General features: G+C 41.4%; 55 protein-coding genes, 5 tRNA genes and 1 pseudogene (2 of these 61 only partly in view). 28 read left to right on the top strand and 33 right to left on the bottom strand.

The window, feature by feature from the left end; genetic code table 11:
- From IEV36_RS04920 to IEV36_RS04890, 7 genes are all read right to left on the bottom strand, one after another.
- Window positions 1–46, bottom strand: a tRNA-Asp gene (locus IEV36_RS04920) (it extends 31 nt beyond the left edge of the window).
- 39 nt (window positions 47–85) lie between these two features.
- A tRNA-Val gene (locus IEV36_RS04915) sits at window positions 86–161 on the bottom strand.
- A 101-nt stretch (window positions 162–262) separates the two neighbouring features.
- Window positions 263–339 (bottom strand) — tRNA-Asp (locus tag IEV36_RS04910).
- A gap of 43 nt (window positions 340–382) precedes the next feature.
- Window positions 383–459, bottom strand: a tRNA-Asp gene (locus tag IEV36_RS04905).
- A gap of 23 nt (window positions 460–482) precedes the next feature.
- A tRNA-Val gene (locus tag IEV36_RS04900) sits at window positions 483–558 on the bottom strand.
- A gap of 169 nt (window positions 559–727) precedes the next feature.
- On the bottom strand, window positions 728–1,231 hold the full coding sequence (gene elsL / locus IEV36_RS04895; RefSeq protein WP_005259349.1) for a cell wall-recycling L,D-carboxypeptidase ElsL: 504 nt from the start codon (window positions 1,229–1,231) through the stop codon (window positions 728–730).
- 513 nt (window positions 1,232–1,744) lie between these two features.
- A complete protein-coding gene (locus tag IEV36_RS04890) occupies window positions 1,745–2,110 on the bottom strand; it encodes a YbaN family protein (RefSeq protein WP_004775350.1) in 366 nt (121 codons plus the stop codon).
- Between the two features lie 100 nt (window positions 2,111–2,210).
- On the opposite strand from IEV36_RS04890, the gene IEV36_RS04885 reads away from it, so the two are divergent.
- The 3 genes from IEV36_RS04885 to dapE all read left to right on the top strand — a co-directional run bounded on the left by IEV36_RS04885 (window position 2,211) and on the right by dapE (window position 4,593).
- Window positions 2,211–3,071 (top strand): DUF1853 family protein, encoded by an 861-nt coding sequence (locus IEV36_RS04885; RefSeq protein WP_005259351.1) that lies wholly within the window; start codon window positions 2,211–2,213, stop codon window positions 3,069–3,071.
- Between the two features lie 120 nt (window positions 3,072–3,191).
- Window positions 3,192–3,335 carry an entericidin A/B family lipoprotein gene (locus IEV36_RS04880; protein WP_167510625.1) on the top strand — a complete coding sequence of 48 codons (144 nt, stop codon included), beginning with the start codon at window positions 3,192–3,194 and terminating at the stop codon, window positions 3,333–3,335.
- Between the two features lie 124 nt (window positions 3,336–3,459).
- Entirely contained in the window at window positions 3,460–4,593 is a 1,134-nt protein-coding gene (dapE, locus tag IEV36_RS04875; protein WP_005259356.1) for a succinyl-diaminopimelate desuccinylase, read from the top strand.
- Between the two features lie 48 nt (window positions 4,594–4,641).
- Here dapE and IEV36_RS04870 read toward each other — a convergent pair whose 3' ends face one another.
- The 6 genes from IEV36_RS04870 to pilG all read right to left on the bottom strand — a co-directional run bounded on the left by IEV36_RS04870 (window position 4,642) and on the right by pilG (window position 13,826).
- Window positions 4,642–5,097 carry a hypothetical protein gene (locus IEV36_RS04870; protein ID WP_005259357.1) on the bottom strand — a complete coding sequence of 152 codons (456 nt, stop codon included), beginning with the start codon at window positions 5,095–5,097 and terminating at the stop codon, window positions 4,642–4,644.
- Window positions 5,098–5,109: 12 nt separating this feature from the next.
- Complete coding sequence (locus IEV36_RS04865; RefSeq protein ID WP_005259359.1) at window positions 5,110–10,197, bottom strand: hybrid sensor histidine kinase/response regulator; 5,088 nt, start codon at window positions 10,195–10,197, stop codon at window positions 5,110–5,112.
- A gap of 152 nt (window positions 10,198–10,349) precedes the next feature.
- Window positions 10,350–12,431 (bottom strand): methyl-accepting chemotaxis protein, encoded by a 2,082-nt coding sequence (locus IEV36_RS04860; RefSeq protein ID WP_005259361.1) that lies wholly within the window; start codon window positions 12,429–12,431, stop codon window positions 10,350–10,352.
- Between the two features lie 47 nt (window positions 12,432–12,478).
- Complete coding sequence (locus IEV36_RS04855; protein WP_004775363.1) at window positions 12,479–13,015, bottom strand: chemotaxis protein CheW; 537 nt, start codon at window positions 13,013–13,015, stop codon at window positions 12,479–12,481.
- A gap of 44 nt (window positions 13,016–13,059) precedes the next feature.
- Window positions 13,060–13,422: a response regulator gene (locus tag IEV36_RS04850; protein ID WP_004775365.1), complete on the bottom strand. Its 363-nt coding sequence runs from the start codon at window positions 13,420–13,422 to the stop codon at window positions 13,060–13,062.
- Between the two features lie 20 nt (window positions 13,423–13,442).
- Entirely contained in the window at window positions 13,443–13,826 is a 384-nt protein-coding gene (gene pilG, locus IEV36_RS04845) for a twitching motility response regulator PilG (protein ID WP_004652356.1), read from the bottom strand.
- A gap of 278 nt (window positions 13,827–14,104) precedes the next feature.
- Between pilG and IEV36_RS04840 the strand changes: the two genes are divergently transcribed.
- On the top strand, window positions 14,105–14,749 hold the full coding sequence (locus IEV36_RS04840) for a hypothetical protein (RefSeq protein WP_005259364.1): 645 nt from the start codon (window positions 14,105–14,107) through the stop codon (window positions 14,747–14,749).
- Between the two features lie 215 nt (window positions 14,750–14,964).
- Entirely contained in the window at window positions 14,965–16,680 is a 1,716-nt protein-coding gene (locus tag IEV36_RS04835; RefSeq protein WP_005259366.1) for a proline--tRNA ligase, read from the top strand.
- A 57-nt stretch (window positions 16,681–16,737) separates the two neighbouring features.
- On the opposite strand, the gene IEV36_RS04830 is transcribed toward IEV36_RS04835, so the two are convergent.
- From IEV36_RS04830 to IEV36_RS04810, 5 genes are all read right to left on the bottom strand, one after another.
- On the bottom strand, window positions 16,738–17,073 hold the full coding sequence (locus tag IEV36_RS04830) for a YegP family protein (protein ID WP_004775368.1): 336 nt from the start codon (window positions 17,071–17,073) through the stop codon (window positions 16,738–16,740).
- A 155-nt stretch (window positions 17,074–17,228) separates the two neighbouring features.
- A complete protein-coding gene (locus IEV36_RS04825; RefSeq protein WP_005259368.1) occupies window positions 17,229–17,573 on the bottom strand; it encodes a zinc ribbon domain-containing protein YjdM in 345 nt (114 codons plus the stop codon).
- A 52-nt stretch (window positions 17,574–17,625) separates the two neighbouring features.
- Window positions 17,626–17,982 (bottom strand): DUF488 domain-containing protein, encoded by a 357-nt coding sequence (locus IEV36_RS04820; protein WP_005259370.1) that lies wholly within the window; start codon window positions 17,980–17,982, stop codon window positions 17,626–17,628.
- Window positions 17,983–18,006: 24 nt separating this feature from the next.
- A complete protein-coding gene (locus tag IEV36_RS04815; protein WP_005259372.1) occupies window positions 18,007–18,345 on the bottom strand; it encodes a DUF2004 domain-containing protein in 339 nt (112 codons plus the stop codon).
- 75 nt (window positions 18,346–18,420) lie between these two features.
- The gene (locus IEV36_RS04810) at window positions 18,421–18,867 is read right to left on the bottom strand and encodes an SRPBCC family protein (protein WP_004775373.1); all 447 of its coding nucleotides are present in this window, start codon (window positions 18,865–18,867) and stop codon (window positions 18,421–18,423) included.
- Window positions 18,868–19,054: 187 nt separating this feature from the next.
- Between IEV36_RS04810 and ygfZ the strand changes: the two genes are divergently transcribed.
- The 5 genes from ygfZ to IEV36_RS04785 all read left to right on the top strand — a co-directional run bounded on the left by ygfZ (window position 19,055) and on the right by IEV36_RS04785 (window position 22,839).
- Window positions 19,055–19,777, top strand: coding sequence for a CAF17-like 4Fe-4S cluster assembly/insertion protein YgfZ (gene ygfZ, locus IEV36_RS04805; RefSeq protein WP_005259375.1), 723 nt, complete (start codon window positions 19,055–19,057; stop codon window positions 19,775–19,777).
- 143 nt (window positions 19,778–19,920) lie between these two features.
- Window positions 19,921–20,643, top strand: a complete 723-nt coding sequence (locus IEV36_RS04800) for a DsbC family protein (RefSeq protein ID WP_005259377.1) — start codon at window positions 19,921–19,923, stop codon at window positions 20,641–20,643.
- A gap of 12 nt (window positions 20,644–20,655) precedes the next feature.
- Entirely contained in the window at window positions 20,656–20,976 is a 321-nt protein-coding gene (locus IEV36_RS04795; RefSeq protein WP_005259378.1) for a low molecular weight protein tyrosine phosphatase family protein, read from the top strand.
- Between the two features lie 83 nt (window positions 20,977–21,059).
- Window positions 21,060–21,782 (top strand): DsbC family protein, encoded by a 723-nt coding sequence (locus IEV36_RS04790; RefSeq protein ID WP_005259379.1) that lies wholly within the window; start codon window positions 21,060–21,062, stop codon window positions 21,780–21,782.
- A 253-nt stretch (window positions 21,783–22,035) separates the two neighbouring features.
- Window positions 22,036–22,839, top strand: coding sequence for a tetratricopeptide repeat protein (locus IEV36_RS04785; protein WP_005259380.1), 804 nt, complete (start codon window positions 22,036–22,038; stop codon window positions 22,837–22,839).
- A 44-nt stretch (window positions 22,840–22,883) separates the two neighbouring features.
- Here IEV36_RS04785 and IEV36_RS04780 read toward each other — a convergent pair whose 3' ends face one another.
- Window positions 22,884–25,013, bottom strand: coding sequence for a TonB-dependent receptor domain-containing protein (locus IEV36_RS04780; RefSeq protein ID WP_005259381.1), 2,130 nt, complete (start codon window positions 25,011–25,013; stop codon window positions 22,884–22,886).
- Between the two features lie 205 nt (window positions 25,014–25,218).
- On the opposite strand from IEV36_RS04780, the gene mutM reads away from it, so the two are divergent.
- Together mutM and IEV36_RS18770 are read left to right on the top strand one after the other, a co-directional pair.
- Window positions 25,219–26,040, top strand: coding sequence for a bifunctional DNA-formamidopyrimidine glycosylase/DNA-(apurinic or apyrimidinic site) lyase (gene mutM / locus IEV36_RS04775; protein WP_004775378.1), 822 nt, complete (start codon window positions 25,219–25,221; stop codon window positions 26,038–26,040).
- Between the two features lie 33 nt (window positions 26,041–26,073).
- The gene (locus IEV36_RS18770) at window positions 26,074–26,364 is read left to right on the top strand and encodes a peptidylprolyl isomerase (protein WP_004775379.1); all 291 of its coding nucleotides are present in this window, start codon (window positions 26,074–26,076) and stop codon (window positions 26,362–26,364) included.
- A 44-nt stretch (window positions 26,365–26,408) separates the two neighbouring features.
- Here the strand turns inward: IEV36_RS18770 and IEV36_RS04770 are convergent, their stop codons facing one another.
- From IEV36_RS04770 to typA, 3 genes are all read right to left on the bottom strand, one after another.
- On the bottom strand, window positions 26,409–26,741 hold the full coding sequence (locus IEV36_RS04770) for a gamma-glutamylcyclotransferase family protein (RefSeq protein ID WP_005259382.1): 333 nt from the start codon (window positions 26,739–26,741) through the stop codon (window positions 26,409–26,411).
- A gap of 119 nt (window positions 26,742–26,860) precedes the next feature.
- A complete protein-coding gene (mscL, locus tag IEV36_RS04765) occupies window positions 26,861–27,292 on the bottom strand; it encodes a large conductance mechanosensitive channel protein MscL (protein ID WP_004775383.1) in 432 nt (143 codons plus the stop codon).
- A gap of 244 nt (window positions 27,293–27,536) precedes the next feature.
- The gene (gene typA, locus IEV36_RS04760; protein ID WP_004775386.1) at window positions 27,537–29,372 is read right to left on the bottom strand and encodes a translational GTPase TypA; all 1,836 of its coding nucleotides are present in this window, start codon (window positions 29,370–29,372) and stop codon (window positions 27,537–27,539) included.
- Window positions 29,373–29,546: 174 nt separating this feature from the next.
- Between typA and IEV36_RS04755 the strand changes: the two genes are divergently transcribed.
- The 5 genes from IEV36_RS04755 to IEV36_RS04735 all read left to right on the top strand — a co-directional run bounded on the left by IEV36_RS04755 (window position 29,547) and on the right by IEV36_RS04735 (window position 35,083).
- Window positions 29,547–30,905, top strand: coding sequence for a uracil-xanthine permease family protein (locus tag IEV36_RS04755; protein WP_032863969.1), 1,359 nt, complete (start codon window positions 29,547–29,549; stop codon window positions 30,903–30,905).
- 62 nt (window positions 30,906–30,967) lie between these two features.
- Window positions 30,968–31,984 (top strand): methyltransferase, encoded by a 1,017-nt coding sequence (locus IEV36_RS04750; protein ID WP_005259389.1) that lies wholly within the window; start codon window positions 30,968–30,970, stop codon window positions 31,982–31,984.
- 18 nt (window positions 31,985–32,002) lie between these two features.
- On the top strand, window positions 32,003–33,460 hold the full coding sequence (locus tag IEV36_RS04745; RefSeq protein ID WP_005259390.1) for an amino acid permease: 1,458 nt from the start codon (window positions 32,003–32,005) through the stop codon (window positions 33,458–33,460).
- 254 nt (window positions 33,461–33,714) lie between these two features.
- Window positions 33,715–34,920 (top strand): RtcB family protein, encoded by a 1,206-nt coding sequence (locus IEV36_RS04740; RefSeq protein WP_005259391.1) that lies wholly within the window; start codon window positions 33,715–33,717, stop codon window positions 34,918–34,920.
- A gap of 4 nt (window positions 34,921–34,924) precedes the next feature.
- The gene (locus tag IEV36_RS04735) at window positions 34,925–35,083 is read left to right on the top strand and encodes a hypothetical protein (protein WP_005259400.1); all 159 of its coding nucleotides are present in this window, start codon (window positions 34,925–34,927) and stop codon (window positions 35,081–35,083) included.
- Between the two features lie 126 nt (window positions 35,084–35,209).
- Here the strand turns inward: IEV36_RS04735 and omp38 (IEV36_RS04730) are convergent, their stop codons facing one another.
- Window positions 35,210–36,238 (bottom strand): outer membrane protein Omp38, encoded by a 1,029-nt coding sequence (gene omp38 / locus IEV36_RS04730; protein ID WP_005259402.1) that lies wholly within the window; start codon window positions 36,236–36,238, stop codon window positions 35,210–35,212.
- A gap of 446 nt (window positions 36,239–36,684) precedes the next feature.
- Entirely contained in the window at window positions 36,685–37,743 is a 1,059-nt protein-coding gene (gene omp38, locus IEV36_RS04725) for an outer membrane protein Omp38 (RefSeq protein WP_005259405.1), read from the bottom strand.
- Between the two features lie 366 nt (window positions 37,744–38,109).
- Here omp38 (IEV36_RS04725) and IEV36_RS04720 point away from each other — a divergent pair, with 366 nt between their 5' ends.
- The 3 genes from IEV36_RS04720 (at window position 38,110) to IEV36_RS04710 (ending at window position 40,488) form a co-directional block, all read left to right on the top strand.
- Window positions 38,110–38,625 carry a GspH/FimT family protein gene (locus tag IEV36_RS04720; protein WP_005259407.1) on the top strand — a complete coding sequence of 172 codons (516 nt, stop codon included), beginning with the start codon at window positions 38,110–38,112 and terminating at the stop codon, window positions 38,623–38,625.
- Window positions 38,626–38,736: 111 nt separating this feature from the next.
- Window positions 38,737–39,912 (top strand): thiolase family protein, encoded by a 1,176-nt coding sequence (locus tag IEV36_RS04715; RefSeq protein ID WP_004775399.1) that lies wholly within the window; start codon window positions 38,737–38,739, stop codon window positions 39,910–39,912.
- A gap of 132 nt (window positions 39,913–40,044) precedes the next feature.
- A complete protein-coding gene (locus IEV36_RS04710; protein WP_005259409.1) occupies window positions 40,045–40,488 on the top strand; it encodes a VOC family protein in 444 nt (147 codons plus the stop codon).
- Between the two features lie 54 nt (window positions 40,489–40,542).
- Here IEV36_RS04710 and IEV36_RS04705 read toward each other — a convergent pair whose 3' ends face one another.
- The 5 genes from IEV36_RS04705 to IEV36_RS04685 all read right to left on the bottom strand — a co-directional run bounded on the left by IEV36_RS04705 (window position 40,543) and on the right by IEV36_RS04685 (window position 47,875).
- Window positions 40,543–41,028: a DUF934 domain-containing protein gene (locus tag IEV36_RS04705; RefSeq protein WP_005259410.1), complete on the bottom strand. Its 486-nt coding sequence runs from the start codon at window positions 41,026–41,028 to the stop codon at window positions 40,543–40,545.
- Window positions 41,021–42,664 (bottom strand): nitrite/sulfite reductase, encoded by a 1,644-nt coding sequence (locus IEV36_RS04700; RefSeq protein WP_005259411.1) that lies wholly within the window; start codon window positions 42,662–42,664, stop codon window positions 41,021–41,023. Before IEV36_RS04700 ends, IEV36_RS04705 begins: the two co-directional genes overlap by 8 nt.
- Window positions 42,665–42,837: 173 nt before the next feature.
- Window positions 42,838–45,243 (bottom strand): glucose/quinate/shikimate family membrane-bound PQQ-dependent dehydrogenase, encoded by a 2,406-nt coding sequence (locus IEV36_RS04695; protein WP_005259412.1) that lies wholly within the window; start codon window positions 45,241–45,243, stop codon window positions 42,838–42,840.
- A 145-nt stretch (window positions 45,244–45,388) separates the two neighbouring features.
- Complete coding sequence (locus IEV36_RS04690) at window positions 45,389–46,612, bottom strand: carbohydrate porin (protein ID WP_171068052.1); 1,224 nt, start codon at window positions 46,610–46,612, stop codon at window positions 45,389–45,391.
- Between the two features lie 144 nt (window positions 46,613–46,756).
- Complete coding sequence (locus IEV36_RS04685) at window positions 46,757–47,875, bottom strand: CaiB/BaiF CoA transferase family protein (protein ID WP_005259414.1); 1,119 nt, start codon at window positions 47,873–47,875, stop codon at window positions 46,757–46,759.
- Between the two features lie 213 nt (window positions 47,876–48,088).
- Here IEV36_RS04685 and IEV36_RS04680 point away from each other — a divergent pair, with 213 nt between their 5' ends.
- Together IEV36_RS04680 and IEV36_RS04675 are read left to right on the top strand one after the other, a co-directional pair.
- Complete coding sequence (locus tag IEV36_RS04680) at window positions 48,089–49,102, top strand: AraC family transcriptional regulator (RefSeq protein WP_005259415.1); 1,014 nt, start codon at window positions 48,089–48,091, stop codon at window positions 49,100–49,102.
- A 95-nt stretch (window positions 49,103–49,197) separates the two neighbouring features.
- Window positions 49,198–49,656 (top strand): GNAT family N-acetyltransferase, encoded by a 459-nt coding sequence (locus tag IEV36_RS04675; protein WP_005259417.1) that lies wholly within the window; start codon window positions 49,198–49,200, stop codon window positions 49,654–49,656.
- A gap of 88 nt (window positions 49,657–49,744) precedes the next feature.
- Here IEV36_RS04675 and IEV36_RS04670 read toward each other — a convergent pair whose 3' ends face one another.
- Window positions 49,745–50,287: a P-loop NTPase family protein gene (locus IEV36_RS04670; RefSeq protein WP_005259421.1), complete on the bottom strand. Its 543-nt coding sequence runs from the start codon at window positions 50,285–50,287 to the stop codon at window positions 49,745–49,747.
- Between the two features lie 18 nt (window positions 50,288–50,305).
- Window positions 50,306–50,485, bottom strand: a pseudogene (locus IEV36_RS04665) (adenylate kinase); the annotation flags it as partial.
- Window positions 50,486–50,658: 173 nt separating this feature from the next.
- On the opposite strand from IEV36_RS04665, the gene IEV36_RS04660 reads away from it, so the two are divergent.
- From IEV36_RS04660 to IEV36_RS04640, 5 genes are all read left to right on the top strand, one after another.
- Window positions 50,659–51,864, top strand: coding sequence for an acetyl-CoA C-acetyltransferase (locus IEV36_RS04660; RefSeq protein WP_005259426.1), 1,206 nt, complete (start codon window positions 50,659–50,661; stop codon window positions 51,862–51,864).
- A 10-nt stretch (window positions 51,865–51,874) separates the two neighbouring features.
- Complete coding sequence (locus tag IEV36_RS04655) at window positions 51,875–54,010, top strand: 3-hydroxyacyl-CoA dehydrogenase NAD-binding domain-containing protein (protein ID WP_005259427.1); 2,136 nt, start codon at window positions 51,875–51,877, stop codon at window positions 54,008–54,010.
- A gap of 167 nt (window positions 54,011–54,177) precedes the next feature.
- Entirely contained in the window at window positions 54,178–54,399 is a 222-nt protein-coding gene (locus IEV36_RS04650; protein ID WP_005259429.1) for a hypothetical protein, read from the top strand.
- Window positions 54,400–54,462: 63 nt separating this feature from the next.
- Window positions 54,463–55,317, top strand: coding sequence for a patatin-like phospholipase family protein (locus IEV36_RS04645; protein WP_005259431.1), 855 nt, complete (start codon window positions 54,463–54,465; stop codon window positions 55,315–55,317).
- Window positions 55,318–55,518: 201 nt separating this feature from the next.
- Entirely contained in the window at window positions 55,519–55,749 is a 231-nt protein-coding gene (locus tag IEV36_RS04640; RefSeq protein WP_004775428.1) for a hypothetical protein, read from the top strand.
- A gap of 31 nt (window positions 55,750–55,780) precedes the next feature.
- On the opposite strand, the gene IEV36_RS04635 is transcribed toward IEV36_RS04640, so the two are convergent.
- Both IEV36_RS04635 and IEV36_RS04630 read right to left on the bottom strand, forming a co-directional pair.
- A complete protein-coding gene (locus IEV36_RS04635; protein ID WP_005259432.1) occupies window positions 55,781–56,209 on the bottom strand; it encodes a GNAT family N-acetyltransferase in 429 nt (142 codons plus the stop codon).
- A gap of 17 nt (window positions 56,210–56,226) precedes the next feature.
- Entirely contained in the window at window positions 56,227–57,444 is a 1,218-nt protein-coding gene (locus IEV36_RS04630) for a class I SAM-dependent methyltransferase (protein ID WP_005259433.1), read from the bottom strand.
- A gap of 101 nt (window positions 57,445–57,545) precedes the next feature.
- Here IEV36_RS04630 and trhA point away from each other — a divergent pair, with 101 nt between their 5' ends.
- Window positions 57,546–57,671, top strand: partial view of a PAQR family membrane homeostasis protein TrhA gene (gene trhA, locus IEV36_RS04625; RefSeq protein ID WP_032864105.1) — the beginning only. It continues 516 nt past the right edge of the window; 126 of the gene's 642 nt are visible here — the first part of the coding sequence; its start codon is at window positions 57,546–57,548; the stop codon falls past the right edge of the window.

Below are 57,671 nucleotides of genomic sequence, written 5' to 3'. Positions count from 1 at the left end.
CCTCGGCGTGACAGGCCGATATTCTAACCAACTGAACTACCGCTGCACTGTATTACTTTCATAGAGAAGTAAATGTCACAAATTATGGTGGGCGCTGACGGGATCGAACCGCCGACATTCTGCTTGTAAGGCAGACGCTCTACCAACTGAGCTAAGCGCCCTGAGCGAGGTAACAAATCTAAAGCAATGCTTTAGGAATTTGTTTGAATAAAAAGAATAAATTCTAATTTACTCAACTCTATCCAATCTTGCAATCTTAAAGTGGCGCAGCGGACGGGGCTCGAACCCGCGACCCTCGGCGTGACAGGCCGATATTCTAACCAACTGAACTACCGCTGCACGATAATTTTGCAATCATGGCAAACGAATATTAAAACTTAAGTGGCGCAGCGGACGGGGCTCGAACCCGCGACCCCCGGCGTGACAGGCCGGTATTCTAACCAACTGAACTACCGCTGCACTTGAGTCTTAACGTAAAGGCTTGGTGGGCGCTGACGGGATCGAACCGCCGACATTCTGCTTGTAAGGCAGACGCTCTACCAACTGAGCTAAGCGCCCTTAACGTCTTCATCGTTTGTGAGGTGCATTATAGAGAATCTTTACAGCCTGTCAAACGCTTTTGCCATTCTTTTCTGAAAAAACCGAACGAATGATTAAAAAATAAGTAATTTCATGCAAAAACTGATATTTTCGTATTTTATTTAAGCACTTATTCGTATTTTCATCTTTAGTTTTCTAAGGCTTGTTCAGAAATATAGACCAGCGCTTGTTCAGAAACGAGATCAAACAGCTCAACGATTTCATCATTTCTCATTCGAATACAACCATGAGACATTGGAATACCCATTGGTTCGGTGTCAGGTGTACCATGAATATAGATATAACGCTTAAAGGTATCGTGCCCTTCCCCATGATTAAAGCCTTCTTCCAGACCATCCAGCCATAAAATGCGTGACAAGATCCAGTCTCGTTGAGGAAATTGCTGAGCTAATTGCAGATCATAGACTTCACCAGTCGGTTGACGCGCGATAAATACGGCATGTTTTGGTGCATCACCACCAATCTTTTGTGCGACTTGATGCCAACCTCTTGGGGTCTTACCGCTATTTTCCTGTTCACCAATACCGTTTTTGCCCGAAGAGATCACATAGAATTTATTATGTTTAGGCAAACGTAGCGTTTGTTGTGCCAAGTCTATGATGATGTCTGCCTGATCAAGGGTATAGGTCATTATTATCTCGATAAATGATAGAACACATTTATTTCAACATAGATGAAGCACTTTTTCTTGTACTTTTCAGTAGTTTTAGTCGTGTATCAATCTTAAAGTTGGTGTAGGAAAATAAAATACCATTGGAAGATATTAGTTTCGTTCTTTGTTCGTGTTATTCGGATATATTTTTGATCGGACTCAAGACAAAGATTGCTTAATGCATTTCCTCGAATACGGTTTTCGTGTTGCGCATGAGGAATACATTTCGCAAGAGCTTTGCTTTTCTTAACGTATTTACTCGAACATAGTTCTCGTCTTGCACTTCAGTAAAAGGCGTTTGTTTATCCTCGCCACTCGCAGCATATGAGCCATATTTGGCGCAAGGTCTTGCGCTTCGGGCAAAATGTTACTTTGCTTAACACCTTCACTCAAACATAGTTCTCGTCTTACACTTCAGTAAAAGACGTTTATTTATCCTCGCCACTCACGGCATAGCCGCTCGTCTTGCGCAGCTAAAAAGCGTTGCTTTTCCTAACGCTGCTCAGGCTCGGGTCGTAACCACAACCACACGGCCACGATAAACATAGTGACATCGGTAAAAACTTTGACGAGGAATGGTGCATTGGTGAATAGCATCAAAATACCACTGAGCAGCATCATGATACTGGCAATCCATTTTGCTTTACGCGGTACTGTGCCATGTTCACGCCAGTTGCGTAAGGTCGGGCCATATTTAGGATGGTTCAGTAACCATGCATCCATTTCAGGCCAGCCTTTAGACGCCGCCCATGCAGCCAGAATCAGGAAAACCGTGGTTGGCATGCCCGGTAAAATTGCCCCAATGATTCCCAACGTAATAAAAATCACGACCAAGCTACGCCAGAATAAAGTTTTCATTGAGCAATTAACCATCACCTGTTTACAACCGTGCTAGTATAAAGTGTTTTTATTGTGGTTTCTTAAACTTAACCTATTATTTCCATGATTGAGTGGCTTGATGTCTAAAATAATTACCACCCCTTGTTTTTTTGAGCCGTGGTTACAGTTTAACAATCCAATCGTACGGCATTTGGCATTCTGTATTGCCAGCCCGAATATCCTGACTGAAATTCCAAACGATCTCGCCATAAAAAATCATTTTGAATTACATCCTGATCAGAAATGGCAAACACATTATCAAAATTATGAATCACGTTTAAAGCAGCTGGATCAGCAGCCACAGCAGCTGATTGATTTTCTGGCCCAACTTAAAAGCACACGACTTGGCTTACGTTTTGAAAACTTACTCTGGTTCTGGTTATTGGATGATGACTACCATCCCTATCAACTGCTCGGGCACAGCATTCAAAAAATTGCAGGTGCCATTACCTTAGGTGAGCTGGATTTTGTTTTGCTCAATCAGGAAACACAAGAAGTTGAACATTGGGAAGTTGCCTTAAAATATTATTTAGGCGAAGGCAAACTCGATCTAGCACAATGGTTTGGGTTAAATAGAGAAGATACTTTACAGCGTAAATTAAAACATTTTACCGAGCGTCAATTCCAGTTTACCGAGGCAAATCATCATCCAATTCAGCGTAAGTTTGCAGTGATGAAAGGTCAGTTGTACTTGCCTACAGATCAAAGCGAATTAAGCGTACCTTCGTGGATTAATACTTCACGGCGTTTAGGTCAATGGGGAACGCAGATACCAACTACATCCTATTATCGCTTACAACGACATGAATGGCTCTGCCCTGATCAAAAAGCTTCATCACTACCCGCTATCTGGTGGACCAATGGGCTTTATTATCACCATACACCAACGCCTAGTTATTATATGTTCCGCCAACCTTCACTTTTATTTAGTTTAACTTAATTTACTTGTTATTCGACTAAATAACATTTCATAACACATTTACCATCAAACCCTTATGTTCATTTAATGGTAAATTTTTTAGCCTCTTAAGTACATCATAATTACATTTAAACGGAGAAGATGATGAAAAAAATCTTAGTTGCTTCGATCATGGCTGCTGTTGTTTTAACTGGCTGTAATACATTTAAGGGTTTTGGTAAAGATGTATCTAAAGCTGGTGACAAGGTTACTCAGACTGCCGAAAAAACTCAGGATAAAATGTAATTTTTATAGAAAAAGCGTTCCCGAACCTTATCTAGACCTAGATAAGGTTTATTTTTAATACCTTTCTCGATCAGATTCCCCTATTATACCGGTTCATATTTCACCAGATTTAGCTACATCTCGCATGAACCATTCCGATACTCTTGAACTTAGTTTACAACTTCTACGTCAGCCATCTGTCACTCCTGTTGATCATGATTGTCAAAATATTATGGCTGAACGCTTAGCAAAGATTGGCTTTAATATCGAAAACATGCGTTTTGAAGATGTTGATAATTTATGGGCGCGTCGTGGTACTGAAAATCCAGTATTCTGCTTTGCAGGCCATACTGATGTGGTGCCGACCGGCCATTTAGATGCATGGAATTCAGACCCGTTTTTACCAAGTATTCGCGATGGTAAGTTGTATGGTCGTGGCTCTGCTGATATGAAAACAGCGCTGGCTGCAATGGTGGTTGCTTCTGAACGTTTTGTTGCCAAACATCCGAACCATAAAGGCTCAATTGCATTTTTAATCACGTCTGATGAAGAAGGCCCATCGATTAATGGTACGGTTAAAGTTGTTGAAACATTAGAAGCGCGTAATGAAAAAATGACCTGGTGTCTAGTGGGTGAACCATCAAGTACGCATCAGCTTGGTGATATCGTTAAGAATGGTCGTCGTGGTTCGTTAAATGCCGTTTTAACTGTTCATGGTAAACAAGGCCATGTTGCCTACCCACATCTGGCAGAGAATCCAATTCATACCGCATCTAAAGCCCTCAATGAGTTGTGTGAAACTGTTTGGGACAATGGCAATGAATATTTCCCTGCAACCTCATTCCAGATTTCAAATATTCAGGCAGGTACAGGTGCGACCAATGTGATCCCGGGCACCTTAAAAGTAACTTTCAACTTCCGTTATTCAACCGAAGTTACTGCTGATATCTTGAAACAACGCGTACTTGAGACTTTAGATAAACATCAGCTTAATTACGACATTCAATGGACTTTGTCTGGTTTGCCCTTCCTGACTCCAGTCGGTGAGCTAGTGAATGCAGCAAAAACAGCAATTAAAAATGTGACTGGCGTTGACACTGTACTATCAACCAGCGGTGGAACCTCAGATGGTCGCTTTATCGCACCAACAGGTGCACAGGTGCTTGAGTTGGGCGTATTGAATGCCACCATCCATCAGATCAATGAGCATGTCAATGTCGCAGAATTAGAGCCACTCGCTGAAATCTATGAGCAAATTTTAGTAGAGTTACTTGCTTAAAAATTGCGAGAGCACATAAAAAAGGAACTCAAATGAGTTCCTTTTTTATTACAGTCCCAGTTGGGCTTGTATATTTTGCAGATTGGGGACATAAAACTTATTCTCCCCCATCTTTACATATTGAAAGACTTTATCATCATCAATTTCACGTTCTTCATCGACAATCTCTGAAATACGTAAACGGATCGATTCAGGCATTTCATTACATACCAGTGCAAAACGCTGTGACACATCCTCGCCTTCTACAACTAGCGCCACACCTTGTTTTTGCTCAGGATCATTCACCGCATAAACAGGCAGCTTCAAATCATGCCATTCAATATGTTCAACATTGGTTTGAGTATCCATTGCTGACAAGACAATATTCTGCGGCAATAACATCGGAACCTTTTGATGGCATTCAATAATGTATGCATCAATAAATCCCGTTGAGACCGTAATTAAATGTTGTAACTCTTGCTGGTCAATCTGTCCCAATGCCGAGTTTGCGCCTTTCTTTACCATTTTTTCTACCTCTTAGCGCACAGCCAGTAAACTTTCAATATTTTCCAGAAGTGCTTCTTCCTGGAATGGTTTACCCATGTATTGACTTACACCAAGCGACAATGCACGTTCACGATGTTTCTCACCTGTACGCGAGGTGATCATGATAATTGGCAAGTCCTTATGCAACTCATGGTGTCGTACAAGGTTTGTGACCTCAAAACCATCCATACGTGGCATTTCAATATCCAGTAGCATCAGGTCAGGTTTCACTGTTTCGAGCTGCTCCATCGCATCAACACCATCTTTGGCAGTGACCACATCATAACCTTGGCGCTCTAACAGACGCGAAGTCACCTTACGTACGGTGACCGAGTCATCGACAATCATGATCAGGCGACGTTCATCATAACGCTGTTTGGTATAAGTCTCATCGGCCTGCTTACTACGCGCAGTCGACTGCGCTTGTCGCGCAATATTCTGACCATCCAGAATTAAACAGACCTGACCATCACCCAGAATCGTTGCACCCGCAATCACACCAATACTAGAGAACTGCTGCCCGACAGGTTTCACAACAATCTGACCACGCGAACCAATCAACTGATCCACCAGTAATGCGGTAGTCTGTCCTTGTGCACCTTTGATCAGTAACACAGGTAAAGAATGAACCACACCACTCAAACGTGGAATTGGCTGTCCTGCCACAAACTCAGAAAGATAGCGTAAACGGTAACGTTCCTGATCAATAGTGAAATAGTCATCCTGACTGTCAAAGTATTGCTCAAGTGCCATTGGTGAAATACGAACAATACGATCGATCTGTGCCAATGGGAATGCAAACTGTTGATCGCCTGCTTTAACCATCAAGGCATCACTTACTGCAACCGTTGTTGGAACTCGGATGGTAAAGGTGGTGCCTGTACCCAATGTAGAATCCACACTAACATGCCCGCCCAAAGCTTTAATATCGCTTTGTACCACATCCAGCCCTACACCACGCCCAGAAATCTGTGTGACCTGAGCAGCAGTACTAAAACCAGGATGGAAGATAAATTGTAAAATCTCTTCCTGTTCCAGCTTCTGGTCTGGCGTCATTAGACCCGTTTGCAGTGCTTTTTCTTTAATACGGTTAACATCGATCCCTTTACCATCATCACTGAAAGTCACGACCACATCAGTACCTTGACGGCCAATATTCAGGACGATGTGCCCAGTTTCAGGTTTATTGGCTTGTAAACGCTGTTCACGATCTTCAATACCATGGTCAATCGCGTTACGTAACATATGTTCAAAAGGTGAAACCAGACGCTCAAGAATACTACGGTCTAATTCCCCTTCAGTATTGTTCACCACCAATTCAGTTGGACGGTTCAATGCTGAAGCGGTTTGGCGCACGATACGCTGTAAACGCGGTAACAAGCGTGAAAATGGTACCAGACGAGTACGCATTAAACTTTCTTGAATCTCAGCCTGAATACGAGATTGTTGCAGCAACAAGCCTTCTGTATCACGAATCTTCTCAGACAAGGTGGTCTTGAAGTCAACCAGATCCGAAGCTGATTCAGCCAGTGATTTTGACAACTGGTTCAGAGATGAATATTGGTCCATCTCTAATGGGTCGAAGTCGGCATAACGCGCATCTTCTCCACCATGTCGTGCAATAATCTGACTTTCCAGCTCACCTTCCATTCGGCGTAACTGATCCGCCAAACGCTTGATCGCCAGCTCCATTTCCGTCAACGTACCGCCCAATTGACCTAAGTCCATCTCTATACGTGAACGGTTGATCGCATTTTCCCCTGACAGGTCAATCATCTTCTCGATGACGTCCGCAGAGACACGAATCATTTCATTATTCTGTTCAATACGTTCCGTGGTTTCCCACTCACCCAGCATTGATGGCGGTTCTGTTCCATCGCCCTGAACAAACTCCATCGTATATTCAGGCGTGAAGATATCTCTCGCAGAAAGTTTCTGAGGAAGTTGAGCTGAAACATCGACAAACTCCATCTTCTCCAGACTTTGTTTTAAGCCATCAAAATTCGCATATTGACGCTTAAAGATGGCTTCATGCAGCCATGCCAATGCGGTATTCAGCAGGTTGTCATACACATTTGAATTGAAATGATGAACACCAAACTGCTCAAAAGCATTTTCTAAATGGTAGGCAATTACGGCAATGGCATCCATTTCAGCCATGCGTGCACCACCTTTTAAGCTATGGGCATTACGTTGTAACTGTAGCAGCACACTACGATTACCGCGTTGTTCAAACCATTGCTTTAATAAGCTTTGTGCCTGTTCCAGCAGTTCTTCTGCTTCCTCGAGGAAAGTCTGCTCGACCAGCGAACGAACATCATCGTCCAATGGCTCTGCCACTGCCTCAAGGGTTTGAGCGGCAGAAGTCGCATCAAGTATCTCATCTGAGGCAACCGCGCTTGTTTCTGGCGTTGTTAATGCCACCGTCTGTGCATCAAGTGCAGGTTCAACTTCGGCTAATTCAGGTAATTCGGCTTGTGCTTCAACAACATCTGTTTCAATCGCTGCAAATGCATCTACAGTCTCAATTACTGGCTCAAGCGTTGCAGGAGCAACTGTTTGGTCTGCCTGTTGAAGTAACTGCACCACATGCGTTGATGGATAATCTGTTTGCTGATCGCGAATGGTCTGAATGCGGTCTGCAATATCGTCCTGAACTAAACGAATAATTGCAACCAAGTGTGGAGTCGCCTGAATTTGCTGATTAATCAGTTTTTCATAGATGGTTTCCAGCTCATGAGCAATCAAGCCAATATGACGCGCCTGAATCATATTTGAACCACCTTTTAAGGTGTGCAAATAACGCATCAGATTTTTTAGCGCATCCAAATTCTGATGATCGGCGGTCCATGTGCTTAAGTCAATATCAATCCCTGCAAGCAGTTCATCGGCTTCTTCAAGGAAAATATCCAACAAATCTGGATCAAAGTCACGATTTGACTCTGCTGATTGTAATTGCTGCTTATCCAGTGCCAGTTGTGCTGCAAACGCAGTTACATCGACAGTTGCATTGGCTGGGATTGCCGTTCCCGAGTTACTTGTCTCAACAGCGCTATCATTGGTCTGTGTTTCAACCGTCTCAAGGACAGGTTGTGGCGTAGCGAAAGTAACATCAGCTTGCGGAGCTGTAACCGTGGTTTTTTCCAAATTATGGAGAACGGCCAAAGTATGCGTTGCTGGATAATCGACATGCTGATCACGAATAATTTGAATCCGATCAGCAATATCATCCTGTACAGCACGAATCACAGCAATGAGTGCAGGTGTTGCTTGAATTTGCTGGTTAATCAACTTTTCATAAATGGTTTCTAGCTCATGCGAAATCACGCCAATATGACGTGCCTGAATCATATTTGCACCACCTTTTAAAGTGTGCAAATAACGCATCAGATTCTTTAAAGCATCAATATTTTTATGATCCGCCGCCCATGTATTAAGATCAGTATCAATCCCTGCAAGCAGTTCATCTGCTTCTTCAAGGAAGATATCGAGCAAGTCTGGATCAAAATCACGGTTCGCTTCATCCGAATCTAACTGTTGCTTATCCAGTGCAAATTGGGCAGCTAAGTCAGTCACAGCGCTTGAAGTTGCTTGTGGTTCAACCGCCAAAGTTTCTTCAACTGTATGGGTCTCAACATCCACTGCTTCTTGCTGCACAGACTCAACATTTTGCTGAGTAAATGAGCTTAATTCATTTAAGACACGCTCATGTGCTTTGGTTAAAGTGACACGCTGTCCGGCTGCCAAGGTATCAAATAACTGGATAAACTGTTGATGAACTTGATGGTAAAGTTCAAAGGCATAATCAAGATTGAGTAAACTTGGTTTAAAAATAAGATCTTGATAGCTTGAACGCAATAAACTGGTGTACTGATACATACCAATCGTTGCATGATGATGCGTATGCTGTAACAGAATTTCGGCCTGTTGACTCAGTAACTGGATATATTGCGGGAACTCATGACGTGCACGCTTCTCGAAATCAAATTCGACATCCAGTAAGTCATTAATTTCCAATTCAATTAATTGAGATACCAGACCTTGTGGACGTATTGCTTCACCATTCTTTTCTTCTAACTGGAAGTCATAGCTGTCCCAGGCAACATTAAAGGTCTCATAAATTTCATTGAACTTTTGTTGAGTGCCTTCATGCTTCAAGGTATGTAAATAATCACCGACAAACTGTGCATAATGCGTCAATAAAGCCGTTTCATCTGAACTTGAGTCCAGTTCTTCCTGTAATAATGTTTTAAACAGATTTTCAACTTTTGAACTGGCTTCAAAGACATGATCGACATGCGCCATTGCGGAACTGCCACGCAAGGTGTGCAACGCACGAATCAAGGTATTGTATTGATCATTGCTTGGACGATCATTTTGTAAGAACTGATTGATGGTCGCCAAATGTTCTTCGGCTTCTTCTTGGAAAATAGCCAGAGTTTCTTTGGCCAATGCCTCATCCTCAAACGGAGTCGCCAATTCAAGCTCAGATACAGGCTCAACTTGCTGTGGCACTTGATTCTGTGCTTCCGTTTCAACGACAACATCATCCACCAGCTCAAGGCCAGTCAATATCTCGTCATGATTAAGATCAACGGCAAGATTTAGAAGCTCTGCCAGCGCAGGCTCAGGACTTTGTTGCTGTTGTAATTGTTGTCCTAATAAAACCAATGGCTTGAAGTCGACCTGATGGGCCTGAACTGCCTTAAAGTCATGCGCAAGTTTAAAGCGATAAAGATTAAAAACTGATTGTACATAACGCTGAATATCAGCATTCAAAGTAATTGTACCCGCAATCACACGATTTAAAGTATCTTCAACTGTCCATGCCAGCTCACCTGAAGACTTTGCGCCGACCATTCTTCCAGAGCCTTTTAAAGTATGGAAATGACGGCGAATATCAGTAAGCACATTCTGTTGATGTGGTTGTTCTTTCCATTGAACAAGTAATGGCTCTAACTCAACAAAGATCTCATCTAATTCTTCAATAAAAATCTCAAGAATCTCTGCATCTTGTTCAAGATAACTGTCTTCAGGAAGCGTCATCGTTTCAACTAACGTTTTTAATATTTGTTTCATAGCTGCTTCTTTCGTTTTTATCCACCAACGTGGGTAAAAATTACGTCTATCTATCACACAAGATGTAGTTCCACTTCGCCATCACCTTGTTGAGATATCCAACACATCTAAAATGGAAAGACAGACACCCCCATCTGCCTTTCCAATTCGTTTTACTCAGGTAACTTAAAGTCAGTTACTGATTCACGTAACGATTCAGCCATATTTGCCAACTCAGAAACTGAGCGTGCTGTATCAAACGTTGCTGTTGTCGTTTGTGACGTAATTTCCTGTACAACATTCATCGTGGTTGCAATATGACTTGCAGAAGCAGACTGAAGTTTTGCTGCATCCGAAATGCTTGCAATCAGTTTCGCCAAGTCACCCGATACTGTTTGAATCTCATCCAGTGCAATACCCGCATCTTTTGCCAGATTCGCACCACGTACAACCTCAGAAGTGGTTTGTTCCATTGAGATTACAGCTTCGTTGGTATCCGTTTGAATGGTTTTAACCAGACTTTCAATCTGTTTGGTTGCTGATGCAGAACGTTCTGCAAGACGCTGTACTTCATCGGCTACGACCGCGAAACCACGGCCTGCTTCACCAGCCATCGACGCCTGAATTGCTGCATTTAATGCCAGAATGTTAGTTTGGTCGGCAATATCGTTAATCAACGAGACGATGTTACCAATCTCTTGAGAAGATTCACCCAAACGCTTAATACGTTTTGAAGTTTCCTGAATCTGTTCACGAATATGATCCATACCCTCAATCGAACGGTTTACGACTTGCGCACCATTGGTTGCAATCTGTACCGAACGTTGTGCTACGTCAGCAGATTCAGATGCGTTGGCAGATACTTGGTCAATGGACAATGCCATTTCATTCATTGCCGCGGATGCACCCGCAATTTCTTGCGCCTGATGTTCAGAAGCTTCGGCTAACTGGTTGGTAATGTTCTGGGTATCTTGGGTATAGCGAGCAACTTCTTGAGAAGTATCCGTGATTCGCGAGACAAGGTCACGTAACTGATCGATCGCAAAGTTAATCGAATCGGCAATTGCGCCTGTAAAGTCCTCAGATACTGTCGCATAAGAACGTAAGTCACCATCTGCCAAGTCTGCGATTTCATCAAGTAAACGTAAAATCGCATTCTGGTTACGGTCATATTCGTCTTGTAAACGGGTTACACGCTCTTTATCGGTGTTACTACGTAAAGCAAGTAATTGTAGTGCAGAGAAAACCAGCAAGCCTAAAGCACCGATCAGCACGATACCTGCAATAACATTGCCCCAACCACCCTCAGCTTTATTTGATAACGCATTCAAAGAGTTCAACAGCGCATCAGATTGAGAGAAGATTTGCGAAGATGCCTGACGTACACGCACGATCTGGTTCGCGTTTTGCAATACCGTTGCCGCTGCTGATTTCAATACGGCGTCATAGTCAGATTTAATGCTGTCTACAGACTCACGTAAAGCAGCTGAACTAATACGGTCTACACCCAGTTCAGAACTACCATTTAACTGTGCATTTAAATACACACCAAAGGTATCAATATCGGCACCGAAGTCATTTGCAGAAACACTAGAATTATCTGTACCAACCAATACCGAGTTGATCGAACGTAAAATACGTTCAGCAATAAACACTTGGTTCTTGGTGATAATTACCTGACTACTCGGCATGTTTTCACGTACCATCTGGTCAACCATCAGGTTATATTCAGCCTGAATCTCAGGGATGGTATCGCTAATCGCAATGTTGGTATCGTAAAGCTGGTTAATGACTTTCTGTTGTGATGCAATCAGGTCAATATTCTTAGAGATTCCGCCCCAAAGCTCATTCACCTTCTTGTATTCATCAGAGCCTTTACCATAAACACTTTCAACCGTTTCAAGGTTTTCAGTAAATTGCTTTTCAGATTCAACCAGCTTTTTCATCTCTTCAGGTTTACCCGAAGCTGTCGCTTCTGTCGCCTGACGTGAAATGGTTTGCGATAACAAACGCAATTCACCCAGACTACGGGTTAACTGGTTTGAACGCGGTACACTAACGAACAAGTAGATTAAGAGGATGACTGCAAGGGCCAAAGCAATTAAAGCACGATAGATAATCGGTTTTGATTTCTCAGTTTCACCGAATAAACGAGAGAACTGATCGAGTTGCGTTCGTATATTATCGAGAAACGCTCCACCCTTTTTCAGCCCCGCACTATCACTACCATTCTTTTTTTTAAGTTTAAAGCCCATGTCAGCTTCTCCCCGAAATACGCCTTTATCTTCCGTAGCGTATTAAATTAGTTTATAAATTTTATTGATGCATTCATGTATTGAGGATTTTTTAATAATCGGCTCAATAAGAACACATGCCATTGTTGATTATGTTGGTGGAAATGACCTTGGCAATAGTCTTTTAACTTATTATCCAGATCATTATTTTGAGAGAAAAAACTCTTTTTATTAAAGTGCTGAATCCCCAAAACCTGATCAACGACCAACCCCACATAATGATCTTGATGGCTAATACAAATCACTTTTTGCGTCGGAGAAAACTGGCTTCTTTGCCCTGAAATAAAATGTGTTAAATCAGAAACCGAAAGCAGTCTTCCACGAATATTTGCCAAACCACGTACCCACGCCTGAGTATTTGGTACTGGTGTATATTTCGGAGGATAAATTACCTCAGAAATTTCCCCCAATGGCGCAACAAAATATTGCCCCAACATCTCAAATGCAATGCCCGACCAACGGTTCGTTTCATTTTGAGTTGAAGTATATTGTTTATTGCCTCGCTTGGATAAACGAAGCAACTCGATAAATCCATTTGCTGCCATACCCTATCCCGTATTGAATAATGAGAAGGCTCACATTGAGCGAATTAACTTAATAATTGTTTAATCACATCAATAAGTTGTTGTTCATCTACAGGCTTGGTCAAATAGTCACAAGCACCCTGACGTTTACCCCAAACACGGTCAGTTGCCTGATCTTTGGTACTGACAATCACAACAGGAATATGCTGTGTGTCTTTACCTTTGCTGATTTGACGGGTTGCCTGAAAGCCATTCATCCCTGGCATAACCACATCCATAAGCACTAAATCAGGTAATTCTGCTTGTGCCAAGGTCACCCCATCTGCGCCATTGGTTGCTTCAATTACGTCATAACCGTGCTTTGTTAATATTTCTCTAAAGCGAAAAGTTTCAGTAGGTGAATCATCTACAATAAGTATGCGAGCCATTTTTTCCTCAATCTTTAATTTTATGCGCTAACGTGGTTGCGAATCGCGTTTAACAACTCATCTTTACTGAATGGCTTAGTTAAATACTCATCCGAACCCACGACACGGCCTTTCGCCTGATCAAACAAACCGTCTTTGCTTGACAACATAATGACTGGAATATTTTGATAATTTAGAGAGTTTTTAATTAATGCGCAGGTTTGGTATCCGTCTAAACGAGGCATCATGATGTCAACAAAAACGATATCCGGATTAGCTTCTGCAATTTTTGATAATGCTTCAAAGCCATCAACCGCAGTAATGACTTCACAGCCTTCACGTTGCAATAACGTTTCAGCTGTACGACGAATCGTTTTAGAATCGTCAATCACCATCACCTTTAAATTTTGAAATTTATCTTCCATTTATTGTCCTGCCCCAATACTCAATACAAATTATGGTTGGTTTAATTTGTTTTATACAGATCAGTTGATATTTTTAACATATCTTTACTTGCATTATCAATGAAGTTTTTTGAACCAACCTATCAGTTTCTCTAAACAATCCTAAGCAGATCACACTTTTAATTAAATTCCTAATTTTTTTGCCTAATAAGTATTTTTAAATGTATAAATTAGCACTAATATACAACTGATTATTATTTAAAAATAAGTGATTTAATTAACTTTTTTCGGGGAATGTAATGGCTGGTTCGTTAAAGTGCGGTTTCCGCATTCGTCACTTTACAACGATTACGCGTACTTACATCTGCTCATTTTTTCTATTTTTTGTTGCAAGTTCAACTTTTGCCGTAGTGGAACCCACCAAAGCCACTTGGTACCGCTATTATGACAAGAACGGCGTTGCCAATGTCAGCACCTCAGTCACCCCTGAACACATCCGTTATGGTTATGAAGCGCTTGACCGCAATATGCAGGTGATTAAGCGCAATCGACCTTATAACGCGACCGCTGATGCGCAACAATCTGCTCAACGTGAATCTGTTGCCCGTCGTCGGGAACAGGATCTAAGATTAAAACGCGCTTATGGCAATACCCAGATCGCCACCGCCAAACGTGATCAGATTTTAGCGAATTTAAAGAAGCAGCTGAATTATCAACAGGAGCAATTGCAGCAACTGCAAAAAGACAAAATTGCTTTTAAGCGTCAGGAAATGGATTACCATCGTAAAGGTGAAATGCTGCCAGCCCAATTAAAAAGCAATCTGGAAAATAATGCCAAGAATATTGAGAACGTCAAAAAAACCGTTGAAAGCCTGCGCAATGCCTACCATAAAACAGAAATTGAATACGCAGATATCATTAGCCGTTTAAAGACACTGGAATAAAACACAGCCATTAAAAGTAAGAAATTACAGTGCCAATTCTGCTTTTATCTCATCTAAATGACTCTACATTTTCAACATTTAAATACATTGCAGTGGTTTATACTGCGCTAAATTGAATGATTCATGTCATAATGCCAACAGCTCAAAGTGAGCCTATTATTTTTGCTCCTTGTTGTAGCATCTTTTAAATAACACTTAACTTTAGGACAGTTTCCATGCGCGCAAGCCGCTTTTTATTTGCAACGTTAAGAGAAACCCCAAATGATGCTGAGGTCATTTCACACCAGCTCATGTTACGTGCGGGGATGATTCGTAAATTAGCTTCAGGCTTATACTCTTGGTTGCCCATGGGAACGCGCGTTTTAAAGAAAGTAGATGCGATTGTGCGCGAAGAAATGAACCGTTCAGGTGCATTAGAAGTCTTTATGCCTGTAACGCAACCTGCTGCGCTTTGGGAAGAGTCTGGTCGTTTTGAACAATACGGCCCAGAATTATTACGTTTTAAAGATCGTCATGATAATCCATTCGTATTGGGTCCAACCCACGAAGAAGTGATTACCGATTTGGCACGTAATGAGCTAAAAAGTTATAAGCAATTACCACTGAATTTTTATCAGATCCAAACCAAATTCCGTGACGAAATTCGTCCACGTTTTGGGGTGATGCGCTCTCGTGAATTCATCATGAAAGATGCGTATTCATTCCATACAGATCAGGCATCATTGCAAGAAACCTATGATGTGATGTATGACACCTATAGCCGTATCTTTACCCGCTTAGGTCTGGATTTCCGCCCAGTACAGGCAGATACAGGTTCAATCGGTGGTTCAGCTTCACATGAGTTCCATGTACTTGCAGCCAGTGGTGAAGACGATATCGCATTCTCAACTGAATCTGATTATGCAGCCAATGTTGAAATGGCTGAAGCGGTTCTAGTGGGCGAACGTGCTGCCGCGACTCAAGCTTATACGCTTGTCGACACACCAAATCAGAAAACCATTGCTGATGTGTGCCAATTTCTGAATGCAGATGCAAAACAATCGGTCAAAGCATTATTGGTACAAGGCCCAACGGATGAAAAAGGCAATACACCAGTGGTTGCCCTGTTCTTACGTGGTGACCATGAGCTGAATGATATTAAAGCTGAAAAACATCCGTTAATTGCTGCACCTTTGACTTTTGCAACTGAAGCACAGTTACAAGAACATGGTTTGACTGCTGGCTTCTGTGGTCCACAAGGTCTGGTTGAAAAAGGCTTAACCGTTATCGTAGATCGTGCAGCATCGGTATTGGCTGACTTTGTTGCTGGTGCCAATGAAGTGGACAAACATGCGACGGGTGTAAACTGGGATCGTGATGCCAAATTCACAGAAGTATTCGACTTACGTAATGTCGTCGAAGGCGATCCATCTCCAGATGGTAAAGGCACACTTCAAATCAAACGCGGTATTGAAGTCGGCCATATCTTCCAGTTAGGAACCAAATATTCAGAAGCCTTAAACTGTAAAGTATTAGGTGAAGATGGTAAGCCATTAACCGTGACAATGGGTTGTTATGGAATTGGTGTAACACGCGTAGTGGCTGCTGCTATTGAACAAAACTTCGATGACAAAGGTATTATCTGGCCACAAGCGATTGCACCTTTTGAAGTGGCAATCGTACCAATGAATGCACACAAGTCACCGCGTACACTCGAAGCAGCTGAAGCGCTTTATGCAGAACTGCAAGCACAAGGCTACGACGTATTACTGGATGACCGTAATGAACGTCCGGGGGTGAAATTCTCTGATCTTGAATTGATGGGGATTCCACATCGTATCGTGATTGGTGAAAAAGGTCTGGATGCAGGCACTTTCGAATACAAAGGCCGTCGCGATGCAGAAGCAAGCAATCTGAATAAAGAAGAATTAATGGCAAAACTTGTCCGTTAATCTGACCAACAGATGTAAAAAAGCCGTTTAATTTAAACGGCTTTTTTTATGGCTTAATTACACGGTTAAATCTTTTACTGTTTCAGATGGGCCATTATTTTTGACAGATTCAATGCCCTTATCACGTGACTGCTCACTCGCGTAAAGCTGACTGGTACCAATCACCTGATGATTCGCTGCTTTTAAATTAAAATAAGGCTTGTCATTTTTTGAAGTTAAACGCTCATAACGGGCATCATCTGGACTATTTTTCTGAACAGATGCAATGCCATTCATTGCCGCTGCTTTGGTCTTATATAATTCACTATTTAAAACTGGCTCACCATTTCCTGCTTTGAGTACAAAACGGTATTGCCCATCGCTTGCCTGACTTACTTCGAACCATCCTGCCATAAGGACCTCTATTTATTGGAGTTACATTTTGATTGTTATCTCATCCAATATAGATCAGCAATTGCCGTTTAAGAAGATTAAATTTTGTTCGCTTTTGGTAATTTATGTAATGAATAAAAAGGAGCATTTATATGCTCCTTTCCAAGTCTATTTAATTAAACTTTTTTCACAAACTCAGACTTCAGTTTCATTGCACCGACGCCATCAATTTTACAATCAATGTTATGACCATCGCTTGCATCTGGCACCAAACGAATACTTTTTACTTTGGTCCCCACTTTAACAACAGATGATGAACCTTTAATTTTCAAATCTTTGATAACAGTGACGCTATCCCCATCTGCTAAAACATTGCCATTTGCATCTTTAATAATGTCTTGTACTTCAATAGCCTGACTCTCGCCTTCTTTCCACTCATGTGAGCACTCTGGGCAAATCAATAAATCGCCATCTTGATAAGTATATTCTGATTGGCATTGTGGGCAATTTGGAAAAGACATAAAAAAATCTCAAAAAGGCTATTATGAGGGATAGACGCCTTTTTTCAAAACTTTAAGGCTGAATGTCCTTCCCAAGCAAATAATTCTTTAAGACCAGCGCATGATTTAACTCAGGATCTTTAGCCGCATAAATCAAAGTTAACTGTTCATGTTCTGCCATCTGTCTGAGTTCGTTTACATGTGGATTGCCTTCGAGCTCCTGATAATAACCTTCCTGAAAAGTTAACCAATGCTCAGCTTTATGACAAAACGCCTTTCTTAATTCAGTGGAAGGCGCAATGTCCTTAAGCCATAAATCCAGCTGTGCACGCTCTTTGGAAATCCCTCGGGGCCACAACCGATCAACCAGAACACGCTGACCGTCAGTTGCTGCAACAGGATCATAAATACGTTTAATTGCAATCAGCACATTACTCTCCTGTTAGACTTCTGCTTAGCTTTCCATTGAAATATCAATCACCTGACCTTTCGCATCAAAGCTGACACAAATCACATATTGGGTAATCTCATCAGGCAAAGTGAAATCCAACATTTCACGGCTATCTATCTCATCACTTTCCCATGGGTCGGCCAGCACCAATAAATCCAAAACCTGTAACGGTGTAGGTACAGCACTTCCACAATATTTTTTCCAATAATCAGGCTCAATTTCTTCAAGATGATGCTGGATAAACAACTCCACACTATCTTCTGCTTGCTGATTTTCTAAAGCAGCCCGCATTGCAACACGCGCAACCTGCTCTCGTCCTTTAACAATTGCTTGTTCAGACATTTGGTTCCCCAATTTAATTTATTCATCAAATATTTTTGTTTTTCTCACTCAACCGATTTTACTTAACGAAAGTCTTTATTCGTCAGGTATATCCGCTTGAACCAACAAGCCTAATAAATACAAGGATTCTTGCCACCCCAGATAACAGGCTTCCACAGGAATCACATCTGGGATACCAGCTTGCGTAATATGCACCTCAGTACCTACAGCAACGGCTTTTAACTCAATCGTGACCTGAATATCACCAGGCAAATTTGGATCATCAAATCTATCTGTATAACGCAGCAACTCATTCGGGACAATTTTAATATATTTCCCACCAAATGAATGGCTACGTCCTGTCGAAAAATTGGTAAATGACATTTTATAAGTTCCACCTTCCTGTGGATCTAGATGGTGAACTTTTGCGGTAAATCCATGCGGTGGTAGCCATTTTACCAGCGCATCAGGATCAAGAAAGGCTTTAAAAACACGCGCAGGGGGCGCACTTAATACTCGATGTAGTTTTACTGTTCCAGTCATTATTGTTCTCCCATATCACAATCATTGTGTTTGGTCGATTTATCATAGCGACTTGGCATGTGAATGCTATGCCACTGATCTTTCATTTGAACACGATTATCGAGAATCTAAAGCTGCTTTTTTGTGAAAAATGGCGCAAAATAACAGTCCATATTTTAGTGATCAGAATGCAGCTTAGGATTGATCTATGAGTCAACTTGCTTTTACTGCTTTTAGCTTAAATGGTGTAGATGCGCAAAAATTTTTACAAGGCCAAGTCACCATTCATGTTGAACGCTTACCAGAAAATGAAAGTCGCTATACTGCTATTTGTGATTTAAAAGGTCGTATTCATTTTGGTCTATGGATTAAAAAACTCAATCCAGAAAGTTTTGAGTTAGTGACCACTCAAGACCAAGCCGAAGAGTTTGCCAAGCATATTAAAAAGTTTGGTGCTTTTTCCAAAATGAAATTAGAAGAAACAGGCTCGGTTTTCCCAACAGTCAATGGTATTCAAACCGATTTTTCTTCAACAGAAACAGATATCAATGCTTGGCAAATTCAAGCGATTCAATCTGGACAAGCATGGATTCAGCAAAGTACTGAACACTTGTTCCAACCACAAGAATTACGCCTGCATCAACGTGATGGTGTCCATTTCGATAAAGGCTGTTACCTAGGTCAAGAAATCGTGGCACGTCTTTGGTTTAAAGCAAAACCAAAACACTGGTTACACCTCATACAGGCTCAAGCGGATGTGCCAGCACCTGCCACCCAACTGAGCAAAGATGTTGAAGTGGTCAATAGCATCGCATTTGAAGATGGCTATCTAGCGCTTGTGATTGCCAAACCTGCTGCACTGTCAGAACTTGGCGTGACTGTTTTGGACTTGCCTGAAGCATTGAATGGTGATGTGGCAAGACCACAATAATAAAGTGACATAAAAGCCCTCGTAGGGGGGCTTTTAACTTATGAATCAAATCATATAAAGAAAATTAAATTATCTTAAAAAAATCAGTATATATTTATTTAAAACAAATATGCTCATTTTACTTTTCCCGTGGGGGAAGATCCGTGTATAAATTTAAATCACTGTATATTATGACAATAGCAACGATATTGGGTTCACAACCTATTTTCGCAAATACAGAACAAATTAATCAAAGAATCAAAAGCCTACCAAGCAACTTAAAACCAGAATTTATAGATAAGACACCTATTCCTAACCTATATACACTTTCAAATATGAGAGGTTCTGTATTAATCGATGCTTCAGGTCGATATTTAATTTATGGGGATGTTATTGATCTTGAGAATATGCAGAACATAGCTGACTATAATTATCAAAAACATTATGCAATCAATCCAAAGCAACTCCCTACAGCCAATGCATTAAAAGAGGTTAAAGGAAATGGTAAAAGAATTTTATATGTATTTGCAGATCCCGACTGCCCTGCTTGTCAAGCATTACAAGGTGTTCTTGAAGATGTTAACAATATAACGATTTATACGTTCCCAATGGGATTAGCTCATTTACATCCTAACGCAATTGAAACATCAAAGAATATTTGGTGTTCAAAAGATTCTATCAAAGCATGGAAAGCATATTTATTAGATGGGAACAAACCGAATAAAAGAGAAAATTCATGTCATCAACCCATAGATCAAAATATGGAAATTACAAAAAAATATCGAATTAATCTAACACCTACAATATTTAATTCACAAGGGCATAGAATTGTTGGTGTACCTGAACTAGAAGGCTTAGAAAATTTTATTAATAATACTGATCATTAATTAGGTACTTATTTGAACACCCTCTTCATTTGCAGTCGTAATCAATGGCGCAGTCCAACAGCTGAACGTATTTTCGCTCAAGGGTATGGTCTACATACCCGTTCAGCAGGAACCAGCCGCCACGCTAAACATACTATTTCATCCAGAGACATTGCTTGGGCTGATCAAATTTTTGTGATGGAATCCCGCCATAAGCAACAAATTAAAGAAAAGTTCTCAAAACAACTACTACATAAAAAAGTCTTTGTCCTCGACATCCCTGACGACTATCAATATATGGATCCTGAACTAATTGAATTACTACATTTAGCATTACAGCCCTATTTAAAATAAAGTTGAAACCGCGTTCTTGTCGAAAATAGAAATGAGCGGTATTGTTCATCTATCCTCAACTCAACTGATTTCTAATGGAAATAATGATCAAAACACTACTTTCAGCACTCACCTTGAGTCTGATCGGTTTACAAACAGTCCATGCGGACAGTAAAACGCTTGAACAAAACTTCAAAAAAAATTATCCAGAGATTCCTGTCAAATCAGTAAATGCCTCACCATTACCGGGGATTTATGAAGTTTATGCAGCAGGTAAAATTATCTATACCGATGAAACAGCCAAATATCTTTTTTTCGGTAATTTACTCGATGTACAAAACAAAAAGAATCTGACCGAAGATCGCTTAGCCGAATTAAGCAAGATTGATGTTCAGCAACTCCCTCTTGATCAGGCGATTAAATATGTAAAAGGTAAAGGCGAACGTACGCTCTATGTGTTTAGTGATCCTGATTGCCCTTACTGCCAAAAGCTCGAGCAGAATATGACCTCAATAGACAATATCACCGTCTATTTATTCTTGTTCCCACTTAAAAATTTACACCCTAAAGCTGAAGCTGTTGCCAATAAAATCTGGTGCGCTAAAAATCAATATGAGGCTTGGGAAGATTATATGTTGCATCGCAAAGCACCAAAAAGTGCGACACAATGCGAGACACCTATACAGAAAAATTTAGCCTTAGGACAGAAGCTGCAAATTGATGGAACACCCACATTATTCCTGCAAAATGGAATGAGACTCTCAGGTAGCCCGCAAAATGCTGAGCAGATTGAACAGCTTTTACAAGAAGCTAGCAGCAAGAAATAAAGATAAAATATGCAGGCTTGTTGACTCTTTTGCCAGCAAGGAGTCGCAAGTCGTTCTCTAAAAAATCAATTATATTCATTTGATTTTAAATAAATTATAAAAATAAAAAGATCAAAACTCACTTTTTCTCCTGCCAAGATTTATACAAATTCCTTATTTACATTTTGCCGCAAGCTTTTATGATGAGAACAGCATATTGAGTTCTGCTATGCAAAGGATGAAAGCAGATCAACATGAGAAAGGAAAAATAAAGATGAAAAAATTGCTCATTGCGAGTTTAATCACCCTTGCAAGCCATACTGCCTTCGCCGCTGACAGTAAAAATGCTGCCACTGATGTGTTTGCAAAAGCCACTCAACTCTATGAAGCAAAAGACTACAATGCTGCCTTTCAGGAAATGCACCGTCTAGCAGATACAGGAAATACCCAAGCGATTTATAACCTTGGTTATATGCACCAGATGGGACAAGGAACAAGTAAGGACGATAGAAAAGCTTTGCAATACTATCAGGATGCCTCCAACAAGGGCTATGGCAAAGCCAGTTTCACGCTTGCCCAGCTCTATCACACAGGTGATCTAAGTGTCGCAAAAAGCGATCAGAAATATAAAGAGTATTTGGATAAAGCTTCGAATCAAGGTTCAGAAGAAGCGATTGTTGAATCTGCAAATATATTATTCAGACAAGGTAAGCCCGAATACGACCAGATGGCTGTGCAAAAACTATTACCGTTGTTAAGAAAGAACTATTACCCAGCTGTGCATTTAAAAGCGATTTATGATTTAAGCTTGGGGGTAAAGAACAAAAACCCATTTATGCAGCAACAGTCAGTTGAAACGCTCAAGGATTTAGCGAAAAAAGGATATGCACCTTCTCTAATGGTATTAGGAAATATGCTAGCGAATGGCGGGATTGTTACACAAAATCTGGAGGAATCCAGATCAATTTTCAGTGGCTTAGCTAAGCAGAATTATCCGAATGCAAAAGAGTCTTTAGCTAAAGTTGATGAAGCGATTGCTGCGAAAAAAGCTGCGGCAGCTCAGACACCTAAAAAATAATTTATGCAGCAGCACTTCACTATGCAAGTGCTGCTGCATGTAACTTAGAATTGCTTGCTGACTTTAATTCCCGCACTCCAGTTACGACCATCGGCAGGTTCAAAGAAACGGCTGCTTCCTTCGTTGACAATCACAGAACCAGCATAGTTTTTATCGAACAGGTTATCTACGCGCGCAAAGCCATTAATGCCCCAATCAGCATGTTTCCATGCATAACCCGTATAGATCGATGCCACAGTATAGCTTGCAGCAGCATCACTATTGATATCATTGACATAGACCTTATCCATAAACTGGGTATCAAGTCCCGCATAGAAACCTTGCTCTGGCTGCCACGCTAAGCCAATAAAGGCTTGATTCTTAGCGATTCCAGGAATTGCATTACCTTCAGGAATTTCTGCAACTTTCCCAATCGCAGGCACTTTCGAATCAAAAGTTGCATCTAAATATGCATAGCTCGCATTCACTGCTAAGTCTTTCCAAAGCTTCTTATTCCATGCAAATTCAACACCTTTACGTAGGGTTTTATCTGCATTGCGGAATGTCGCACGGCCACCCATGCTTTCGGCTGCCACAATGTCATCTTTGGTTTCGATATAGAAGGTCGCCAAGTTAAAATCACCCAGCGTATTTGAAGATTTTAAACCGAGTTCATAGTTATCACTTTTCGATGGTTTTAAATCGAGCGTACTTGCGCCACCTTGTGCAGGATAAGCCATTTCAGTAAAGGTCGGTGTTTCAAAACCTTTGGCATAACTCGCGTAAGCCAGAACCTCAGGGATGATTTGCCAGCTTAATGCAACTGAAGGTAATACCTCTTCGTATGTTGTCTTACCACTATTATCGCCGTTCAAACCAACGATATAATGATCTTTCGACTTGTAATGTACATTGCTATAACGTACCCCTGTATCTAAACGCATGGTTGGTAAAAAAGACCAAGATGCTTGTAGATAAGGATCTACATTCCACAAGGTATTGCGTTCATCACGGCGCACAGCACCTTTTATACCTTTATCACCCGCATCATTAAAGTTTTGATAGCCTTGTCGATCTTCGTTCATTGCATCGATCGCTACACCCGCACTGAATTGGGTATTCGGTAATAAATCTTTTCCTGTCCAGCGGAAATCAGCACCATAATAATCACGCTTAAAATCAATCACGCCACCAGCTTGATAGGGTGTGTTTGGATTCTTCTGTACCGTATCTGGAATTGACTGGTATTGTGTTACCTGACGTTGCCCAATATAAGTCATCGCATACAGTTCATTTTGATCATTAAGTGGTTTTGACCAAGTCAAACCTGTCTGAGTTTGATCAATTGTTTTGCGAGCATTGTAATCCAGAACATTTTTAGCAACCTGTTTGGGATTCTTTTCCCAATCAGCACGGGTTAAACCGCCTGGATCATCTGCATCAATCTTGACATAGTTCGTGACCCAGTTGATCTTACTACCATCATCCAAGTTCCACGTCAGCTTGGCATTGCTTAAAACTTTATTTGCGCCACTATGGTCACGATAGCCATCGGTATCGAAATAAGAGGAGCTGACGATATAGCTCGGTTCATTCTGGTTTTTAGCGCCACCCTGTAACACGATACCTGCACGATTTTTATTATGACTGCCACCCGCATAACTCATCTCAATAGAGTCTTTACCCTGCCCCTCTCGAGTTGTCGCCAAAATCGCCCCACCCGATGAGTTACCATACAGCGATGAAAATGGCCCCGTTAAAACTTCAAGATGGCTCAAGCTCCCCAAATCAATATTTGAGGTTTGACCTTGACCATCTGGCATCGTTGCTGGAATACCATCGGTATATAAACGAATTCCGCGCACACCAAATGTTGAACGTGCACCAAAACCACGCATCGAGAGCTGCAAATCTTGAGCATAATTTTCACGGTTACGTAACTGAACGCTTGGAATACCTTTAACAACTTCGGTTAAATTGACCTGCGCTGATTGATCATTTTTAGGCATATCGACTCTAAAAATTGATGCAGGCGTTTCCATATAAGTGGTATCTGTACGTGTTGCTTCAACTTTAATTGTCGGAAGTTGCACCGTTGACTCTGAATCAGATTCAGCTGCCCATGTAAAAGAGCTACCTGCCCCCATGCACATGGCTACGCAACCATAGAGGAGGTTAATTTTCAATGAAGGCATGAAGATTCCTTATTTCTCAAAAAATAAAAAGCGGAGTTTAAAAGTAAGATTATGATTATTTTATATTTATCTTACATATTTAACCCTTGCTACAACGGTCAAGATTAAGATTGGCCTAGATTAGCAAATAAAATTAAATACCTGCATAATTGTAAGTCAAACATTTGCCCTCATTGTATTGTTGTTGAAACAACTTGAGTACACCATGCCCGAACTTCCTGAAGTTGAAACTACCAAAACCAGTTTACTCCCGCTACTAGAGCAACGCGTTCAAGCTGTTCAAGTCTTTAATTCGAGCTTACGCTGGCCCATCCCCAATGATCTGGAAAAATTGGTGGGGCAACGTTTAACAGCGCTTAAGCGTCGTTCCAAATATATTCTGGCCGAATTTGAACAAGATCAAATGCTTTGGCATTTAGGTATGTCAGGTAGTTTCCGCCTGTGTCAGCCGAATGATGAATTGAGAAAGCACGATCACCTCATCATTGACTTTGAAGATCAACAGCTCCGTTATCATGATCCACGGCGTTTTGGTTGTATTCTTTGGCTCGATCCAGATAATCAAAGCAAGCTGATTGATACACTAGGTCCAGAACCTCTGAGTGAAGATTTCAATGCCAATTATCTGCGTGAAAAGCTCAGTAAAAAAAATGTCGGCATTAAAATTGCTTTAATGGATAACCATGTGGTGGTTGGTGTTGGCAATATTTATGCAACTGAAAGCCTGTTCAATATTGGCGTGCATCCAGCACAACCAGCGTCTACCTTAAGTAAGGTACAAGTGGAAAAGCTGGTGATTGAAGTGAAACGCATCTTAAAACAAGCCATTGAGTTAGGTGGTTCAACTTTACGTGATTACAGTAATGCGATGGGTGAAAACGGATATTTCCAACAAACCCTCCTCGCTTATGGTCGTGCTGGAGAAATGTGCGTTAATTGCGAGACCACATTGGAAAACTTGAAGTTAGGTCAACGTGCCAGTGTATTCTGCCCACAATGCCAGCCTTTAAAGCGAAAGAAAACTTAAACGATTTAAGATGTATTGAAGGAGAACAACTTTATGCAAACTGCAATTGTTCGACATATCCTCGTAAAAGATAAAGATTTGGCTGAACAGCTAAAAAAACGCATTCAGTCAGGCGCTGATTTTGCCAAAATTGCCAAGCAATATTCTACCTGCAACTCTGCCAAACGTGGTGGCGAGCTCGGTGAAGTGAGAAAGGGTCAGTTGGTTCCTGTTATTGATAAATTGGTATTTACTGCAGCAGAACGGGTTTTACATGGCCCTGTAAAAAGCCAGTTTGGTTTTCATCTATTGGAAGTTAAATTCCGTATGGGAAATTTAAGGTAAGCAAATCGAGCTTAATGAGGCCGTGAAGCTCACCTCATTTCCGACTACTCTTGTTCTTTCATGACATAAGTCCATGCGGTAATGGTTTCACCTGTTGCTAACTGGACTTGAGTTTGTACTCTTTGATATTGCAGGCCTTCAAAATCATCCAGCATTTGCCAGTTCTGTTCTAGTTTTTCAGTACTAAACAAATAGCCTTCAACCAAAGGGTCATTCGGGTTTAAAACGATTGCAGGCAAACCTTGATCTGGCCCCCAGTCAAGGATATGAATGGTTCCATGTACCATAGCAGGCTGCCAGTCTCCCCCAATCTCCCCTAAAATATGTGCATTTTCGCGATTTGGACATAAAGTGCCATATACAAATAATCTATTCATCAATCTTCCCCTTTTTAATCTGCACCGTATTTTAAAATGAAAATGTGCATCTCCCCCTATCTATTTTGCCGACAATAAAAAACGGCATCTAAGATACCGTTTTTTCATAAGCTGAGTGATCAGCCTTGCTTTTTCAATTCATCACGAATTTCACGCAACAATTGAACATCTTCTGGTGTTGCTTCTGGTTCAGGCGCCGCTTCTTCTTGCTTACGAATACGGTTCATCACTTTCACCAACAAGAATACGACCCAAGCCAATAGCAGGAAGTTAATCAAGATGGTTAAGAAGTTACCATATGCAAATACGTTCAATCCAGCATCTTGTGCCGCTTTGAGTGTTGTAATGTTGGTTGGGTTATCGCCCAAGATCAGGAACCAGTTGGTGTAGTCCACTTCACCACCCAAGATCCATGAAATCACTGGCATCACAATATCTTTTACCAATGAGTCAATGATTTTACCGAAAGCACCACCAATGATGACACCAATCGCTAAATCCATCATATTGCCTTTGATGGCAAACTCTTTAAATTCTTTAATAATACTCATATCACTCTCCAGAGTTGAACTTGATCGCAGCCTGTTTTTGCATTGTTTATTACACAGACGCAGTTATTCATCATAATGAAGATAATTTAATATTTTTATGGAAAAAAGAAAGTCATTTCACACTTTAACAACATATTTTATCCCAATAAAAAGATGAACTTATAGAACTCATCCCAATGAATTTAAAGGTATAAAAAAACCGCTAAATAAATTTAGCGGTTTTTGCATTTTTCACGAAGAAAAATTATTTATCACGATTACGTTTACGTTCGTTTTCAGTTAAGTAACGCTTACGGATACGAATCGATTTTGGTGTTACTTCAACTAACTCATCATCCTGAATGAATTCAAGCGCTTGTTCAAGCGTGTATTCCATTGCAGGTGTTAAAGTTAAAGCTTCATCAGTACCTGATGCACGAACGTTAGTTAACTGCTTCGCTTTGGTTGGGTTTACAACCATATCGTCAGAACGCGAGTTAATACCAATGATCATACCTTCGTACACTTCTAACTGTGGCTTAGCGAATAAACGACCACGGTCTTGAAGTGTGAATAATGCATAGCCCAAGCAAGTACCTTGAACCATAGAAATCAACACACCATTTTGACGTTTCGCAACAGTACCTGCTTTTGCTGGACCGTAGTGCGAGAAGCTTGATGTCATGATCCCTGTACCTGAAGTCATGGTTAAGAATTCAGAACGGAAACCAATCAAGCCACGTGAAGGTACAGTTGCTTCAATACGGATACGGCCTTTACCGTCAACTTCCATATTGGTCATCTCGCCTTTACGGAAGCCCATTTGTTCCATTACAGAACCTTGATGCTGTTCTTCAACGTCAAAAGTTACATTTTCGTATGGCTCTTGTTTCTCGCCATCGATTTCTTTCATGATTACTTGTGGACGTGATACGCCCATTTCGAAGCCTTCACGACGCATGTTTTCAATTAAAACTGAAAGGTGAAGTTCACCACGGCCTGAAACCTTGAAACGGTCTGGGCTGTCAGTATCTTCAACACGAAGTGCTACGTTGTGAATCAATTCACGGTCAAGACGTTCACGGATGTTACGTGAAGTAACGAATTTACCTTCTTTACCAGCAAACGGTGAGTTGTTTACTTGGAAAGTCATCGATACAGTCGGTTCATCTACAGACAATGCTGGTAATGCTTCAACATTTTTAGGATCACAAATCGTGTCAGAAATGTTTAATGCATCAATACCAGTAATACAGATAATGTCGCCAGCTGAAGCTGATTCAACATCAACACGCTCTAAACCATGGTAACCCATGATTTTTAAGATACGGCCGTTACGTGTATTGCCATCTTTATCGATAACAGTAACAGGTGTATTTAATTTTACAGAACCACGTTGAATACGACCAACACCGATAACACCTACGAAACTGTTATAGTCAAGTGATGAAATCTGCATTTGGAATGGACCATCAACATCAACTGCTGGTGGTTCAACGATATCTACGATTGTTTGGAACAACGGAGTCATATCTTCCGCTAATTCTTCTGGTGAAGGACCTGCAACACCACGAAGACCAGAAGCATAGACAACTGGGAAGTCTAACTGTTCGTCACTACCACCAAGATTATCAAACAAATCAAAAACTTGATCAATAACCCAGTCTGGACGCGCGCTTGGCTTGTCAACTTTGTTGATAATTACGATTGGTTTCAAACCACGCGCGAACGCTTTTTGCGTTACGAAACGAGTTTGTGGCATTGGACCTTCTTGAGAGTCAACAAGAAGTAATACACAGTCAACCATCGACATTACACGTTCCACTTCACCACCGAAGTCGGCGTGTCCCGGGGTGTCCACGATGTTAATGCGATATTCGGTGTTTGTACGTGCATCTAACCATTTGATTGCAGTGTTTTTTGCAAGAATGGTAATACCACGTTCAGACTCAAGCGCGTTAGAATCCATAACACGTTCAATCTCGCCTGCGCGATCACCAAGAGCACCTGATTGTTGTAAAAGTTTGTCGACTAAAGTCGTCTTACCATGATCGACGTGCGCAATAATGGCAATGTTACGGAGAGTTTTAATATCTGACATGTAATTCGATACGCTTTAAATTTGAGGGCAAATTATACAGAAAAATACTACACTTTAGTAGTGACAGTTTATTGACAGTGCACTTTTTTTCTGACGAAGTGTCATTGAATCGTTGGTAAAGCGAGCTAACTCTATTAGAATATTGGGCTAATGCCTCTCGCTTTTTATACTCCCATGTCGAATTCACAACCTCAGCAGCAGCTTGATCTGGTCTACGGACTCAATGACCGACCGAAACCTTTTGTTGCATTTTTAGCCGCTTTACAGCATCTTTTGGCGATTTTAGTCCCGATTGTCACCCCTGGATTATTGATTTGTCTGGCACTTGGCGTCTCTCGCGAAGACACCAACATGATCCTTTCCATGTCATTGATCATCTCGGGTATCGCAACATTCTTACAATGTAAAAAAGTTGGCCCATTTGGTGCAGGACTTTTAATTGTTCAGGGCACAAGCTTTAATTTTATTGGCCCGATCATCGGTATTGGTAGCGCAATGGTTGCGGCAGGCACCCCAGTTGAACAAGTGATGGCTGCCATTTTTGGTGTCGTCATTGCTGGTTCATTCATTGAAATGGGCGTTTCTCGAATTTTACCATGGGTGAAAAAGCTGATTACACCATTGGTGACAGGCATTGTTGTACTTCTGATTGGTTTAACCTTAATTAAAGAAGGTCTGATCAGCATGGGCGGTGGTTATACTGCAATGCAGGACAATACTTTTGCCAATGCCGATAACCTGATCATGTCATGTACTGTGCTGGCCATTATCATCCTTCTTAACCGTATTCGAATTATCTGGGTTAAAAGTTCAGCCATTCTCATTGCTTTAGTGATCGGTTATATCCTTGCAGGCTTCATGGGACATTTAAACTTTGCTGTGCTACAAGATGCACCTTTAGTTCAAATTCCTACACCAATGCATTTTGGATTGAGTTTCTCTTGGAGCTTGTTCATTCCGATGGCATTTATTTATTTGGTGACATCCCTTGAAGCGATCGGTGATGTAACCGCAACCAGTAAAATTTCTAATCAGCCTGTTGACGGTCCTGTCTGGATGCAACGAATCAAAGGTGGTGTACTGGTCAATGGTGCAAACTCATTCTTGGCCGGAATCTTCAATACCTTCCCAAGTTCAGTGTTTGCACAAAATAATGGCGTGATTCAACTTACAGGTGTCGCAAGTCGCTATGTAGGAATCTGGATTGCGGTATTACTGATCATTCTGGGCTTATTCCCTGCTGTTGCTGCCGTGATTCAAGCCGTACCTCAAGCGGTACTAGGTGGCGCTGTGATGGTCATGTTCGGCGCAGTTGCTGCTTCTGGTATCAACATTCTTTCAAGTATTCATCTTGATCGTCGTGCCTTGCTGATTATTGCCATTTCACTTGCTCTCGGCCTCGGTGTTGCTCAAGTTCCTCAAATCCTTGAGCACTTGCCAGAGTTATTTAAAAATATTTTTAGCTCAGGCGTGGCAACAGGCGGTATTGCAGCCTTGATTTTAAATATTGTTTTACCTGAAACACATAAGTAATTCACAAACAACTTCAAGTGCCCAGTTTCACGACTGGGCTTTGTTTTTGATGAGAGATCAAAATGGATCCACGTAGTGAAGTTGTCATCAGACAGCAAGATTATTTAAATGGGCACGTCTTACTGATTAATGCGCCTAATGATCAGCTCGCAAAAAATTTACCAGATCAGGTTCAGGCATCGGTTTGGACTTGGAATTATGCTGATCATCAAGGTTTTCAAAATTCTGGCATTCACTCACATTTTTCCGTTGAGTTTCCGCAAGCCAGCTTTGATCAGGTCGTAATTTTTGTCCCTAAATCAAAAGAGTTATTGAATTATATTCTGCATGTTGTGGTGAGCCATCTCAAACTTGGGCAAAATGTTTTTCTCGTCGGTGAAAAGAAAGGCGGCGTAGAACGAGCAGCAAAACAACTACAGCCTTATGGTAAAACGCTAAAGCTAGATAGCGCACGTCACTGCCAATTTTGGCAAATGAAGATCGAAAAAACTGAGCAGTTGAAACCACTTGAACATTGGTTAAAAAGCTATACAGTTCAAATAGATCAGGATCAATTAAAGGTCTGTGCCCTGCCGGGTGTCTTTAGTCAGGATCATTTAGATGTCGGAACAGCGGTATTAGTCCCTTACCTTAGTCAAGTAAAATCAGGTAAGATTGCCGACTTTGGTTGTGGTGCTGGAATTATTAGCGCTTATTTAGCCAAGCTAAATCAGAACCAGCAAATTTTTGCACTTGATGTTGATGCATTTGCTTTACGTTCAACTGAACTGACATTTCAGAAAAATAATCTGGATCTCAATCAGTTAACTCTACAACCAGTTACAGGTTTTAGAGATGCGCCCAAAGATCTGGATGCGATCGTAAGCAATCCACCTTTTCATCAGGGGATTCATACCAATTACGATGCAAGTGAAGAACTTTGCCAACTTGCGAGTGTACATCTGAAAAATTCAGGTGAATTATGGATCGTGGCAAACCGTTTTCTGAACTATCCCCCTCTCATTGAACAAAGTTTTGGTCAATGTATGGTGAAAGCTGATCAACAAGGATTCAAGGTGTTATATGCCTGTGCAAAATAAACATTTTAAGGAATTTTTATGAGCGATACATCTGCTCCTCAACACCTACAGCGTAAGCTCGGGGCACGTCACCTGAACATGATTGCCATTGGTGGATCGATCGGCACAGGCTTATTCCTCGCTTCAGGTTCAACCATTGCCAATGCAGGTCCTGGTGGTGCGTTATTGGCTTATGCCCTGATCGGTATCATGATTTATTTCTTGATGACCAGTTTAGGCGAATTAGCGACGCATAATCCAACGTCTGGTGCATTCTTTACCTATGGCAGCCGTTATGTCGAAGATGGCTTTGGTTTCGCCTTAGGTTGGAACTACTGGTACAACTGGGCTATTACTGTGGCTTTCGAACTGGTTGCAGTACAATTCATTATGAAGTTCTGGTTTCCTGATATCCCAGGGTTCTACTGGAGCGCCATCTTCCTTGCCATTATTTTTGGAATTAACGCTCTAACAGTCAAAGGATTTGGTGAAAGTGAATTCTTATTCTCGTTGATCAAGGTCGTTGCCATTATTGTGTTTATTGTCATTGGTATCTGGATGATTGCTAAAATCATGATGACACCTAATGTATCGGTATTTCAGCACTGGACGTATAAGGAAGCCCCTTTTGTTGGTGGGTTCCAAGCACTGATTGGTGTGGCCATGATTGCCGGATTCTCCTTTCAGGGCACCGAAATGGTCGGGGTTGCAGCAGGTGAATCGAAAGATCCGAAAAAGACCATTCCATTGGCAATCAAGCAAATCTTCTGGCGTATTCTACTGTTCTATATCCTTTGTATTTTCATCATCGGTACATTAGTCAGCTATGATGATCCACTGTTGTTAAAAGCAGCTCAAAGCGAAGATATTGCCCTTTCACCATTCACTTTATTGTATGAAAAAGCAGGTTTCGCCTTTGCAGCCAGTTTAATGAATGCAGTGATTCTCAGCGCAATTCTGTCTGCGGGTAACTCAGGCATGTACTCTTCTACCCGTATGCTATTTGATATGGCAAAAGAAGGTCGTGCACCGAAGTGGTTCTCAAGACTGGATGGCCGTGGCGTACCAATGAATGCACTTTATGCGACGACCGCAGTTGCAGCGCTGTGCTTCTTAACCACCTTTATTGGTGAGAAACAAGTCTTTAACTGGCTACTTAACATGTCTGGTATGTGTGGCTTCATTGTCTGGTTAGGGATTGCAATTTCACACTACCGTTTCCGTAAAGGTTATATTGCTCAAGGCTATAAAGTTGAAGATCTGGCTTATCGTGCCAAGTTCTTCCCATTCGCCCCATGGTTTGCATTTATTCTTTGTTCAATCATTATTTTAGGTCAAAACTACCAAGCTTTACTTGGTGGAAAAATTGACTGGTTAGGTTTAGTTTCAACCTATATCAGCATTCCATTATTCTTGGCAATCTGGCTAGGTTATAAGTGGAAACACAAGACCAAACTGATTGCCTATAAAGATATGAATGTGAAAGAAGGCGAATAAAAAAAAATCTTTTCACTTGACCCCAATGAAAATATGAGTAAAATTTCGCTCATATTTTCAACGGCACCACATAATAGGAGGACGACAGCATGCCATTACAATCAGGAACTACACGATAAGATTTGGCACTGTCGACTCACGGACAAGTGTACAAATCAATTGATCACTTGTCCGAATGCTTTATTTAACCTGGCATTCGCTAGGTTTTTTTATGCCTATTCGGACGAAAAATTAAAATATCCCGAGACAAGAAAATGGGCATACAAAAAATACTCAATGCTGATGCTGAATATGGCGTTCCTGTGAAAATCTTCACAAACGATATTGATAGCGAAAGTATTGAACAATTGAAAAAAATGGCACAACTGCAATTTGTTTATTCACATATTGCCGTGATGCCTGATGTACATGTGGGTAAAGGCGCGACTGTAGGCAGTGTAACCCCCACTAAAAATGCAATCATCCCTGCCGCTGTCGGTGTGGATATTGGTTGTGGTATGAATGCGATACGGCTCAATTTAAAAGCCTCACAGCTTCCAGACAATCTCACACCATTACGTCATGTAATCGAACGTAAAGTCCCCGTAGGCTTTGAATTACACAAGCAGGTTAAAGCAAAAGCCTCGACGATTATTCCACTTGAAAAACGCTTACAACCCATCATTAATAAACATCCGGGTCTTGTTCGCATGCTCAGGAAGTTTGATGCGACTTGGCAAAAACAGCTTGGTACGTTGGGAGGTGGTAATCACTTTATTGAGCTCTGCCTTGATGAAAATCAGGATGTCTGGGTAATGCTGCATTCAGGCAGCCGTGGTTTAGGCAATGTGATTGGCACTTATTTCATCGAACTTGCCAAGAAAGAGGCTCAACATCGATTTGGACATGTACCAGATAAAGATTTGAGCTATTTTGCGGAAGGTTCAAATAGCTTTAATGATTATGTGGAAGCAGTTGAGTGGGCGCAGGAATACGCTTTTGAAAATAGACGTGAAATGATGCGTCTGATTCTAGAAGCCATTCGTCCACTGCTACCGCCCTTTCAGATGACCAAAGAAGCAATTAACTGCCATCACAACTATGTCAGCCAAGAGAACCATTATGGTGAAGACTTACTGATTACGCGAAAAGGTGCCATTCGTGCTGGCCTAGATGAATTAGGCATTATCCCTGGTTCCATGGGTGCACGTTCCTTTATCGTTAGAGGTAAGGCCAATCCCGAATCCTTCTGCTCATGTTCACATGGCGCAGGACGAAAGATGAGTCGCAGCAAAGCAAAACTACTTTTCAGCCAAGATGACTTGATTCAGCAAACGCAAGGTATCGAATGCCGAAAAGACAGTGGTGTTATTGATGAAATTCCAAGTGCATATAAAGACATTGATCAAGTTATGGCAAACCAATCAGATTTGATCGAAATTGTGCACACACTCAAGCAAATTTTATGTATTAAAGGTTAATTCTATGAAACTGAAAGAAATGCCCAAAATCAAAGTACGCAATCCTGTTGCACTCTCCCCTTTACTACATAAAGGTGGAGTTCATGAAACTGAAAAACCAAGAGCACAGCACCGCCGAGATAGACAAAATGCTAAACAACAGCTAAAAAAACAAAGCTGGTAAATAAACCACTCAATGCATTAAACAAATGAACAGAAAAAAGGAGCTACCAATGTCTAATTACGTATATATCTCAAATAAAAAAGCGACTCTGACGAGTCGCTTTTTTATTCAGTTCAAAAACTCAAATTATTGAGCTTGTTGACCTGGTTGTACTAGAACAGTACGGCTACCAGTGATCGCAGCGAATACGCGACGGTTCATAGCACGACCTTCTTTAGTTTTGTTGTCAGCAACCGGTTGGTCCCAAGCAAAACCTTGAGTAGACAAACGAGATGCATCAACATTGTATTCATTTACAAGTGAAGATTTAACAGAGTTAGCACGCGCTAAAGATAAACGTTCGTTTAACTTACGTGGACCAGTGTTATCTGTGTGACCTTCAATACGAGCTGTCGCATTCGGGTACTCAGCTAACTTCTCTGCAACTTTAGCAATTTCAGTTTTGTATTGTGGCTTGATGTCAGACTTGTTCGTATCGAAGAATACGCGAAGTTCCATGTTAAGGTCTTCAGTCAACTCTTGTGGCTGTGGAGCAACTGGAGTTGGCTCAACTGGAGCAACTTCTACTACTGCAGCAGCAGGTTTCAAGTGGCCACCAAGAACTACGTTTAAGCCAGCAAGCGCTGTATAGTTCCAGAATTTCTCATCAAAGTGATAAGTACCACGAGCTTCTGTACGAAGAGATAAAGCATCATTTAAGCGCCAGAATACACCACCACCAGCATTAGCTAATGTACCTTCTTGCTTACCGCCATAGATATCATCACCTTCGTATTTGTAGTGACCAGCACCCGCTAATACGTATGGCTTGATTTTGCTATCGTAGTTTTTAGTAATCAAATCAGAGGTAACATAAGCATTACCTGCAATGTTACGACCTTTGTAATCATTATTTGTGCTTGTGTCGCCTTTAATCTGGCTATATTCAACTTCAGCACCTAACCAAGGAGTAATTTCAACACCTAATGCAGCACCGACAAACAAATCGTCATCAAGTTCTGCACCTGGAGTTAATTGACCTTTATCGCCACGGTTGTTATGTTCTGTATCGAACATTGTATAACCAAGCATTAAAGGAGTTACTGTTACGCCCGCATTCGCAGCAGCCAAAGGAGCAGCAACAAGCATAGCAAGTGCAATACGACTCAATTTCATGGATATCCTCCAAAAACAAAAAATTGTTTGTTCTCTAAACGCTAATAGCTTTTGAATGCTGAGAAATAGTTTTGTTGTATCTTTTTCAGTCATTCACCTTATGTTAAATCATACAAATACCTGATCAATTTTCCAAGTATTTAATAACATTTTAGTCAGCAGCCACTGAAAACGATTTATTTCTCTTCAAAAAGCTTAGAAAATTCTAATTTAACAACACCTAACAAAGCTGTGAGAGCTTATCACTTTTTAATCAAAATTTTAACAAGCTATCAAAATCTTTTCAATAAAGCTAAATAATTCCTACACAACATACGAAGTTAAATCCATCTTGTTGTACTTTTAAATATTATGAGCCATTTTCTTGACCAATAAGACCTCATCATTTTATCCATAAAAAAAGCGACTCTAACGAGTCGCTTTTTTATTCAGTTCAAAAACTCAAATTATTGAGCTTGTTGACCTGGTTGTACAAGAACAGTACGGCTACCAGAAATCGCAGCGAATACGCGACGGTTCATAGCACGACCTTCTTTAGTTTTGTTGTCAGCAATCGGTTGGTCCCAAGCGAAACCTTGAGTAGACAAACGAGATGCATCAACGTTGTATTCGTTTACAAGTGAAGATTTAACAGAGTTAGCACGCGCTAAAGATAAACGTTCGTTTAACTTACGTGGACCAGTGTTATCTGTGTGACCTTCAATACGAGCTGTCGCATTCGGGTACTCAGCTAACTTCTCTGCAACTTTAGCAATTTCAGACTTGTATTGTGGCTTGATGTCAGACTTGTTCGTATCGAAGAATACGCGAAGTTCCATGTTAAGGTCTTCAGTCAACTCTTGTGGTTGTGGAGCAACTGGAGTTGGTTCAACTGGAGTAACTTCTACTACTGCAGCAGCAGGTTTCAAGTGACCACCAAGAACTACATTTAAGCCAGCAAGTGCTGTATAGTTCCAGAAATCTTCATCGATGTTATAAGTACCACGAGCTTCTGTACGAAGAGATAAAGCATCGTTTAAGCGCCAGAAAGCACCAAAACCAGCATTACCTAAAGTACCTTCTTCTTTCAAACCGCGACCAGCACGACCGAATTCAGCAGCAGTAGCATCATCAAATTTATATTTGTAGTGACCAGCACCTAACAATACATATGGCTTGATTTTGCTATCGTAGTTTTTAGTGATCAAATCAGAAGTAACGTAGAAGTTACCGTTGATTTGTTGTTGTTTGTATTCAGCGTTAGCAACAGTACCGTCAACATCACCTTTAACTTGGTTATATTCAGCTTCAAAGCCTAACCAAGGTGTTAACTCAATACCTAATGCAGCACCAACGAATAAATCATCCTGAATTTCAGGACCATTTGTTAAATGCTTATCACCATTATTGTGTTTAGTGTCTTGGAATGTGTAACCAAGCATTAATGGAGTTACTGTTACGCCAGCATTAGCAGCAGCTAAAGGAGCAGCAACAAGCATAGCAAGTGCAATACGACTCAATTTCATGGATATCCTCCAGAGATAACAATTGTTTGTTGTGTAAGCTCAGCCTATGATTTTTCGTACTGAGAACATTAATGTTCTACAACATTATTTTTAAGCCATTCACTTCACTTTGAATCATACAAACACTTGATGAATTTTCCAAGTGCTTGATAACTTTAACCTCGTAAATTATTGACAAAATTGCTTACAATTTCCGTTGTAGTTCCGTAAATTTTCAATTTTCATACATCGGCGAATAGATTATTGTTTATCAATCTATGTTTAAGTAATATTTAACTTATTTGTTAGTGTTTTTTATTAAAACAAATAACGTTTATGCTTAACATATTGTTAATAAAAAAGTTAATAAAAATAGACAGGAAAAACATGTTTAGACCACATGGATTTACATTGGGTGAATTGCTTATCATTATCAGTATTCTGGCCATTCTTAGCTATATCGCCCTACCATATTTTCGCGACTTAATGGTTTCAGGTGAAGCAAATCACTTAAAAAGAAACCTCACAATTCACATACAAAAAGCAAAAACCGATGCACAGCTTTACCATAAAAATGTGATGCTGTGCCCAAGTAATGACCTGATTGACTGTAGCAAAGACTGGAATAAGGGCTTTATCGGCTTCGTTGACAGCAATAAGAATAGAAAACGAGATCACAATGAACCTTTACTCTTTGCCGTATCACTTAATCTCAAATATGGTCATCTACATTATAGTGCTTTTGGTGCGACACCCTATGCGATCATTTTTCAGGGAGAAAACGGACTCCCCTTTGCAGCGAATGGTAGCTTTACCTATTGTTCAACTTCACCTGACTATCACAGTAAAATGCGCTTAAGCCGCATGGGAAATATTCGCTTTGAGAAAATATCCAGCTGTTAAAAACTCCTCAGTCTAGCTTAAAAAAAGTAAAACGCTTTATTCCAGTTCTTTTTTTAATATACTGCTTAAGTTTGGAACATTTTTTATAAATTATAAGTGTGGAGACACATAATGACTGACATCGTAATTGTTAATGGCGCTCGTACTGCAATGGGCGGCTTCCAAGGTGCACTCTCTGGCGTAACAGCGCCTGAATTAGGTGCAGTAACAATTAAAGAAGCAATTGCCCGTTCTGGCCTACAACCCACTGATGTAGAAGAAGTCATCATGGGTTGCGTATTACCTGCTGGTCTCAAACAAGGCCCAGCTCGTCAGGCAATGCGTAAGGCAGGATTACCAGATTCTACAGGTGCAGTCACCATTAATAAGCTTTGTGGTTCTGGCATGAAAGCGGTGATGCAAGCAGCAGATATGATCAAGGCTGGTAGTGCAGACATCGTCGTTGCTGGTGGTATGGAATCAATGACCAATGCACCATACGTTCTTCCTAAAGCACGTGGTGGCTACCGTATGGGCCATGGTGAAATTAAAGATCATATGTTCCTAGATGGTCTGGAAGATGCTGAAACTGGTCGTTTGATGGGTTCTTTTGCTCAGGACATGGCAAATCAACGTAGTTATACTCGCGAACAAATGGATGACTTCGCGATTCGTTCTTTACACCGCGCGCAAAAAGCAATTACTGAAGGCTATTTTAAAGATGAGATCGTGCCTGTAACGGTTTCAACGCGTAAAGGCGATGTGGTTGTTGACCAAGATGAACAACCGCTTAGTGCAAAAATTGACAAGATCCCATCACTTAAACCTGCTTTTGCAAAAGACGGTACGATTACAGCAGCAAATGCCAGCTCAATTTCAGATGGTGCATCTGCACTGGTCTTAACGTCTAGTGATGTTGCCGCACAACGTGGCTTACAACCTTTGGCAAAAATTATTGCAACTGCATCAAACTCACAACACCCTTCAGAGTTTACCATTGCACCTGTGGGCGCGATTGAAAAAGTATTGAAGAAAGCGGGCTGGGATGCACAAGAAGTTGACCTTTGGGAAATCAATGAAGCATTTGCAATGGTTACCATGTGCCCAATTGATGATTTCAAATTAGATGCAGAAAAAGTGAATATCAATGGCGGTGCTTGTGCACTGGGCCACCCTGTTGGCTCTACTGGTTCTCGTATCATTCTTACACTCATTCATGCACTTAAACGCACAGGCGGCAAAAAAGGTGTTGCAGCGTTGTGTATCGGTGGTGGTGAAGCAACAGCGGTTGCAATTGAATTGATCTAAGTATCAATTTGATGACTCAAAAATCCTGCCAAGCGCAGGATTTTTTGTTTTGAGAATTACAAAAAATAATGCACCTATAGTGCAATTCCCGATAAGTTATATTTTGTATAAAAAAACAACAGGACGTCCCCCATGCAACTCAATCATTATTTAAATTTTAAAGGACAAACCGAACAGGCATTTAATTTTTATAAATCTGTATTTGGCGGTGAGTTTGCCATGCTCAGCCGTTATGGTGATATGCCACCCACAGAAGGAATCACACTTTCTGATGCTGATAAAAACTTGATTCTACATGCTTCCCTACCCATCAATGAATTTACCGTATTGATGGCCTCGGATATCAACGATCAATTCTGTGCCCCGCATAGTGTATTTACCCAAGGCAATAATCATTATATTTCGATTAATCTAGATCCTGATGAACTTGAGGATGCTCAAAGACTTTTCGATGCTTTGTCCGTCAATGGTCAAGTTGAAATGCCCTTGGAAAAAACCTTCTGGGGTGCACTCTACGGCGCTTTTACCGATCAGTTCGGGATCAAATGGATGATCAATTGTCAGCTCGATGAATAATCAACATCAAATAAAAAAGCTGAACCAAAGTTCAGCTTTTTTATTTCAGAAGGCTTAAGCCCCAGTCTGATAACTTGCTTGAGGTACGGCAGTTGACGCCTGATAAGGATTGGTAAAATCCTGAAGACCAGCAGCGGCTTCATGAATATCCTTGCCTTCTTTCACCACAAAAGTGTCAAAGCCAGAACGTTTTAAATAATTTAGAACATCCTTGAAGATATCACCGACCGCACGTAATTCGCCTTGGTAGCCTTGACGACGCAACAATGCAGCAAATGAATAACCACGACCATCATTGAAACCAGCAAATTCAATGAAGATTGCATCAAATTCATTGAGTGGAAATTGATGGGTTTCAGGTGAATCGTTTACTGTAATGTACAATGCTTTTTTGCCTTGTACCTGTGCCAATTGATCAAGTTGTGCCGTTGTTAATACAACATCACCTTGTGGAAGCGCACCATCTTCTGCAATGACTTGATAAGTATTGTCTGCAATTGTGCCATCTTTAGAAAGCACTTGTAGCGATGTATTAAGCATAAGCACGCTCCTTGAATGGTTGAATGCCAACACGGCGATAGGTATCAATAAAACGCTCACCTTCATTACGCAAGTCAAGGTAAGTATTCAAGATTTCCTCAATCACATCAGGTACAGCATCGGCAGCAAAAGACGGACCTAAGATATCGCCTAAAGATGCATCATGATCTGCATGACCACCTAAAGTGATTTGATAGAACTCAGCACCTTTTTTATCAACACCCAGAATACCGATATTACCGACATGGTGGTGACCACAAGCATTCATACAACCTGAGATATTCAGATCAAGCTCACCAAGATTGTAGATGGTATCTAAATCTTCAAAACGACGGCTAATCGCTTCTGAAATTGGAATCGATTTCGCATTCGCCAATGAACAGAAATCACCACCTGGGCAGCAAATGATATCGGTAATAAAGCCGATATGCGCACGTGCCATGTTGTGATGTTCAAGCGTTTGCCACAATTCAAATAAATCTTTTTGTGGTACATCCACCAATGAAATGTTTTGTTCATGTGTGGTACGGAACTCACCAAAGGTGTACTTATCCGCCAAATCGGCAATTAAGTTCATTTCTTCAGAAGTGACATCACCCGGCGCAACCCCTGCACGTTTCAGGGAAATCGTAACAATACGATAGCCTTTCACTTTATGCGCATTGGTATTGACGTTGAACCATTGCTTGAATTTAGGATATTCAGCAAATAAAGCCGTAAAGTCTTGATCGTCCAGATCCTGATAATCAAATGGTGTGAATTCTTCATCCATTTTTTTCAAGATTTCAGGTTGAATTTTCAAAGCTTCACGCGTGTGTTCAAATTCAGCTTCTACTTTTTGAGCAAATACTTCTGGTGTTAATGCTTTCACCAAAATCTTGATACGTGCTTTGTATTTGTTATCACGACGACCATGCAAGTTATATACACGTAGGGTCGCTTCAAGATAAGCAATTAAATCTTCGCGTGGTAAGAACTCACGAATGACGCTACCAATGATTGGAGTACGGCCTAAGCCACCGCCAGCCATGATCTTATAACCCATTTCACCCGCGTCATTACGAACCAGATATACACCGATATCGTGAAATGCTGTTGCAGCACGGTCTTTCTCTTGCAATGCTGAAACTGCAATCTTGAACTTACGCGGCAAGAACGCAAATTCAGGATGGAAGGTACTCCACTGACGAATCAATTCACACGTTGGACGTGGATCAGCAATCTCTCCTGCTACGACGCCCGCAAACTGGTCGGTGGTGGTATTACGGATACAGTTACCTGAAGTTTGTACTGCATGCATTTGCACTGTTGCCAGTTCAGCAAGAATATCAGGTACATTTTCTAATGCAGGCCAGTTCAACTGAATATTTTGACGCGTTGAAACATGTGCATAACCACGGTCATATTCCGTTGCAATTTCAGCAATTTTTCTGAGTTGTTTGGTATTCATCAAGCCATACGGCACAGCAATACGGAGCATTGGCGCATAACGCTGCACGTATAAACCATTTTGCAAACGTAGTGGACGATATTCGTCTTCTGTTAATTTTCCTGCTAAATAGCGTTCTGTTTGATCACGAAACTGAGCAACACGTTGGTTAATCAGTTGTTGATCGAAATCCGTATATAAATACATGGCGTATGGCTAGTCATTCATTATAAAGGCGACTAGCATAGCGAGCTTTCATTCATCAACAAAATGCTTTTTTTGCATATTTAATAACGGTTTTATTGATAAGCCTATCTAATTGCCATAAAAAGAAAAAGCCCAGACGAATCTGAGCTTTTCTCTATCATTTTTAAATGAAATTAGTTCTTATCTGGCAAAGCATAAGCCACGAGATAATCACCCATTTTCGTGCCGAATGAACCATGTCCACCCGCCATAATCACGACGTACTGTTTACCATTGGCTTCATAAGTCATTGGCGTTGCTTGTCCACCTGCTGGTAAACGTGCTTCCCATAACTTGTCACCATTTGAAACATTGAATGCACGGATGTAGTTATCTTGGGTTGCACCAACGAACATTACGTTACCCGCAGTCGAGATTGAACCACCTAAACCTGGTACACCAATTTTCACTGGTGGTAACTGGAATAGATTCGGCAAGCTGTCACGGATGGTACCGATACGTTTTTTCCAAACTACATCATGGGTTTTCAAGTCCACACCAGCAACATAGCCCCAGCCAGGTTGTTTACATGGCAAACCGAATGGAGACAGGAACGGACTGATATCAACGCCGTATGGTGTGCCATACATCGGTTGCATACCTTGTTCTGTACCCGCACCACGCGCAACTGGCTCACGGTTTGGATCCGCTGGGATTAAACGGCTTACGAATGGCAAACCAATCGGGTTCATGACTGCAACCTGACGATCAGCATTCACAGACATACCGCCCCACTCGAATACACCGAGGTTACCAGGGAAAACTAAAGTTCCGTTTTCTGAAGGTGGCGTATAAATACCATCATAATTCAGACGTTTAAATTTCACACGACACATTAACTGGTCAAACATTGTGGCACCCCACATGTCTTTATCCGTTAATTTATCTTTCGGTGCTAAGTTAAAGTCAGAGAATGGTTGAGTTTTAGCGTAGAACTCACCTTTGGTTTGTGGTCCCCACTTCACTGTTTGTGGCACTGGTTTTTCAGTAATCGGTACAATTGGCTGACCATTACGACGATCTAAAACGAAGGCATTACCTGTTTTAGTCAACACATAAATTGCAGGCACTGTTTGACCAGATTTATCCTGAATATCCGCCAATGAAGGTTGTGATGGTACGTCCATATCCCACAAATCATGATGTGTGGTCTGGAAATGCCATACCAGTTTACCTGTGGTTGCATTGATCGCCAGCATTGAGTTTGCATAACGCTCTTTCAATTCTGTACGGTCACCGCCCCAGATATCTGGCGTACCTACACCTGTTGGTACATACACGATGTCCAGTTTTGCATCATAGGCAAGTGGCGCCCATGCGTTTGGTGAGTTATGCACAAATGTTGTGTCTTGACCTGGCATTGCATTTGGATCAGCAGCGCCTGTATCAAACACCCATAATAATTTACCTGTGTTCACGTCATAACCACGAATAACACCTGATGGCTCTTTATTCGAATGGTTATCGGTCACTGAACCCGCGATCACAACGGTCGTACCAGACACAACACCCGGAGATGTCGGGTTATAACCACCCGGATACGCATATGGCATGAACTCTTGTAAGTTCACTTCACCGTTTTGACCAAAGTCAGAACATGCCTTACCTGTATCTGCATTCACTGCAACCAAACGACCATCATTCACAGGAACAAAGACTTTACGTGGACACTCTGTTGAGGTCGACTTCTTCGCTTGTAAACTGGTTGCAAATTCAGTGGTATTGGCAGCATCGTAGTACATTACGCCACGACAAGTTAAATGCTGGAAGGTTTTATCGGTTTTGAGCTTAGGATCAAAACGCCATTTTTCCTTACCTGTCGCAGGATCAATCGAGATTAAATGTTGATGTGGTGTACACATAAACATGTTATTGCCAATCTTGATTGGTGTTACTTGGTTAGTGGTTTCACCTGAATCATTTTCAGTTCTGAAATCACCTGTACGTAATGTCCAAGCCACTTTAAGATCTTTGACGTTTTTATCATTGATCTGTGTCAATGGAGAATAACGTTCACCACCCTGACTACGACCATAAGCAGGCCAATCTTCAGGCGCAATGCCTTCAACCGCTTTCGCTTGTGCAGGTTGAGGCGTCTGAATCACACCATTGATTTCTTGTGGATCATTAAAGATCGAGTACACCATCACCACGATAGCAATCGCTAAAGTTGAAGATAAGGCCACTTTACTTGATGCCAGATTATCAATACCGCGTGTTACCGCAGGAACGAGTAACCAAAGACCCAAGATACCCAGAATATCTAGACGTGGTGCAAGTGCCCAGAAGTCTGTACCAACTTCCCAAACACCCCAGATCACACTGCCTAACATGAGCGCGGCATACACCCATAAAGGGCCTGATGCACGTTTATAGAGTTGTACTGCCACAATGAGCAACAGCACACCTGCAATCACATAATAAAAAGACCCGCCAATGGCAGCGAGCCAGATACCGCCAATGAGCAAGAACAGCGCAATGAGGGCGATAATAATCACCGTCAATGTTCTTAGCCCAGATTTTGAAGCAGATTGATTCATAAGATCACCTTGCATCTTTTGTATTTTTAGATCCATCCAGCGCATACATGAGCGACTGGATGGTTGAGTTCAAATCACAACAAGTATTTTGCAGATACAGTCCGTTTTTATGAACACCATCTGCAAAATTGCTCGAGTATCGAAATTAGAAAACGGTTTGGAACTTAATTCCACCAACCCATGTCTTATCGCCATTTTTCAATGCGCCAACATGGTGGACATACTGAACATTCGGACGAATCGTCAACCAGTTGGTTGCGTGAATGCCGTAATACAACTCAGTGTTATATTCCTCATCCAGCAAACCATTTGCATCATCATTGGCATGAATACGTGCTACGCCCAGTGCAAGTTCATCTTGCGGACGTTGGTCAAGTAAACCTTTATAGATCAAGCCAACATTTTGCATGTCTTTGACAGAATTGGTTTTTGAATCATGTACTGTGACATTCACAAAACCAGTTAAACCACGATCAGACTGACCATCATGACGGGTTAACTGCTGCTTCACAGTGAACCAGCCACCTTGCTTGTGTCCAGTTTTGGCAGGATTCTCAATTTCTGCTGCATCAGCCGTACTGTAGTAGTAGCCGAAACGATATTCACCCGGTAAAGACAATGCACCGAGTTTTGGTGTCCAGACCACTTCGGCTGGAATAATCGCACCATGTGAACCATCAGTACTTAAATTAAAGCCTTTACCACGTTGCAAGTTTTCAGGGTTATATTCATAAGCCCCGATTTGAGCGTATAGGTCTGGCTGTAAGTTGTACTTCACACGCAATGCCCACTGACTCACAGGCCAGTTATACCATTGGTCGCCTACCCAGTTACCCACTTGCGAACCACATAAAGCCAAGTTCTGGAAATCACAGTCAAAGCTGTTGAAATCTTCACCTTCGCCAAAACGACCGACTTTAATATCCAAAGCTTGATCTAAAAATTTCTTTTTGATCCACAAGTCTGTTAGACGCCAAGTTTGACCACGCCCCCACACTTCTTGTGTAGAACTCAAATGGCCTTGTAATGCATCAGCCGTTTGTGATAAAGATTGACCATCACGATAAGTGACCGTGATCTGTGCTTCTGTATCTTGCCAACCTAAAATTTTATTTAGATCGAAATGTGTACCTAAAGCCAATTGTCCAGTAAATTCACTGCCATGGCTTGAATGCTGTTTAGAATCTAAAACCCCTGCGAATTCACCAGTGTAATCAGCAGAAAATTTGTAACCCTGTTCTTGCAACGCCGTGCGTTGACCGTTCCAATCACCAAATAGCCATTGACCATTCGGATCAAAGGCAGATGAAGCGGCTTGAGTATGTTGTGCAAAAAGACTCAATGATAGAACGGATAAACAAGAAACAATCAATGACTTCGAGATTGTCATGTTTACGTAACCTTTTATGTTATTGTGTATAAAAGGTTACTCTTATTTTTAAATTACAACTTATTCAAAATGTTAACAATCTGTACAATATTTTAACAATCAGTGATTAGTCGCACATATTTTCTACCATTTGCCTTCACCTAGCCCCTGACCGATGAATGCATACTTCATTTGAGAACGAGAAAACTTGATTGGACAGGCCAATTGCGCTTCGGTTTGATCGGAGTTTTCAGATACAGGGACATCTACAACCCAGTCGCGTTGCTGAGCGATTGGTGAATCCAAAGCCTCATCTAGGCTGAGAACTGGTTCTACACAAATATCCAGACTCTGGAACAAATGTTGCCATTCTGAAAAATTCTGAGTCTTAAACTTATCTTGTAGCGCTTGTTTTACCGCCTGACGATCTTCTGGATCAAAAGAGGCACCTTTTGCCAGTAGTAAAGGCAATTCTAAAGCAGCTGCCAAGCCAGCCATAAATTGTGGCTCTAAACTTCCTACAGAGAAATAACGACCATCTTTGGTTTCATAATAATCATAGAAACTCGCACCATTGAGCATGCCTGCCTCAGGCGCTTGTGGTGTCTGCCCTGCCAGACTTGCGGAAGCAGCCATACTATTGAGGCTTGCCACACAATCTGTCATGGAAATATCAATATATTGTCCCAGACCGCTGCGTTGGCGTTCAACGACAGCCGCAAGTATACCAATCACGGCATGCAGCGATCCGCCAGCCACATCAGCAATCTGAATCCCTAAGGGTGGTGGTCCACTGTCTTGACGACCGCTGTGTCCGGAAATGCCCGCAAGTGCCAAGTAATTAATATCGTGCCCTGCCCGATCTTTATAAGCGCCTGTCTGGCCATATCCTGTAATTGAACAATAGATGAGACGAGGATTAATCTCGGCTAAAGTTTCATAGTCCAGTCCTAGACGGCGCATGACATCTGGACGGAACTGCTCCAGCACAATATCAAACTCGGAAATTTTTGTTTTGATCAGTTCGATATTGGCTGCATCTTTTAGATCAAGTGCAATCGACTGCTTGTTTCGATTGAGATAACTATGTGCAGTGGCCTGTCCGTTCGCATAGGGTGGCATTATCCGTACCAAGTCAGGACGTGTTGGAGATTCAACATGGATAACTTCTGCACCCATGTCCGCAAGGTACATACTGGCAAATGGCCCAGGTAATAAAGTAGAAAAATCTAGGACTTTCAATCCCTTTAGAGCAGATGGCATGATAATTTTTACTCAATTTGTTCAAATTTTCTTTTATACTAGGTGTGAAGAAACACAAAAACAATGTCATGTTCAGCCATTTACCTTGATAGTTTCGGCAATTTAACATGTATACAATGAGCAGATATTTTTCTTGTCAATTGCTCAATTTGATATTTTAGACGGTTATTTAGGTCAATTATCGTGAATAGTAAAGAAACTGAAGGATTCAATATGAGCCGTGATACGATCAGCATCCACTTCGTGAATGCGGCTTTAACAGGTGTTAAACGCCTAGGCATGGACGTTGAAACATTACTTTCACATGTCGGTATAGAAGCAGAATTACTTCGTCAACCGAAAGCTCGAATCTCTCCTGAGCAGTACACTCGTTTTGTAAAAATGTTATGGATGGTTACCCAAGACGAACACGTTGGTTTCGATGTACAGCCTCGTCGCTTGGGTACATTCGCAATCATGTGTCAATTGATCATCCATTCCAAGACACTCGGACAAGCACTTGAACTCTCCTCTCAATTCTACAAACTGTTTGGAGATGAATGGTCAGTAAGCTTGGAACGTGACAAGCATGAAGCACGTTTGGTTCCCCATATTCCTAAAGCTTTAGATCCCGACCATTTCATTACTGAAAGTATGCTAATGATTTGGCATGGTCTTGCTTCATGGTTAATCGAACGTCGTTTACCTTTAGAACGTGTTCATTTTGGTTATGAACGCCCAAGCCATGCCGATGAATACGATGCATTATTCTTTGCACCCGTGATGCAGTTTGATGCGCCACGTACAGAGATTACCTTTGCTGCTGATTATCTTGACCTGCCAATCCGTCAAGATGAAAAGACTTTAGAGGAATTCCTGAAAGCAGCACCTGCCCAGCTTCTTGTGAAATTTAAAAATACTAACTCGCTTACCTCACGTATTCGTGATGTATTAAAGAGTCAGATCGGCGAAGAAATGCCAACACTCAACGATGTTGCTGCAATGTTGTATTTATCACCACAAACTTTGCGTCGTCGTTTAGCTGCCGAAGGTAAAAGCTATCAAGGTGTTAAAGATGCCTTGCGTCGTGATGCTGCGATTCACTTATTGCTCACCCCAAATCTCACCCTTGAAGATGTAGCACAACAAGTCGGCTTTAGTGAAACCAGTACGTTCCACCGTGCCTTTAAGAAATGGACAGGTGTAACACCTGGCTTATATCGTCAGTTGCACGGACATCATAGCTAATTGTTTCCAAACAAGTGTTCAGCCTAATATGGTTGAACACTTGTTTAAAATTATGGTAATAATCAAGCCTAATTTTACGATAAGCTTGAACAACAATGATTATAAAAAAAGGCGACTTCACGCATCCCCAAGTTCAAAATTTGATCCACATCCATTTGCATGGCCTGCATCAGAACACACCTATTGAACATAGTTTTGCATTAGATCTCTCTCATCTACAAAACGATTCTATAAGCTTTTATACCCTTTGGAATAACGATTTGCTTCTGGGTTGTGGCGCGATTCAAGAACTGACACCTCAACATGCTGAACTCAAATCTATGCGGACTCATCCCAACCATTTACGTCAAGGTGTTGCAAAGCAATTGCTGGAGTATTTATTGAAAGTTGCTCAGCAACGTCAATATCAACGCGTCAGTTTAGAAACAGGCAAAGATGTTCACTTTAATGCTGCAATTAGCCTTTATAAAAAGTTTGGTTTTGTTCAAGGCGCGGCGTTTGCAGAATATACTGAATCGCCCTATAACCAGTTCTTTCACTTATCTTTATCATAAGTTTCATCTTTAGCAGGGTCATAACCATAAGACAATAACACTTTACCCTGATGCCTGAACAAGCACAGGGCTTTTGTTTTGATATGCATCACTCTGCCTTCATCTGCTTTAAAAATGCTTCCGTCTGTTTTGGCGAAGTTAAACGAATAAATTGAATATGTTGATACTGAGGGTCCTTGCTCATGGCTAAATACTTTTTACGATTTTTAGCGTGATGGGTGATCATCCATAAAATAATAGAGTCCTTAGACAGAAAGCTGGTCTTGAAACTTTCTCGATTATTCGAGTTTGGCCATAGTCTTTTTTGTGTTGCCGCGCGAGCAATTGCTCGTTTAACTGAGCGGTACAGGTTCAATGAAAATGAATAATCCAGCCAAATAACCGTATCAATATATTTAAGCTTTAAATCTAGTGTTCGAGAATAATTACCATCAAGTACCCATCCTCTAGTTGCCTGATCAATTTGACTTTGTAATTTAGCAAAAAACTCCTGATCAGATGTTTCTTGCCAATCATCCAGCCAAAATAAATCATCCATTTCAATGTGTGCCACCCCTAGCTTTTGAGCGAGCTGACGGGCAAAGGTTGTTTTTCCAGAAGCAGAGGTTCCTACAACATTAATAAATTTCATCTATCCCCACCCAGTCTAAGCATTTTCCATCGCGATTTTTAGCTTCAAGAATAAGGCTTCATCTGGTGATTCCCGCCAGTCATCCAGCCAGAGTAAATTATCAAGTTCAATGTATTGTAATTTTCGCTGGTCTGCCAATTTTCGGGCAAACGTAGACTTATCCGAACCTGTGGTACCAATAATATTAATGAATTTCATCTAATCAATATATTTTATTTATGGTTGGTTAGTGTATTGATAAACCTATTTTTCAATCAAGTCGTTAGATTGGCGAAAAACATCAAACTTGCCAATGTTTATCATCATTGCGCTGACACTTAAATTGAGTACACTCGATAAACAACAATTTTAAGGTGATACAAGGAAAACCTATGAGCGAGGCCTACATTATTGATGCCATTCGCACGCCACGCGGAAAAGGAAAAAAAGATGGCTCACTGCATGAAGTCAAACCGATTACTTTACTCACATCATTATTGAATGAATTACAACAACGCCACCAACTCGACACGTCAAAAGTAGATGATATCGTTTTAGGTTGCGTCACCCCGATTGCAGACCAAGGCGGTGATATTGCCAAAACCGCAGCGATTGCAGCTGGCTGGAATGATGATGTTGCTGGTGTGCAAATCAACCGTTTCTGTGCATCTGGTTTAGAAGCTGTCAACTTGGCAGCACAAAAAGTCCGTTCAGGTTGGGAAGATATCGTCGTTGCAGGTGGCGTTGAATCGATGTCACGTATTCCAATGGGTTCCGATGGTGGTCCGTGGGCACTTGATCCTGAAACCAACTTAAAATCGTCTTTTGTTCCACAAGGGGTTGGCGCTGATCTGATTGCCACTTTAGATGGCTATAGTCGTGAAGATGTCGATGCTTTTGCGGTCAGTTCACAGCAAAAAGCAGCTGCGGCTCAAGCCAACGGTTATTTCGACAAATCAGTGGTGCCTGTTAAAGACCATTCAGGTGTAATGATCTTAGAAAAAGATGAATTTATTCGAGGTACGACTACAGTTGAAGGTTTAGCAAAACTGAATGCCAGCTTCGAAATGATGGGACAAATGGGCTTTGATGCCGTCGCATTACAGAAATATCCAGAAGCACAGAAAATTAACCATGTGCATCATGCAGGCAACTCATCAGGCATCGTTGATGGCGCTGCGGTCGTATTATTGGCTTCTGAAAAAGCAGTCAAAGAACAAGGCTTGAAACCACGCGCCAAAGTACTGGCAACTGCCTTGGTCGGTACAGACCCAACAATCATGCTTACAGGCCCTGCCCCTGCTGCGCGTAAAGCCCTGGCTAAAGCTGGTTTAACAATTGATGATATTGACCTATTTGAAGTCAATGAAGCTTTTGCTGCGGTCGTCATGCGTTTTATCAATGAGCTCAAAGTTCCTGCTGAGAAAGTCAATGTCAACGGCGGTGCAATTGCGATGGGCCACCCACTCGGTGCAACAGGCGCCATGATTTTAGGAACTTTACTTGATGAATTAGAGCGTCAAGGTAAAAAACGTGGCCTAGCCACATTATGTGTGGGTGGTGGAATGGGGATCGCCACCATTATTGAGTTGGTGTAAGGAGCACAACATGAGCGCTATTAAATACGAAAAAAACGCTGACAATATTGTAATTCTTACCCTTGATTCATCTGGTCAATCTGCCAATACCATGAATGCAGAATTCCGTGAGTCACTCCAAGAAGTTAGCCAAAAACTCAAAGCTGAAACTGATCTGAAGGGCATTATTTTCCGTTCTGCCAAGAAAACTTTCTTTGCAGGCGGTGACTTGGATGAGTTGATTCAAGTTCAACCCGAACATGCCACTGAATTCTTCAAAATGATTGAGGAACTCAAAGGCGATTTACGTGCTATTGAAACATTAGGGGTTCCTGTTGTTGCCGCATTAAATGGTACGGCGCTCGGTGGCGGTTGGGAAATTGCTTTAGGCTGTCATTATCGTATTGCCATTAACGATCCAAAAACCAAGTTTGGTCTACCAGAAGTGACTTTAGGCTTGCTGCCTGGTGGTGGCGGTATTGTCCGTATGGTTCGCTTGCTTGGTTTACAGAATGCGTTTCCATTCTTGATGGAAGGCAAACAGTTTGGTGTGGACAAAGCAAAATCGCTAGGCTTAGTTCATGACACCGCTGAAAATGAACAAGAGCTTTTAGACAAAGCGATTGCTTGGGTCAAAGCCAATCCGAAGTCACAACAACCTTTCGATGTTAAAGGCTACAAAATCCCAGGGGGTGATCCCAAAACGCCTGCTGTGGCTCAAATACTTGCCATTGCTCCAGCCATGCTGCGCGACAAAACCAAAGGCTGTTACCCTGCGCCTGAAGCGATCATGGCGGCAGCAGTAGAAGGTGCGCAGGTTGATGTTGATACCGCTTTACGTATCGAATCACGTTACTTTACTCAACTCACGGTCGGTCAGATTTCTAAAAATATGATCGGCACATTCTGGCATGGTCTTAATGCAATCAAGTCTGGTGCAAGTCGCCCTGCGGATGTTGCAAAATGGCAAGCCACTAAAGTCGGTGTATTAGGTGCAGGCATGATGGGTGCAGGCATTGCCTATTCAACTGCAATCAAAGGCATCCCTGTGATCCTGAAAGATGTCTCTGTTGAAAATGCAGAAAAAGGCAAAGCGTATTCACAAAAGCTTCTCGATAAGCGTGTTTCTCAAGGTCGTATGAGCGCAGAAAAGCGTGACCAAGTCTTAGCACTGATTACAGCAACAGCAAATGCAGCAGACTTGCAAGGCTGTGATTTGATAATCGAAGCGGTATTTGAGAATCAGGAATTAAAAGCTAAAGTGACACAAGAAGCTGAACAATATTTAGCTGAAGGTGGCATCTTTGCATCAAATACCTCAACCCTTCCAATCACGGGTTTGGCAACAGCAAGTAAAGATGCCAAGAAATTCATTGGGCTCCACTTCTTTAGTCCAGTAGATAAGATGCAACTGGTTGAAATTATTAAAGGCAAAGAGACTTCTGCGGACACATTGGCGAAAGCCTATGACTTTGTTCAACAAATTGCCAAGACACCGATCGTCGTCAATGACAGCCGTGGTTTCTTTACCAGCCGTGTGTTCGGAACCTTTATTCAGGAAGGTATGCGTTTACTTGCAGAAGGCGTTCATCCTGCCAAAATTGAAATGGCTGCACTAAAAGCTGGTATGCCAGTTGGCCCACTCGCAATTCAGGATGAAGTCTCTTTAACTTTGACTGAGCATGTGGCTGGTGAAACCCGTAAAGCATTGCAAGCTGAAGGTAAAGATTTGCCAAAAACCCCTGTGGATGAAGTCGTTCATACCATGATTCACGAGCTGAACCGTAAAGGTAAAGCGGCGGGTGCTGGCTTCTACGATTATCCTGAAAATGGCAAAAAGCATTTATGGGATGGACTCAGCCGCTGGCAGAAAGACAACAGTATTACTGAACAGGATATGATTGACCGCTTCCTGTTTGTACAAGCACTGGATACTTTACGTTGCTATGAAGAAGGTGTTTTAGAATCAGTGATTGATGCCAATGTCGGTTCAATTTTTGGAATTGGTTTTGCACCGTGGACCGGTGGTGCGATTCAATTCCTGAATCAGAATGGAATCGAGCAATCATTGCAACGTGCTGAACAACTGGCAGGCCAATATGGTGAACGTTTTGTGCCACCTCAACTATTGAAAGACCTTGCTCAGAGAAAAGAAATTATTCAATAATTTTGTTCTCTCTGCATTGCATATCAGCCCGTATGGAACTCGTTGTCTATACGGGCTTTTTTCTGGTTTCGACAATGCCGTAGCAAAACTTTCGAGCATTACATCACGATTTATGCTATAACCACCAACAGTTTTGCTTTAATTTTTTTGTCCTTTGGAACTATCTTATGTCTGAGAAACTCTGTCCAGAAACCTCACCGTGGGGTTGGAAAGCATTAATTATCACCTGTATTTTAAGCTTCATTTTTATGGTGGTTTTCTATTTAGCCATGAATAATGAGCCAGACTATATGCCAATGAACAAAAATAAAGTGGCGCCTCAGTCTGAAATGTCACAATCGTCAATGATGTCTGAAAGCAGCACGGAAACACATCAGCACAATCACTAAAATGCTTGTCGAACATGGTAAATCCTGTTAAACAGTGATTTATCATGTTATTCGAGATATTCAATGCTTCAACAAAATCGTCAGGCACTGGTCGTTGAAGGCGGTGGAATGCGAGGTGCATTCACCAGCGGTGTCTTAGATGCATTTTTACAGCAACAGTTTAATCCCTTCGATCTCTGTGTTGGTGTTTCTTCTGGTTCAACCAATGTCGCCAACTATCTGGCCGCACAACAAGGCCGCACGCTTCAGATCTATTTAGATCATTCGCTTCGCACCGAATTTATTCATTATGGCCGTTTCTTCAAAGGCGGTGATCTGCTCGATTTAAAATGGATGTGGGATATCGTGGAAAGCGAACATCCTTTGAATCAGGCACATTTATTTGCGAATCATCCTGAATTTTATATGGTACTCACTCACGCCATTACGGGTGAAGCCACTTATATCAAAGCTTCCAAAGACAATATTCTGGATGGTCTAAGAGCCTCTAGCTCAATTCCAGTATTGACGCGCCAAGCAGTTGAGGTATTTGGGGAACCTTATTTCGATGGTGGTGTAGCAGATGCCTTGCCTGTGCTTTGGGCTGCACAACAACATGATGTATCGAAATTGATGGTGTTAAGAACCCGTCCTCAAAACTACTATAAAGCCAGTAGTAAAGGCGATCAGTTCCTTGCGAAATATCTATTCAAGCAAAATCATGGCTTTGCGCAGAGCCTATTGTCCAGAACACAACGCTACAATGATTCGGTTCAGTTTGTGCGCACACCATCAGGACAAAAAATTCTGGAAGTTTGCCCACCTGATCTGAAAAATATGGCAGGTCGACTCACCAAGAATAAGGCCAAAATCCGCTATAGCTACGATGTCGGCTTAGACGTTGGCTTACAAGCCATCGAAGACTGGAATAAACTTTAAATCCTTGTCGAATCATCAATAATATATTGAGGCAGGATAAGCCTGATCATGCTCATCCTGTCTCACATCTCCCTCGAATTTTTCTATTTTAAAAGTTTTCTCTAACCTAACATTATTCACATTCCCATTTTTATACTTGGCAACAGCGGCTAAAAAGGCGCAAAATCTGCTTTTATTTTTTTATTTATTTGGGAATTTATTATGAATAAGCAACCATCCCCACAAAAAGATTCAAATGAAACCGTATTGGGATGGAAATTTGTCATCATTGTTGGGGTGCTCAGTACCATTTTTTTAAGCTTTTTCTATTTAGCAATGACCCAAGAACCAGATTACATGCCTGGGGCACAACGTAAGGCACAACAACAAAAAGAGCTTTCGCAGGACGCATCTCCTGCAAGCTCAGAAGTGTCTGCACAAACTAAGCAGTAGTCAGAATAATGATAGATGCCAATCTTACAGGTCAAACCATTCCTGTGATTGGCATGATCATCTCAATATGTGGAATACCACACTCATTATATTCCTCCCCTTGCACTGCAAAACCAAGCTGCTCATAGAATGAAATCGCATGCACTTGCGATGACAAATGAAGAAATGCGCGATGTTGCTGCCGCGCATAAACCAGAATCTCTTGCATGATCATTTGACCAATCCCTTGTCCTCGATAGGCTTTGAGTACTGCAACCCGCCCCACACTATTATTTTGTAATAATCGTGCTGTCGCAATCGGCTGCTCCTGATCATAAATCACAAAGTGTTGTGAGATCGCATCTTGTTCATCCCACTCATCCTGTTCTGGAATGGCTTGCTCTACGATAAAAACTTGCTCTCGAATCAATTTGGCATCACGCTGTAATTGATCCCAACTTCCCTGTTGAACGCGTAGCATATTTCCCTCGAATGTCATTAACACTTACAACCTATATTCTCGACTGGCATTTGATCTTGTAATAACAGTTCCAGACTTTGTTTCTCAATGCCATACATTGCTTTTAACGCTTGAATCTGCTGCATAATTTTGGCATCAGGCTGCAGAATATCTTTGCGCTTGGTCGCCAGAATCATTTTGTTTTTGCTGGTATGTTCCAAAGATACAAATTCAAAGACTTTGGTTTCATAGCCATAGGCTTTCAGCAACAAAGCACGCAAAGTATCGGTCAACATTTCTGCCTGCTGGCCTGCATGAATACCAAACTGAAGCATCGGCTGTAACACCTCTGGACTTTGTAATTGCGGACGTAGCTCTTTATGACAGCACGGCGCGCACATGATCATCGACGCATTGAGGCGAATCCCTGTATGAATGGCAAAATCTGTTGCAATATCACAAGCATGTAAAGCAATCATCACATCCAGTTTTTCTGGATGATAGGTACGAACATCGCCTTCAAAAAAGTCTAAGTGATTAAAACCAACCTGATCAGCAATATTCTGGCAGAACTCCACCAGATTCGAACGGAGCTCAACGCCCGTGATTAAAGGCGTTTTCTGTTGTGCTTGCAAATAGTCATATAACGCAAAAGTTAAATAGCCTTTACCTGAACCAAAGTCGACAATATTTAATTCTTGCTGTGAAGCATCGATCTGCTCATAGGCATTGGAAAAGATTTCAATAAATTTATTAATCTGTTTCCATTTTCGCGCCATGCTTGGCACGATCTGCCCTTTTTCATCGGTAATACCAAGATGTTTTAAGAACGGGCTTTGCTGTTGCACATAACGCTGCTTTTCACGGTTATGTTGCTGTTGTTCAACCTTGTCCGTTGCTGCCTGTTTTTTCTGGCTATTCAACATCGCTTTCTTTTTATTTTTCTTAAGCTGTATGTCTTGATTCAAGGTAAATAAATTTGCCTGTTTAGATTGTGCCAACAATTCAGCAATCTTTTCCAACCCTTCGGTAATCGAATAGTTTTTTGTGATGTCTTGCGTGGTGTGATGGTATAAACAAGACAATGTTGCCTGTCCCTGCAACTCGATCATACGAAAAGTCATTTTCTCTAATTGTGCCAAATCACCTTTGTACCGACTCAGTATCAGGCGATCAAAGCTTTTATTTTCAATAGATTGCTGGATATCCAAGAAAAACTGCTGTTCTTGTTCAAAAGAAAAATTCGGCGCAAACATAATGAAAACCTGACAAATAGAAACTAAATTTTAAAGCGTCTTACTTTAAAAGGGAAATTGCATTACGATACAGTTGTATTTTTATGCAACCTGATCGCTTGATGAACTCAAAAACACTACTGGACTATGACCCAAAAGAAGAACTGATTAATGCCTATAGTCATGGGCTGGGTGCTGTCATTGCTTTAATTGCTTCAATTTTTCTTATCATTAAGGGGCATTCTCTC

It is taken from the genome of Acinetobacter vivianii (genome assembly GCF_014635885.1).
GTDB lineage: Bacteria > Pseudomonadota > Gammaproteobacteria > Pseudomonadales > Moraxellaceae > Acinetobacter > Acinetobacter vivianii.
The sequence above is the reverse complement of the archived record's forward strand: the minus strand, read 5'-3'. Positions and strand labels throughout refer to the sequence as shown.

Excerpts from the sequence above, each read along its gene's own strand:
- IEV36_RS04700 (WP_005259411.1), bottom strand. The coding sequence starts at position 42,664 with ATGTATTTATATACGGATTTCGATCAACAACTGATTAACCAACGTGTT.
- IEV36_RS04890 (WP_004775350.1), bottom strand. The coding sequence starts at position 2,110 with ATGAAAACTTTATTCTGGCGTAGCTTGGTCGTGATTTTTATTACGTTG.
- ygfZ (WP_005259375.1), top strand. The coding sequence starts at position 19,055 with ATGAGTCAACTTGCTTTTACTGCTTTTAGCTTAAATGGTGTAGATGCG.
- elsL (WP_005259349.1), bottom strand. The coding sequence starts at position 1,231 with ATGACCTATACCCTTGATCAGGCAGACATCATCATAGACTTGGCACAA.
- IEV36_RS04720 (WP_005259407.1), top strand. The coding sequence starts at position 38,110 with ATGTTTAGACCACATGGATTTACATTGGGTGAATTGCTTATCATTATC.
- dapE (WP_005259356.1), top strand. The coding sequence starts at position 3,460 with ATGAACCATTCCGATACTCTTGAACTTAGTTTACAACTTCTACGTCAG.
- IEV36_RS04830 (WP_004775368.1), bottom strand. The coding sequence starts at position 17,073 with ATGGCAGGATGGTTCGAAGTAAGTCAGGCAAGCGATGGGCAATACCGT.
- omp38 (WP_005259405.1), bottom strand. The coding sequence starts at position 37,743 with ATGAAATTGAGTCGTATTGCACTTGCTATGCTTGTTGCTGCTCCTTTA.
- IEV36_RS04825 (WP_005259368.1), bottom strand. The coding sequence starts at position 17,573 with ATGTCTTTTCCAAATTGCCCACAATGCCAATCAGAATATACTTATCAA.
- IEV36_RS18770 (WP_004775379.1), top strand. The coding sequence starts at position 26,074 with ATGCAAACTGCAATTGTTCGACATATCCTCGTAAAAGATAAAGATTTG.
- IEV36_RS04695 (WP_005259412.1), bottom strand. The coding sequence starts at position 45,243 with ATGAATCAATCTGCTTCAAAATCTGGGCTAAGAACATTGACGGTGATT.
- IEV36_RS04780 (WP_005259381.1), bottom strand. The coding sequence starts at position 25,013 with ATGCCTTCATTGAAAATTAACCTCCTCTATGGTTGCGTAGCCATGTGC.
- IEV36_RS04710 (WP_005259409.1), top strand. The coding sequence starts at position 40,045 with ATGCAACTCAATCATTATTTAAATTTTAAAGGACAAACCGAACAGGCA.
- IEV36_RS04785 (WP_005259380.1), top strand. The coding sequence starts at position 22,036 with ATGAAAAAATTGCTCATTGCGAGTTTAATCACCCTTGCAAGCCATACT.
- IEV36_RS04680 (WP_005259415.1), top strand. The coding sequence starts at position 48,089 with ATGAGCCGTGATACGATCAGCATCCACTTCGTGAATGCGGCTTTAACA.
- IEV36_RS04630 (WP_005259433.1), bottom strand. The coding sequence starts at position 57,444 with ATGTTTGCGCCGAATTTTTCTTTTGAACAAGAACAGCAGTTTTTCTTG.
- mscL (WP_004775383.1), bottom strand. The coding sequence starts at position 27,292 with ATGAGTATTATTAAAGAATTTAAAGAGTTTGCCATCAAAGGCAATATG.
- IEV36_RS04835 (WP_005259366.1), top strand. The coding sequence starts at position 14,965 with ATGCGCGCAAGCCGCTTTTTATTTGCAACGTTAAGAGAAACCCCAAAT.
- omp38 (WP_005259402.1), bottom strand. The coding sequence starts at position 36,238 with ATGAAATTGAGTCGTATTGCACTTGCTATGCTTGTTGCTGCTCCTTTG.
- IEV36_RS04670 (WP_005259421.1), bottom strand. The coding sequence starts at position 50,287 with ATGAAATTTATTAATGTTGTAGGAACCTCTGCTTCTGGAAAAACAACC.
- IEV36_RS04650 (WP_005259429.1), top strand. The coding sequence starts at position 54,178 with ATGTCTGAGAAACTCTGTCCAGAAACCTCACCGTGGGGTTGGAAAGCA.
- IEV36_RS04810 (WP_004775373.1), bottom strand. The coding sequence starts at position 18,867 with ATGACTGGAACAGTAAAACTACATCGAGTATTAAGTGCGCCCCCTGCG.
- IEV36_RS04770 (WP_005259382.1), bottom strand. The coding sequence starts at position 26,741 with ATGAATAGATTATTTGTATATGGCACTTTATGTCCAAATCGCGAAAAT.
- IEV36_RS04715 (WP_004775399.1), top strand. The coding sequence starts at position 38,737 with ATGACTGACATCGTAATTGTTAATGGCGCTCGTACTGCAATGGGCGGC.
- IEV36_RS04860 (WP_005259361.1), bottom strand. The coding sequence starts at position 12,431 with ATGGGCTTTAAACTTAAAAAAAAGAATGGTAGTGATAGTGCGGGGCTG.
- pilG (WP_004652356.1), bottom strand. The coding sequence starts at position 13,826 with ATGGAAGATAAATTTCAAAATTTAAAGGTGATGGTGATTGACGATTCT.
- IEV36_RS04870 (WP_005259357.1), bottom strand. The coding sequence starts at position 5,097 with ATGGTAAAGAAAGGCGCAAACTCGGCATTGGGACAGATTGACCAGCAA.
- IEV36_RS04645 (WP_005259431.1), top strand. The coding sequence starts at position 54,463 with ATGCTTCAACAAAATCGTCAGGCACTGGTCGTTGAAGGCGGTGGAATG.
- IEV36_RS04635 (WP_005259432.1), bottom strand. The coding sequence starts at position 56,209 with ATGCTACGCGTTCAACAGGGAAGTTGGGATCAATTACAGCGTGATGCC.
- IEV36_RS04745 (WP_005259390.1), top strand. The coding sequence starts at position 32,003 with ATGAGCGATACATCTGCTCCTCAACACCTACAGCGTAAGCTCGGGGCA.
- IEV36_RS04705 (WP_005259410.1), bottom strand. The coding sequence starts at position 41,028 with ATGCTTAATACATCGCTACAAGTGCTTTCTAAAGATGGCACAATTGCA.
- IEV36_RS04855 (WP_004775363.1), bottom strand. The coding sequence starts at position 13,015 with ATGGCAGCAAATGGATTTATCGAGTTGCTTCGTTTATCCAAGCGAGGC.
- IEV36_RS04660 (WP_005259426.1), top strand. The coding sequence starts at position 50,659 with ATGAGCGAGGCCTACATTATTGATGCCATTCGCACGCCACGCGGAAAA.
- IEV36_RS04740 (WP_005259391.1), top strand. The coding sequence starts at position 33,715 with ATGGGCATACAAAAAATACTCAATGCTGATGCTGAATATGGCGTTCCT.
- IEV36_RS04675 (WP_005259417.1), top strand. The coding sequence starts at position 49,198 with ATGATTATAAAAAAAGGCGACTTCACGCATCCCCAAGTTCAAAATTTG.
- IEV36_RS04790 (WP_005259379.1), top strand. The coding sequence starts at position 21,060 with ATGATCAAAACACTACTTTCAGCACTCACCTTGAGTCTGATCGGTTTA.
- IEV36_RS04640 (WP_004775428.1), top strand. The coding sequence starts at position 55,519 with ATGAATAAGCAACCATCCCCACAAAAAGATTCAAATGAAACCGTATTG.
- IEV36_RS04685 (WP_005259414.1), bottom strand. The coding sequence starts at position 47,875 with ATGCCATCTGCTCTAAAGGGATTGAAAGTCCTAGATTTTTCTACTTTA.
- IEV36_RS04880 (WP_167510625.1), top strand. The coding sequence starts at position 3,192 with ATGATGAAAAAAATCTTAGTTGCTTCGATCATGGCTGCTGTTGTTTTA.
- IEV36_RS04750 (WP_005259389.1), top strand. The coding sequence starts at position 30,968 with ATGGATCCACGTAGTGAAGTTGTCATCAGACAGCAAGATTATTTAAAT.
- IEV36_RS04815 (WP_005259372.1), bottom strand. The coding sequence starts at position 18,345 with ATGTCTGAACAAGCAATTGTTAAAGGACGAGAGCAGGTTGCGCGTGTT.
- IEV36_RS04655 (WP_005259427.1), top strand. The coding sequence starts at position 51,875 with ATGAGCGCTATTAAATACGAAAAAAACGCTGACAATATTGTAATTCTT.
- IEV36_RS04865 (WP_005259359.1), bottom strand. The coding sequence starts at position 10,197 with ATGAAACAAATATTAAAAACGTTAGTTGAAACGATGACGCTTCCTGAA.
- typA (WP_004775386.1), bottom strand. The coding sequence starts at position 29,372 with ATGTCAGATATTAAAACTCTCCGTAACATTGCCATTATTGCGCACGTC.
- IEV36_RS04755 (WP_032863969.1), top strand. The coding sequence starts at position 29,547 with ATGTCGAATTCACAACCTCAGCAGCAGCTTGATCTGGTCTACGGACTC.
- IEV36_RS04840 (WP_005259364.1), top strand. The coding sequence starts at position 14,105 with ATGGCTGGTTCGTTAAAGTGCGGTTTCCGCATTCGTCACTTTACAACG.
- IEV36_RS04735 (WP_005259400.1), top strand. The coding sequence starts at position 34,925 with ATGAAACTGAAAGAAATGCCCAAAATCAAAGTACGCAATCCTGTTGCA.
- IEV36_RS04850 (WP_004775365.1), bottom strand. The coding sequence starts at position 13,422 with ATGGCTCGCATACTTATTGTAGATGATTCACCTACTGAAACTTTTCGC.
- mutM (WP_004775378.1), top strand. The coding sequence starts at position 25,219 with ATGCCCGAACTTCCTGAAGTTGAAACTACCAAAACCAGTTTACTCCCG.
- IEV36_RS04885 (WP_005259351.1), top strand. The coding sequence starts at position 2,211 with ATGTCTAAAATAATTACCACCCCTTGTTTTTTTGAGCCGTGGTTACAG.